This is a genomic window from Alloalcanivorax venustensis, assembly GCF_047495515.1.
In the GTDB taxonomy this organism is placed as follows: Bacteria; Pseudomonadota; Gammaproteobacteria; order Pseudomonadales; family Alcanivoracaceae; genus Alloalcanivorax; species Alloalcanivorax venustensis.
Window position 1 is genome coordinate 1,344,716 of the sequence record NZ_CP179934.1, and the last position, 54,982, is coordinate 1,399,697.

Here is a 54,982-nt window from a genome sequence, read left to right on the forward strand (position 1 = left end):
GACAGCCCGCAGGCGATCTCCACCACCTGCAAATCCGGATGCTGCTCGATCAGCGCCTCCAGGCGCGCGTCGATCAGATGGTGGCGCTGCAGCAGGAAGGTGCGGATATTGCCGCCCAGTATCCGCTTGCCGAGCGCTTCCATGGGGCTCATGGCGCCGTACAGCAGCGCCCCCGAGCGGGTCTGGAAGAACGGCTCGGAGAGGCCGTTGCGCACCCATACCTGGCCGGTATAGAGCGCGGTGAAGCTGATCGACGAGGTGTCCGGGGCGTGCTTGTCCATGGCTATCCTGCCTGTGGTGGAATCGCAACGCCGAAGGCTAGCAAAGCCGGCCGCCCGGCGCCGGGGGCCAAGGGGCCAAAACAGGCGGCGGTTATTTTTCCAGGATCGCCGGCAGCGGTTTGCCGCACAGGCGCAGCACCAGCCCGGCGAGAAACTGCCAGGGGTCGCCGGGCCCCATGCCTTTGACGGCCTGGTCGGCGCGGATCGCCAGTGCCTGGCACTGGTGCAGCTGGCGCGGCGGCATGCGCCCGGCCTGGGCCTGCAGGGCGCGCAGCCGCTGGGGCGGCAGGCGCGGTGGGGCGCCGCCGGTGGCGAGCGCGTCCAGGGCGCGGATTTCCCGGCCCAGGGCCCACAGCACCACCGGCGCTTCCACGCCTTCGGCGCGCAGGGTGCGCAGAATGCGCAGCGCCCGGTTGGCGTCGCCGCCGCTGGTGGCGTCGGTGAGGTCGAACGGCGTGTAGCGGCTGGAATCGCCCACCGCCTGCTGCACGGTGGCGGCGTCGACGCGGCCGTCCGTGGCCAGCAGAGCGAGCTTGTCCACTTCCTGGGCGGCGGCCAGCAGGTTGCCTTCGCTGCGCTGGATCAGCAGCTCCAGGGCGTCGTCATCGATGGTCAGCTTGAGCGCGGCGAGCCGGTCGCGCAGCCAGTGCTGCAGCTGCTTGCCTTCCACCGGCCAGATCTCCACCACCGCGCCGACTTTTTCCACCGCCTTGACCCAGGCGCTGTTCCAGTCCTTACGGCGGTCCAGCCGCGAGCAGCGAATCAGAATCAGGGTGTCGTCGTTGGGGTGGTCGAGCAGGTCGCGCAGGATCTGGCTGCCGTTCTTGTCCGGGCGTTTTTCCAGCAGCACCAGTTCCAGAATCCGGCGGCCGCCGAACAGGCTCATGCTTTGCGATTCATTGAGCAGGGCGTTCCAGTCAATGCCGGTGTCGGCGCTGAAACGGTGGCGCTCGTCGAAGCCTTTCTGGCGGGCGGTGGCGCGCAGGGCATCCAGGCATTCGTCCTGCTGCAGGGGCTCGTCGCCGGCCACCAGATAGACCGGCAGCAGGTCGCTTTGCAGGTGCTTGGCGAGTTGCTCCACACGCAGGCGCATGGCGGCTAGCGGTTCCGGCTGTCGATTTTGCGGGCGGCGTTGGCCAGCTGGTTGATCAGCCGGTAGGCCACGTCCTCGTAGAGATCGTCGCGCACCAGTTCTTCCTCGTCGGAGGTGGCGGTGACGTTATCCGGCGAATAGGCGAAGCTGCGCAGCGCGGAAATGCGCCGTGGCGGGTTGAGCATCGCCTCGGTGTCGCGGTCCACCAGCTGCCAGGTGATCTCGTAGCGCAGCTCGCGCTCGGCGGCGCGGCCGCGGGCGTCCACCGCCGCGGTGCGGCTGTCCCAGCGTTCGTCGAGAATCATCACGATGTTCTGTGATTCGCCGTGGATCAGCACGCCGCTGGGTTCCAGCTCGTCCTCCAGGGTGTAGCGCAGCCGGGCGCTGGCGCCGTCCAGGGTGATCGACTCCAGCTCCGGCGTGGAGGTCTGACCGCGCAGTTGCCAGCCGGAGCAGGCCGCCAGCAACAGGGCAGCGGCGGTGAGCAGCAGGGCGGTTCGGGCGTGACGTATCACTGGCGGTCTCCGATCAATGTTCAGTTGGCGACAATATTAACCAGCTTGCCCGGCACCACGATCACCTTGCGGATGGTCTTGCCTTCGGTGAAGCGCACCACATTGGCTTCTTCCCGGGCCAGCGCTTCCACGCTCTCTTTATCGGCGTTGGCCGGCACGGTCAGTTTGGCGCGTACTTTGCCGTTCACCTGTACCACCATCTCCAGGGTGTCCTTGACCAGGGCGCTTTCGTCCACCGCCGGCCAGGCGGCGTCGATCACCGCCTCGTCATGGCCCAGGGCGTGCCACAGGGCATGGGCGGCGTGGGGCACGATCGGCGACAGCAGCAGCACCGCCGCTTCCAGGGCTTCCTGGCGCACCGCCCGGGCCGGGCCTTCGTCGCCGCCCTCGTTGAACGAGCGGCTGACTTCGTTGCTCAGTTCCATCACCGCGGCGATGGCGGTGTTGAAGGTGTAGCGGCGGCTGATGTCGTCGCTGACCTTCTGGATGGTTTCGTGGGTCTTGCGGCGCAGCGTTTTGCCGCTGTCGTCCAGGGCGGCCGGGTCCAGCGCCGGGGCCGGGCCGCCTTCCACGTGTTCCGCCACCAGCCGCCACAGCCGTTTGAGGAAACGGTGGGCGCCTTCCACGCCGGAATCGTTCCATTCCAGGGACTGCTCCGGCGGCGCCGCGAACATCATGAACAGGCGCACGGTGTCGGCGCCGAATTCCTCAATCATTTGCTGCGGGTCCACGGTGTTGCCCTTGGACTTGGACATCTTGGCGCCGTCCTTGAGCACCATGCCCTGGCAGAGCAGCCGTTTGAACGGCTCGTCGGACTCCACCAGGCCGGTGTCGCGCAGCAGCTTGTGGAAGAAGCGCGCGTACAGCAGGTGCAGGATGGCGTGCTCGATGCCGCCCACGTACTGATCCACCGGCAGCCAGTAATTGGCGCGGGCCGGGTCCAGCATCGCCTGGTCTTCGTCCGGGCAGGTGAAGCGGGCGTAGTACCAGCTCGATTCCATGAAGGTGTCGAAGGTGTCGGTTTCGCGGAACGCGGGCTGGCCCTGGTGTTCGGTTTTGGCCCACTCCGGGTCGGCCTTGATCGGCGAGGTGACGCCGTCCATGCGCACGTCCTCGGGCAGCACCACCGGCAGCTCGTCTTCCGGCACCGGCACCTGGGTGCCGTCCTCCAGCGAGCGCATCGGGATCGGCGCGCCCCAGTAGCGCTGCCGGGACACGCCCCAGTCGCGCAGGCGGTAGTTCACTTTCTTCTCGCCCAGGCCGCGCTCGGACAGCCAGGCGGCGATGGCGTCGAACGCCTGCTCGGAGGTCAGGCCGTCGAATTCACCGCTGTTCACCAGCTTGCCCTTGGCGGTGAAGGCTTCGTTGTCCAGGTCCAGGGTCTCGCCGTTGGCGGGCTCGATCACCTGATTGATCGGCAGGCCGTACTTGTGGGCGAACTCGAAGTCGCGCTGGTCGTGGGCGGGCACCGCCATCACCGCGCCGGTGCCGTAGCTCATCAGCACGAAGTTGGCCACCCACACCGGCACGTCCTTGCCGGTGATCGGGTGCCGGGCATACACGCCGGTGAAGATGCCTTTCTTCTCCATGGTGGCGATGTCCGCCTCGGCCACGCCGGCGTGCTGGCATTCGTCCACGAAGGCCGCCACTTCCGGGTCGCGCTCGGCGGCCGCCTTGGCCAGCGGGTGGCCGGCGGCCACCGCCATATAGCTGACCCCCATCAGGGTGTCCGGGCGGGTGGTGTAGACGCGCAGCAGCTCGTTGCCCTGCGGGCCCTCGATGGCGAAGTCCAGCTCCACGCCTTCGGAGCGGCCGATCCAGTTTTTCTGCATCGCCTTGACCTGCTCCGGCCAGCCGTCCAGCTGGTCCAGGTCGTTGAGCAGTTCGTCGGCGTAGTCGGTGATTTTAATAAACCACTGGGGGATGTCCTTTTGCTCCACCGGGGTGTCGCAGCGCCAGCAGCAGCCTTCGATGACCTGCTCGTTGGCGAGCACGGTCTGGTCGTTGGGGCACCAGTTGACGGTGGACTGCTTGCGGTACACCAGGCCTTTTTCAAACAGCTGGGTGAAGAACCACTGTTCCCAGCGGTAGTATTGCGGCGTGCAGGTGGCCAGCTCCCGGTCCCAGTCGTAGCCGAAACCCAGACGCTTAAGCTGGCCGCGCATGTAGTCGATGTTCTGGTAGGTCCAGGGCGCCGGCGCGGTGTCGTTCTTGATCGCCGCGTTTTCCGCCGGCAGGCCGAAGGCGTCCCAGCCCATGGGCTGCAGCACGTTCTTGCCCAGCATCCGCTGATAGCGGCTGATCACGTCGCCGATGGTGTAGTTGCGCACATGGCCCATGTGTAGCCGGCCGGACGGGTAGGGGAACATGCTCAGGCAATAGAAGGTCTCTTTACCGGGTTGCTCGGTGACCTTGAAACTGCGGGCGGTGTCCCAGTGTTGCTGGGCTTCCTGTTCTACCTGGTCGGGGCGATACTGTGCGTCCATCGGCTCTCTTAATTGATAAGCGGGTAATTAATAAACGGGATGATATCTGCAAGGGGCCTAGGATACATGAGCATAAGGCGGGCAGACAGCGGATGCGCGGTATGTTGATCACCGCCGCCCTGGCACTGGTGCTGATCGGCGCCACCCTGCCGGCGGTGGTGCGGCAGTTCTATCCGCCGTTACCGGCCAAGGAGCCCGGTGCGCGCCCGGGCGCGGTGGTGGTGCTGGGTGCCGGTCGGCAGCGCGACGGCCAGGACTACCGGCTCAACCCCACCGGCCTGCGGCGGGTCCAGGCCGGGCTGCGCGAGGCCTGGCAGCGCGACCTGCCGATCGTGTTAAGCGGCGGCGCCGAGGACCACGCCCCCGCCGACCCGGACGATTCCGAAGCGGCGATGATGGCGCAGGAAGTGCTGCGCGTCTGGCCGGAGGCCCGCACCCACATCGAACCGAACAGCCGCAGCACCTGGGAAAACGCCCGCAACACCGCCGCCCTGCTGCGTCCTCTGGGGGTGAAGTCGGTGGTGGTGGTCACCGACCGCGCCCACATGCCGAGGGCGATACTCTGCTTCCAGCGCCACGGGTTGCGGGTCGAGGCGGTGGCGCTGGAATCCCTGCCCAAGCCGGCCTGGGCGCCCTCCGCCGGGGCGTTGTCGCAGGTGCCGGTGATCTGGCGCGAGTGGGTCGCGCTGATCTGGTATTACTTGCGCTATTTCTGGTAGCTGCAAGCTACAAGCCGCAGGCTGGCCGTGCCGGTTCAGGTGTCGTGCCTGGGGGCCGGCGGGAGATGCGGCGGGTCCCTTCCATGTCGCGGCGTTTCCGCGGTCACGACCTGCTTGCAGCTTGTGGCTTGAGGCTTGAAGCCCGTTCGCTGGTTTCGGCATCCAAGGCTGCCAGCGCCTGGTAATGGGTCATAAAGACCTCTCCCCTGAGATGCCGCAGAAAGTCGCTGCGTTTCAGCTGGTCCATCACCGGGCCCTTCACCTCCGACAGATGCAGGGTGACGCCGGCGTCCAGCAGGCGCCGGTTCAGGCTTTCCAGGCTGTCCAGGGCGCTGGCGTCGATGTGGTTGATCGCCGAGCAGAGCAGCACCACATGGCGGCGGCCGTCGCAATTCAGCGCCATGTCGTAGATGGCGTCCTCGGTGCGCCGGGCGTTGGCGAAGTAGAGGGATTCATCCACCCGGATCGACAGCACCCGGGGCGAGGTGATCACCGGGTGGCGGCGCACATTGCGGAAGTGCTCGGTGCCTGGCATTTGCCCCAGCTCCGCCATGTGCGGCTGGCTGGTGCGCCACAGGTGCAGCGCCAGCGCCGCGCCCACCCCGGCGATCACGCCGATCTCCACCCCCGCCAGCAGCACCCCGGCCAGGGTCACCAGCATGGCGGTGAAATCCGCCTTGGAGTAGCGCCAGGCGCGCCGCAGCGCGCCCAGGTCCACCAGGGTCAGCACCGCGACGATAATGGTCGCCGCCAGGGTGGCCTTGGGCAGGTAGTAAAACCAGGGGGTGAAAAACAGCGCCGTGAGGGCGATGCCGCCGGCGGTGAACACGCCGGCCATGGGGCTGCGGGCACCGGCGTCGAAATTGACCACCGAGCGGGAAAACCCGCCGGTGACCGGGAAGCCGCCGCTCACCCCGGAGGCCAGATTGGCGGCGCCCAGGCCGACCAGTTCGGCGTTGCTGTCGACCCGCTGGCGCCGCTTGGCGGCCAGGGTCTGCGCCACCGACACCGACTCCACGAAGCCGATCAGGCTGATCAGCAGCGCCGGCAGCGCCAACTGGCCCCACACGCCGGCGTCGAACGCCGGCAACGACAGCGCCGGCAGGCCGCCGGGGATGGCGCCGACCACCGCCACGCCCCGGCTCTGCAGGTCGCCGGCCGCCACCGCCACGGTGGTGCCGATCACTGCCAGCACCGGCCCGGCCTTGGCGAGCAGATCGGCCAGCATGGGCGGCAGCGGCGTGCGCGCCAGCAGCCGTTTCAGCGGACCGCGCGCCCACAGCAGGAAGAGCAGGGCGGCGGCCCCCACCAGCAGGGTGGCGCCGTTGACGCCGGCGGCCTCGCGGAACGCCGACAGCGCCAGTTCCCAAAGCGTGTCGCCTTGCATCGGAATGCCCAGCAGGTGCTTAAGCTGGCTGGCGGCGATCAACAGCCCGGATGCGGTGATAAAACCGCTGATCACCGAATGGCTGAGCAGGTTGGCGATCCAGCCCAGGCGCAGCAGGCCCATGGCCACCAGGAAGACGCCGGAGAGCAGCGCCAGTATCACCGTGGCCGCCAGGTAGGCGCCGCTGTCGCCGCCGGCCACCTGACCGGCGGCGGCCGCCGTCATCAGCGACACCACTGCCACCGGCCCCACCGCCAGAGTGCGGCTGGAGCCGAACAGCGCATAGCCGATCAGCGGCAGAATACTGGCGTACAGACCCATCTGCGCCGGCACCCCGGCAAGCAGCGCATAGGCCAGGCTCTGCGGGATCAGCATCAGGGTGACGATCAGCGCCGCCATGCCGTCGGCGGCGGCGTCGCCGGGCCGGTAGCCTTTCAGCCAGGGGACCAGGGTCAGCCGGTGAGCCATTCACGGCCTTTCAGCATCAGGTCGAAGTAGATGCGCGGCATGGCTTTGGCTTTCAGCCACCAGTAGCTGCTGCGCGCCTTGGTCGGATCCAGCGGAAAGCTGGGTTGCAGCGCTCCCTGATAGCCGAATTCGGCGAGGATCACCTTGCCCTTTTCCACCGTCAGCGGGCAGGCACCGTAGCCCTGATAGCGGCCGCCCATGGGCTTGCCGTCCAGGGTGGCGAGCAGATTGGCGGCGACCACCGGCGCCTGTTTGCGCACCGCCGCGGCGGTTTTGGCGTTGCCGGTGCCGCTGGCGTCGCCGATGGCGAACACGTTCTCGAAACGGTTATGGCGCAGGGTTTCCGGGTCCGCGTCCAACCAGCCGGCGTCGTTGGCCAGGGCGCTTTCCCGCACGCAGCGCGGCGCCCGTTGCGGCGGCGTGACATGCAGCATGTCGAAGGCTTCTTCGCGCTCCTGACGGTTGCCGTCCGCATCGGTGTCCACGAACCAGGCTTTACGGGCGCCGGCGTCCACCGCTTTCAGGGTGCTGTTGAAGTTCAGCCCCACCTGATAGCGGCGCATGTATTCCATCAGCGGCGGCACGAAGGTTTCCACCCCGAACAGCACGCCGCCGGCGTTGTGGAACTGCACGTCGATGTTGCTCAGCCGGTGGTGGCGGCGCCAGTGGTCGCAGGACAGATAGAGCGCCTTCTGCGGCGCGCCGGCGCATTTGATCGGCATCGGCGGCTGTGTGAACAGGGCGCGGCCCTGGTGCAGGTCGCGCACGCACTGCCAGGTGTAGGGCGCGTATTCAAACAGGTAGTTGGAGGTGACGCCGTTGCGGCCCAGGCTGTCGCGCAGGCCCTCCACGCCGTCCAGGTGCAGCTCCAGGCCCGGGGCGGCCACCAGCATGCGGTAGCTGACCCGGCCGCCGTCGTCCAGCACCACCTGGTTCTGTTCCGGCACGAAGGCTTCCACCCGGGATCGGATCCACTTCACGCCGCGGGGCATCACCGAGGCCATCGGCCGGGCGGTGTCGGCGGGGTCGAAGGCGCCGCCGCCCACCAGGGTCCAGGCGGGCTGGTAGTAATGGGTGTCGGCGGGCTCGATCACCGCGATGGTCAGTGACGGCCGGCGTTTGAGCAGGCTGGCGGCGGCCGCCAGACCACCGGCGCCGCCGCCGACCACCAGCACGTCCCAGGTGGTGGCCGCGGAATGGCCGGGGTGCGGCTGTGCCGCGGGGCCGGCGCGCCAGCGTTGTTGCAGCCGCGCTTCTTGCTTGCTCAGGTCGTAGCCCGCCTGATCGGCGGTGGCGATCAGCGTTTTCGGGTCGGTGCGCGCGCTTTCCGACAGCGCCCACAGTGAGCTGCTGCGGTTACCGGTGCGGCAAAACGCCAGAACCGGCCCGCGCGATTGCTGCATCAGCCCGGCGAACCCCAGGATGTCGGTATCGCTGATCTCGCCGGGGGTCACCGGCAGGTGGTAGTAGGCCAGCCCGGCGGCGCGGGCCGCCTGCTCCAGCGTCTCGCTGCTGGGCTGGTCGTCGCCCTCGTTGTCCGGGCGGTTGTTGATTACGGTGTGGAAACCCTGCCGGGCGATGTCCTCCAGCTCACCGGGCTGGATCTGCCCGGCCACGGCCAGATTGGGCGATAGGCGTTTGTAGTCCGACATCGGCTGCTCCTAGAGACGGTTCAACGGAATTTTCATGTAGCGCACGCCGTTGTCCTCCGGCGGCGGCAAATGCCCGGCGCGCATGTTCACCTGCACCGAGGGCAGAATCAGACGCGGCATGCCGAGGGTGGCGTCGCGCTCTTCGCGCATGGCCACGAACTGCGCCTCGCTGATGCCCTCGTGCACATGGATGTTGTGACGGCGCTGCTCGCCGATGGTGGTCTGCCAGCAAAACCGGTCGCGCCCTTCCGGCAGGTAGTCGTGGCAGAGAAACACGCGGGTCTCGTCGGGCAGCGCTAGCAGCTTGCGGATCGAGCGGTACAGGGTGCGCGCGTCGCCGCCGGGGAAGTCGCAGCGGGCGGTGCCGTAGTCGGGCATGAACAGGGTGTCGCCGACAAACAGGGCGTCGCCGATCAGATGGCTCATGCAGGCGGGCGTGTGGCCTGGGGTGTGCAGGGCGCGGGCCTGCAGTTCGCCGACCTGGTAGCGGTCGCCGTCATGGAAAAGGTGATCGAACTGGCTGCCGTCGCGGGCGAAGTCGGTGCCGGCGTTGAACACCTTGCCGAAGGTGTCCTGGACGGTGCGGATGTGATCACCGATGGCCAGCTTGCCGCCGACCTGCTCCTGGAGCCAGGGCGCGGCGGACAGATGGTCGGCGTGCACGTGGGTTTCCAGCAGCCAGTCCACGGTCAGGTTCTGGGCGCGCACGAAGTCCACCAGCTTTTGCGCGCCGGCGTGGCTGGTGTGCCCGGAGGCGGCGTCGTAGTCGAGCACCGAGTCCACCAGCGCGCAGCGCCGGCTTTGCGGGTCGATAACCACATAGCTGACGGTGTTGGTGACCGGATCGAAAAAACTCTCTACCTGCGGGATGCCGGCGGCGGACGGGGACATGAAACCTCCTGAACGGAAAAAACAGCCGGGCGTGCGTCGCGCCCGGCTTCCGTTATAGGTTGGCCAGGAGGTCCTGTCAAATTAGATTATAAGCTTATTCCTAAAAGGTATATGTCGTCAGCATCAGAATGATTCCAGCAAACCGCGCGCCCGGCGGCCCCGGCCCAGCACCACGAATGCCAGCGCCAGCAGCAGGGTAGGCCAGACGCCGGCCAGCATGAACGGGGTCTCGCCCCGGCGCGGCTGGTACTCGGCGACCAGCACGTCGCGCTCGAACTGGGGCAGCCGGTCGACCACCTTGCCGCGGTGGTCGACCACCGCGGTGATGCCGTTATTGGTGCCGCGCAGCAGCCAGCGGCCGGTTTCCAGGGCCCGCAGCCGGGTCATCTGGAAGTGCTGGTGGGGCCCCGCCGAGGTGCCGAACCAGGCGTCGTTGCTGATCGTCAGCAGCACGTCGGCGCCGCCGGTACGGCTCGCCACCAGCTCCGGGTAAAGGATCTCGTAGCAGATGAAGGGCGCGATCTCATGGCCCAGGGCATACAGATTGGGCTGGCGCGGACTGCCCGGCGTGAAGCTGGACATGGGCAGGTCGAAAAACGGGATCAGCCCGCGAATCAGACCCTGCAGCGGCACGTACTCGCCGAACGGCACCAGCTTCTGCTTGTGGTAGACGCCGTCATCGCTGTCCGTGCCCACCACCGCGATGCTGTTGTGGTAGGTGGTCGGGGAGCGGCTTTCATCGCGCCACGGCAGGCCGCTGATTAGCGCGCCGCCTTTGGCCGCCACCGCTTCGCCCTGGTCGTCCACGAAGTCGTCGATGTCCTGGTAGAACTCGATCATCGCCGATTCCGGCCACACCACCAGGGTGCCCTCCGGCAGGCCCTCGGTAAGGCCGGCGTAGATCTCGCGGGTTTCCTTGCGCATGGTGGCCAGCCATTTCAGGTCCTGGGGCACATTGCCCTGCACCAGCGCCACCTGCTGCCGCTCGCCCTCGGCATGGGTAAAGCTGAACTGGCCGCCCACCACCCCGGCCACGATCAGCGCCAGGGACAACACCAGCGGCCCGGTGCCCCGGCCCCGGCGCAGCACCAGTTCCACGGCGGTCACCGGCAGAATCACCGCGGCCAGGGTCATCAGCCAGATGCCGCCCAGCGGCGCCAGCCCGGCCAGCGGCGTGTCGATCAGCGCGTAGCCGCCGTACAGCCAGGGGAAGCCGGTGAGCAGCCAGCCACGCAACCAGTCCGCCAGCACCCAGGCGCCGGCGAACATCAGGCCGCCGCCGCCGAACCGGCGGGTCAGCCAGAACGCCAGGCCGTAGAACAACGCCAGCAGCGCGGCGAAGGCGGCGGTGGCCGGCACCGCCATCCACAGCGGCATATAGCCGTAGTCGGTCATCGACACCTGCAGCCAGGCCACGCCGAACCCGAACATGCCCAGGCCATAGACCCAGCCGCCCAGCAGCGCCGCCTTGGCGGACCCGGCGCTGGCCTGCACCCAGTAGGCCAGCGCCACGCTGACCAGCAGCAACGGCCACAGACCGTAGGGAGCGAACGCCAAGGGGAACAGCAGGCCGGCGATCAGGGCCAGAAATAGATTGCGCATAAGCAGGATCACGATTGCAAAAAGACAAAAGGAGGCCGGGTAGGCGAAGCCTTGTTATACGCAAGTTAGCGCCGGCAATCCATGGCACGCGCCGCCCCGGCGGGGTGGCGCGCGCCAAACCGGCTTCAAGGCTGCTGGCTGAGCCGCCAGGTTTCCTGGCGCCAGAAGGGGATGTCACCGAAATCCCCGTGCGACGACGGCGGAGCGCCGACCTGACGATCAAACGCCTTGAACACCAGATCGCCACGGCTGTGGCGGAGTGCCTGATCCACAATCTGGATCGAGGAGAGCACGTTGACCTCGGAGCCGAAGGTGCGTCGCAGTGCGTGCTCGGGTCGTTCGTGATGCTGGTCGATGGAAACCAATAACGAGCCGGTGGGGATAATGCCGCCGTAATGCATCTCGGAGACTTCCGCCACGCGGTTGAGGGTAAGGTTATAAAAGTTTACCGGCGTTTCCCCGGTCCGGGGCGCATCGGCCAGAATCGGCGCCAGGGCGTTGAGGCTGTCCTCGATGCTGGCGGCGGCGGCCATGTAGACCAGGTTATCGATCAGGTCCGTGGCGGCCCACTGGTCCCGGAAACGCTCCAGTGCGCGGTTGATCACCAGGGTCCCCATGCTGTGCCCGACCAGCGTGAGATCGGGTTGGGCGCCGGGTCGGGACCGGGCGTGGGCCAGCAGCATGGTAAACAGGTGCCCGCCGGGCACCGGCTTCAGATCACGGGGCTGCCAGCGTCCGTCGAAGTCCGAAGCGGGGAAGAACTGGGTCTGGGTGCGGCGTTTCATGACGTCCCAGGCGGAGGCGGAAACCGCGCTGTGCCAGAGGCTGCCCACGGTGTAACGCAGCGGAACGGTGGCAATCTGCGCGCTGCCCCGTCCGGTGCTGTTGAGAAAGCTGGTTTTATAGCGGCTCAGGTTGGCGGTCAGGCCGGACTGCTCGCCCTGGTAGCGAAGCGTGCCGGGATTGGCGCAGGCGTTTTCGCCGCAGAAATTATGGTTGGCGGTTTTCCAGCTGCCGGACAGGGCGCGCGATGGCATCAGCACGCCGCGGCTGGCGGCGCGGTCTTTTTCATTGCTGAGCTGGTAGTAGACCGTGGCCGGAAAGCGACCCAGGGTGGTGGCGATATCCGCGACCAGAATAAAGGGCGCGCTGGCGGCGCCGACCACGGCTCCGGCTTTTTTGCCTTCACGCAGCCGCAGAATATGTTCCCCCCAGGTGCTCAGCGCATCGGATTTCCAGGAAATGAAAATCGGGTAATGCCAGTCCTGTGGGTCGTTCATGATCCGCCAGGCCAGGCCGTCGTGAACTTTCTGATCGCTGTGCTGGTAGCTGTTGAGGCCGCCGTGCACATAGACCAGCAGGCGGGGCCGGTCGCCGCCGTGATGCTCGGCGAGGCGGGTGGCTTCGCAAAGCATGTGCTGGAAGCCTTGCTGGGCCTGGGCTTGATCGAGTGGGCGGCCGGCCTGCTCCGGATCCACCATCAGACCGTCGGGGCTGACCCGGACAATGTGATCGTCGATGGCGCGGGTGCGGCGCAGAGGTCGGTTTGAGACGGAAGGGCAAGGCGGTGATGTGACTTTTTCCTGACCGGCTTCCGTTTCCCGGGCAACCGACATCTTGTTTTCCGCCGGCGGCGTGGCACAGCCGGCGAGCAACAGCAATAACAGTGAGGCAAGTCCTGAATAACGCATGGCGTCTCTCCTTGACGTTGGCCCGTTCGGCACGCCGAAGGAGCCACGTTGACGATGTTGTTATTAGTGGGCGAGGAGCCCATTTTACAATTGGAGAGAATAGCAGTCCGCCGCGCCGTTTCATCCCCCGAATGGGGCATAAGGCCCTGTCATGCCGGTGCGCGGCGTGGGGTCACGTCATCAGCCGTCGGTGGTTTCGCTGTCGCTGTCCGCGTCCAGCGGTGCCACCCGCAGCAGGCGGATGGTGCGGCCGTCGGCGCTGAGCACGGTGAAGCGCAGGTTGCCCATATCCACGGATTCTTCCCGCTGGGGCAGGTGGCCGAAGGCCTGCATCACCAGGCCGCCGATGGTGTCGAATTCATCGTCGCGGTACTGGGTTTTGAAGTGCTCGTTGAATTCATCGATGGGGGTGATCGCCTTCACCGTGAAGTCGTCGCCTTCCAGATCCTTGATCAGGTAGTCGTCGTCATCGATGTCGTGTTCGTCCTCGATTTCGCCGACGATCTGTTCCAGCACGTCCTCGATGGTCACCAGGCCGGCCACGCCGCCGTATTCGTTGACCACGATGGCCATGTGATTCTTGGTGATGCGGAATTCGCGCAGCAGCGAGTCCAGCCGCTTGGATTCCGGCACCACCATCGCCGAGCGCACGTGATCCTTGATCACGAAGCGCTCCATGCGCGCCGGCTCCAGGATCAGCGCCAGCAGGTCCTTGGCGAGCAGGATGCCGATGATCTCGTCCGGGTCGTCGCCGAGCACCGGGAAGCGGCTGTGGGCGCAGTCGATGATGGTGGGCAGAAAGTCGCGCGGGTCGTCGGAGGCGCGGATGCTGACCATCTGTGAGCGGGGAATCAGAATCTCGCGCACCTGCATCTCACTGACGCAGATGGCGCCTTCGATGATGCCCAGGGTGTCGCCGTCAATAATGTCGCTGTCGCGCATGGAGCGCATCAGGTCCAGCAGCTCGTCCCGGGACCCGGGGGTGGAGGTGAAGAACTGGCCGACGCGCTCCAGCCAACTTCGGCTGGTGCCATTATCGGAATAGTCGTCCGACATTAGAGATGCAACTCCTTGCTTGAATGGGAAACAGTGTAGGGATCGGGGTAACCCTGCTCGGCCAGGGCGCGGATTTCCAGGGCTTCCATCACGTCCGCGTCGTCATCGTCGATATGGTCAAAGCCGAGCAGGTGCAGCACGCCGTGGGTGACCATGTGCGCCCAGTGGGCGTCCAGCGGTTTGTGCTGTTCGGCGGCTTCGCGGCGCACCACCGGGGCGCTGATCACGATGTCGCCGAGCAGCGGCGCGCAGGCGTCCTCGGGCAGGCCTTCCGGCATTTCGAAAGGAAAGGACAGCACATTGGTGGGCTTGTCCTTGCCGCGGTACTCCCGGTTCAGGGTCTGGATTTCCGCGTCGTCCACCACCCGCAGGGTGATGTCGCCGACCACGCCGCCGGCCACCGCCACGGCTTTCACGGCCCAGGCGCGTAAGTCGGCTTCGTCGGGGGCGTCCGGGGCGTCGCTGGCCCACTGGACTTCAACGTTGGGGGTCGGTATCCCGCTCATGACGGTCGTAGGCCTCTACTATGCGTTGCACCAGCGGGTGGCGGACCACGTCGCGGCTGTCGAAACGGGTGACGCCGATTTCCTGTTCGCCGGCGAGCACCTCCAGGGCATTGACCAGCCCGGATTTCTGATGGCGCGGCAGGTCCACCTGGGTGACGTCGCCGGTGATCACCGCCTTGGAGCCGAAGCCGATGCGGGTCAGGAACATCTTCATCTGTTCCGGGGTGGTGTTCTGCGCCTCGTCGAGGATCACGAAACTGTTGTTGAGCGTGCGCCCGCGCATGTAGGCCAGGGGCGCCACTTCGATCACCAGCCGGTCCATCAGTTTGGCCACTTTCTCGAAGCCGAGCATTTCATAGAGGGCGTCGTAGAGCGGCCGCAGGTAGGGGTCGATCTTTTCCGCCAGGTCGCCGGGCAGGAAGCCCAGCTTCTCGCCGGCCTCCACCGCCGGGCGCACCAGCAGAATGCGCTGCACCTCGGACTTCTCCAGGGCGTCCACCGCGCAGGCCACCGCCAGCCAGGTCTTGCCGGTGCCGGCCGGGCCGATGCCGAAATTGATGTCGAAGCGGCGGATCGTTTTCACGTACTCGCGCTGGTGACCGCCGCGCGGCTTGATGCGCACGCGCTTGGTGCGGATCACCACGTCGTCGCTGGGGAACGCCACCGTGTTGTCGACTTTCTCGGACAGCTCGGACTGCTGCAGATGCAGGTGCACCATTTCCGGGGTCAGGTCCTCGGTGTCGGCGGTCTGGGCGTAGAGGTCGTTGAGCACCGTGGAGGCGGCCTGCACCGCCCGCGAGTCGCCGGACAGATGAAACAGGTTGCCGCGGTTGCGGATATCCACCTGCAGGCGGTCGGCGATCTGCTTGATATGCTCGTCGAGACGGCCGCACAGGCTGGCCAGACGGCGGGAGTCGTAGGGTTCAAGACTGACTTGCTGGGAAGCGGCTGGTGTGTCCAAGTTGGGAGAGATGGCCCCTGGGGCAGTTGGCGATGAATTCAGAATACTCTCAAGGGCCCCGCTGGGGAACCCTCTCAGCCGGCACTCTAGCCCGGCCCCCGGCGTCGGGGCAAGCGCCGTGGCCGGGTTGTCGGACAGCGCCGCTCAGGCGGGCGCCACGCGCGGGCCCAGATCGCCGTCGCAGGTCACCGTCTGCAGGCTGCGCGGCAGCAGGTAAAGGGTGTCGTCGCGGCCCGGCGCCAGGGCCGCCCAGGTGTCCCGGTCCAGCTCCACTTCCAGCACGCCGGCGCCCCAGCCGCGCGGCTCCAGCTCCAGGGTGACGGTGCCGCCGAACACGCTGCGCGCCGCCAGTTTCACCGGCAGGTGGGCGTGCTCGACCGGGGCCTTGGCCAGGGTCGCCTCGTGGGGGCGCAGGTACAGGGTCAGGGCGCCGTCCGGGCAGGCGCCGTGGGTGTCCAGGCGCAGGCGCGCCTCGCCGGACTGCCAGACGGCGCCGTCGTAGAGGCCCTCCAGGGCGTTGATATGGCCCAGGAAGTCGAACACGAAGCGGCTGGCCGGCTGTTCGTAGACGGTCAGCGGGCTGCCGATCTGCTCGATATGCCCCTGGCTCATCACCACCACCTGGTCGGACACTTCCATGGCCTCTTCCTGGTCGTGGGTGACGAAGATGCTGGTTACCGAAATCTGCTCATGCAGGTGGCGCAGCCAGCGGCGCAGCTCCTTGCGCACCTTGGCGTCCAGGGCGCCGAAGGGCTCGTCGAGCAGCAGCACCTCCGGTTCCAGGGCCAGGGCGCGGGCCAGCGCCACGCGCTGCTTCTGGCCGCCGGACAGCTGCGCCGGGTAGCGCCCGGCCATGGTGTCCATCTGCACCAGTTCCAGCAGCTCACGAACCCGGGCGCGCACCGCGTCGCGGCCGGGGCGCTCGCCGCGCGGCAGCATGCGCAGCCCGAAGGCGACGTTGTCGGCCACGGTCAGGTGGCGGAACAGGGCGTACTGCTGGAATACGAAGCCCACCTTGCGGCGGCGCACGTCCAGGGTGGTGACGTCGCGCTCGTTGAACAGCACCCGGCCCCGGTCCGGTTTTTCCAGGCCGGCGATAATGCGCAACAGGGTGGTCTTGCCGGAGCCGGACGGGCCCAGCAGGCCCACCAGCTCGCCCTGGGGCACGTTCAGGGAAATGTCATCCAGTGCGGCGAAGCCGCCGAACGTCTTGCGGATGCCGTCAACGCGGATGCTCATGTCAGGGTCTCCTCGGCGGCGTTCAGTTTGCTGCTCTGGCGCCATTCCAGCACGGTTTTCAGAAGCAGGGTGACCAGCGCCATGGCCCCCAGCAGGCCGGCGGCGGTGAAGGCGCCCACGGTGTTGTAGTCCTCGTTGAGCATCTGGATCAGCAGCGGCAGGGTCAGCGTCTCGCCGCGGATCAGGCCGGACACCACGCTCACCGCGCCGAATTCACCCACCGCCCGGGCGTTGGTGAGCACCACGCCGTACAGCAGCGCCCAGCGGATTCTCGGCAGTGTCACGTACCAGAACGCCTGCCAGCCGGAGGCGCCCAGCAGGATCGCCGCTTCCTCTTCCTCGGTGCCCTGGGACTGCATCAGCGGAATCAGCACCCGGGCCACGTAGGGGCAGGTCACGAACACGGTGACCATCACCATGCCCGGCAGCGCGAACATCAACTGCACGTCGAAACGGTCGTCCAGCCACTGCCCGACCAGGCCCTGGCCGCCGTACACCACCAGATAGCAGAGGCCGGCGACCACCGGCGACATGGCGAACGGAATGTCGATCAGGGTGCTGAGCAGCTTGCGGCCGCGGAACTCGTAGCGGGTCACGCACCAGGCCAGCAGCACGCCGAACACCAGATTCACCGGCACCGTGATCAGCGCCACGATCACGGTGAGCTGGATGGCGCCGATCATGTCGTCGCTGGTCAGGTTGTCCACCACCATGCCGGCGCCCTGGGCGAAGGCCTCGGCGAAGATCACCACCAGCGGCAACACCAGCAACACCACCACGGCGGCGAACGCGGCGGCGACCAGCGTCCATTGGTGCCATTTGTGGGGCCGGTTTGCGGAGGACATGGGTGGCGGGCTCCTTACGGTGTTTGTGGGAGGTGATGATTCTATATTCCGGAACGGCAAAATAAAGCGCTCATTTATATCCTTTCGCCATGCCGTTAGATCGCGGGACTCTCCCGGCGCGTACAAATCGTTACGTTTCGCTACATCCGGGCCGTCCCGGGGCGGGTATCCCCTTACGGGATCTCGATTCCCGGTTCGGGCGACCTCCGGCCGCCCCCTTCATGATGAAGCAAGGAGAGAGAGCATGAACTTGAATACCAATGGTCTTTACTGGCTGTCGCCGCTGGCGCTGGCCGTGACCCTGGCCGCCTGCGGTGGCAACGGCGGCAGCAGTTTCGTCCCGGATAACAACAACGGCGGCAATCAGGATTCGCCCCTGCTGGTGATGCACAACGGCGGCGGCAGCGTCGGCCAGATCGACCAGCTCGACAGCGGTCTGCGCGTTCAGTCCACCTTCAACGCCGACGCCAACGAAGGCATCGTGCTGGATCTGCTCGGTAACGTGCACGCCGCCGACGACACCGCGGTGCCCAGCAGCGTACAGACCCTGCACAAACTTCTCGACCGCCAGGACGGCGCCTCCCCGGTGGCCACCCTGGACCGCTCCTTCACCGCCACCGGCTCGTCCAACCTGAAAGGCGTGGCGATCGCCCATGAGGCCGGCCTGATCATGGCCGCCAACATCAACGGCAACAGCATCGAGATTTACGGCACCACCGCCGGCGCCGGCGCCACGCCGCTGGCCTCCACGGCCTTGGCCGGCGACGCCTGGGATCTGGCCTACGACGAAGACGCCGACCGGGTGTTCCTGGCCATGACCAACGGCACCATCCTGGTCGCCGACGACTATGTGGCGAACGGCTTCAGCGTGGCCGGCGCCCGTGTCATCACCCCGGACAGTGCCGGCATGACCTCCAACATGCACGGCATCGGCTACGACGCCGACAGCGACACCCTGGTGGTCACCGACGTGGGTGACGCCGCCATCGCCGACGACGGCCGCCTGTACGTGATCGAAAACGCCTCCACCGCCAACGGCACCGTGACCCCGGCCCGCACCGTCAACGGCCCGGACACCATGCTGGGTAACCCGGTGGACCTGGTGCTCGACGGCAGCACCGCCTACATCGCGGAAAAATCCAACGACGCCATCCTGGTTTACCGCAGCGTGTTCAGCGGTCCGTCCGGCGACGTGGCTCCGGACAAGACGGTGGACAGCGTCAAGCCCGAGTCCCTGGCCGTGATCATGGACAGCCCGGTGCAGCCCGACCTGTCCGACCTGGAAGACACTTCCGTGACCATCAACGGCGTCATGGTGACCCGCAACCCGGACCCGGATAACGCCGACCCGGACGTGCTGGTCTATGACACCGACCTCACCGCCCAGAGCCGCGACTTCTCCGTCGGCCAGCCGGTGGAAAGCATCAGCGTCAACCAGACCGGCGACGCCTACGCCACCTACGACAGCGGCATCGCCGTGCTCAACCGGGTGGGCGTGGGCCGCGACGGTGAAAGCTTCAACATGAGCCGCGACCGTCTGATTTCCGGCGCCAACACCGGCCTGTCGGCGCCCAAGGGCTTTGATATCGCCGACGAGCTGGGCTGGGTGCTGGTCACCGAAAACAGCGCGCCGGGTTCCGTGCGCGTGTTCGGCGCCCAGGCCGACGGCGATGTGGCCCCGATCTTCAGCATCGACCTCACCGTGCAGCCCTGGGATCTGGACTACGACCCCGAAGGTGACCGCCTGTACGTGGCGCTTACCGACGGCACCGTGGCGGTTTATGACGATCTGAGCACCGACCGTGGCGCCGGCGGCGCCGACCGCACCATCGTCCCCGGGGAAGGCGGCAACGCCTTCGCGGCACCCACCAACCTGCACGGCATCGTGCACGTGGCGGACGGCGACAAGCTGATCCTGTCCGACGTGGGCAGCGGCGCCAACCCCACCGACGGCAAGCTGTACGTGTTGGATAACGCCTCCAGCGCCGACGGCATCACCAACGTGGCGGTGCGCATCGACGACGAGGACAACAACGCGGTCGGCAACACCATGCTCGGCAACCCGGTGGATATCGCCTTCGACGGCGCCAACCTCTATGTGGCTGAAAAGTCCCAGGGCATGGTGCTGCGTTTCGATAACATCCTCAGCTCCGCCGGCGGCGACGTCAGCCCGGACGCTTCCATCGCCCAGGCGGCGCCGGAATCCGTGGTGCTGATCGCCGACTACCTGGGCCGCGCGCCCGAATAAGCTGTACGTAGCTCCAAGGGAGCCGCCTTTGCGGCGGCTCCCTTCCAGGAGTGAGCAACAAAGCGTTCTACGAAGTCAGTTTTGTGGGAGCTTGCCTGCAAGCGAAAGGCCGGCAAAGCCGGCCGGCAGGATGCCAGAGGCGTTGTTGGTGCCTGTGTTAGACCGGTCTCTGGAATCCTGCCGGGAGCTTCGCTCCCTTTCGCGGGCGGGGCCCGCTCCCACAGGCCCGCTCCTACAAAACTGGCTTTGCAGCCGACATTGACACGGTCTTCTCGCGGCGCGATGGACCATCGCGTTTTATTCACATCGCGCCGGACATCCCATGGACGAGTCGAATCACCAACTGGAGCAAGCCACGGTTTTACTGCTGGCCTGTGCCCGAGGCGACGCCAAGGCGTTTCAACGGCTGTACCGTTTGGAGGCGCCACGGATGCTGGCGCTGGCGCGCCGGCTCAGCGGCGACCCGGAGCTGGCGGAAGAGGCGCTGCAGGATACGTTCGTGCAGGTGTGGCGTAACGCCGTCCGGTTTCATCCCGAAAAGGGCAGCGCCCGGGCCTGGTTGTACGCGCTGCTGCGCTATCGGCTGATCAATCAGCACCGCCGGGCGAAACGTGACGACGCCCAGGCGCTGCCGGGGGACGACTGGCCGGATCCCGGGCCCAACCCGGAGCAGTGCTCGATGCAGTCCGACCAGCGGCGCGCCATGCAGGAGTGCCTGCGCGGTTTGCAGGGCGACCGGCGCCGGCCGATATTGATGGCGTTCTATCAGGGTTTCACCTATGAGCAGATCGCCGAAACATTAGCGGTGCCCCTGGGCACCATCAAAAGCCGGGTTCGCACCGGGCTTAAAGGGCTTCAGGAGTGTCTGCGGCTATGATTCCCGATAACCAGGAAGAACAGCGTCTGCTGATCGCCGAGTATGTCCTCGGTCTGCACCGTGGCGAGCAGGCGGTGGAGATCGAGCGCTGGTTGGCGGAAGACGAGCAGGCCGCGCGGCAGGCGGCGTACTGGCGCGAACACTGGGTGGGCGCCGCCGAGCTGCTGGAGCCGGCGCGTCTGCCGCCCGGCCTGTGGCGGCGCCTGGCCCGCGAGACCGGCATCGCCGTGTCCTGGTGGCGCGGCCTGTGGCAGAGCACGCCCGCCTGGCGCTTCGCCAGCGCCGCCCTGCTGGTGGCCCTGGTGCTGGCGGTGGGCCCGCTGCGCCAGCCGGCCCCGGTGTACACCGTGGTGCTTCAGGCGCCGGGCGAAGCGGCCCAGCCGGGCTGGCGGATCACCGTGGCGGACAACGGCGACCTGCAACTGACGCCCCTGGCGCAGCAGACGGACTACCGCGCCGACCGCAGCGTGCAGTTCTGGACCCTGGAAAATAACGCCGAAGGCCCCCGCTCCCTGGGGCTGGTGGAGCCGGGCCGCAGCCTGGTGATCCCCGCCGAGCAGGTCGGCGGCGTGGAAAGCGGCCAGCTGTTCGAACTCACCCTGGAGCCGCCGGGCGGCTCACCGGAACCCCGGCCCACCGGCCCGGTGCTCTTTATCGGCCGCGCAGTCGCACTATAAAAAGCAGTTAACAGTTAAGAGTTAACAGTGAACAGTTAACAGTTAGGGGGGAGGCTGGTTGGCTTTCCCGCGGCCCGCGGCCCGCGGCCCGCGGCCCGCGGCCGGCACGGCCTGTTTTCGCGGGCACGGCGTCCACGCCCCACAGGCCCCTCCCGCGTAACTGTTAACTATTAACTATTCACTGTTAACTGTACTCAGCCGCCTTGCCAGCGGCGGATCAGCCGCCCCTGCACCATCTGGATGCCGAACAGCAGCACCAGGGAGGCGCCCAGGATCACCGAGGCCAGGGCGCTGGCGGCGGCGAAGTCGTACTCTTCCAGGCGGATGTTGACCAGCAGCGAGATGATCTCGGTTTCGAACGGCATGTTGCCGGCGATAAAGATCACCGCGCCGTACTCGCCCAGGCTGCGGGTAAACGCCAGGGCGGTGCCGGTGAGCAGCGCCGGCATCAACTGTGCCAGCACCACGCGGAAGAACGACGCCATGGGCGTGGCGCCCAGGGTGGCGGCCGCTTCTTCCACGTCCGGGGTCAGGTCTTCCAGCACCGGCTGTACCGCGCGCACCACGAACGGCAGGCTGGTGAAACTCATCGCGATCATGATGCCCAGCGGCGTGTAGGCCACCGGAATGCCGATCGCTTCGAACCACTGCCCCAGCCAGCCGTTGGCGGCGAACAGCGCCGACAGGGTGAGGCCGGCCACGGCGGTGGGCAGGGCGAAGGGCAGGTCCACCAGGGCGTCCATCACGCGGCGCCCGGGGAAGCGGTAGCGCACCAGCACCCAGGCCAGCAATAACCCCACCACCGCGTTGATGGCGCTGGCGCCGGCAGCGGCCAGCAGGGTGACCTTGAAACTGGCCAGGCTGCGCGGGTTGGTGATCACCGACCAGTAGCGGTCCCAGGTCATCTCGCTGACGTGCAGCACCAGCCCGGACAGCGGCACCAGGATCACCAGCGAAATAAACAGCACGCTCAGCGCGAAGCTGAGCGTGAAGCCGGGCAATACCGAGTGCCGGGTGCGCAGGATGGCCAAATCAGCGTCTCCGCGCCTGCGCCTGCAGTTCGTCGAGCACGCCGCCGGAGGCGAAGTGGGTGTCCTGGGCGTTCTGCCAGGAGCCGAAGTAGTCCTCCACCTTGAGCAGCTTCACCGGCGGGAACTGGTCTTCGGTGGCTTTCACCACTTCCGGGTGATGCACACGGTAGTTGAAGGTGGTCAGCAGCTCCTGGATCTCCTTGTCGTAGAGGTGTTCCAGGTAGGCGGTGGCCACCTCGCGGGTGCCGCGCTCGTCGACCACGTCGTCGACCACGCTGACCGGGAATTCCGCCAGTACCGAGGTCTTGGGCACCACCACCTCGTAGTCGCCGGTGCCGTACTCCTTGCGGATGTTGTTCACTTCCGACTCGAAGCTGATCAGCACGTCGCCGATCTCGCGCTCGGCGAAGGTGACGGTGGCGCTGCGGCCGCCGGAGTCGAACACCGCCACGTTGCCCAGGAAACGGGTCATGTAGTCGCGGATTTTTTGCTCGTCGCCGCCAAACTGCTCTTCCGCGGCCATCCAGGCGGCCAGATAGGTGTAGCGGCCGTTACCGGAGGTCTTGGGGTTGGGGAACACCACATCGACCCCGTCCTTGGCCAGATCGCCCCAGCCCTGGATGTCCTTGGGGTTGCCCTTGCGCACCAGGAAGGCGGTGGTGGAGTAGTACGGGCTGGCGTTGTTGGGCAGCCGCTGGTTCCAGTCCTCGGGAATCAGGTTGCCCTTCTCGTGCAGCACGTTGACATCGGTGACCTGGTTGAACGTCACCACGTCCGCTTCCAACCCCTGGAGGATGGCACGGGCCTGCTTGGACGAGCCGGAGTGGGACTGCTGAATGGTAATGTCCTTACCGGTCTGCGCTTTCCAGTAGGCCTGGAATTTCGGGTTATAGGTCTGAAACAGCTCACGGGCGACGTCGTAGGAGCTGTTCAGAATGGTTTGCTGGGCTGCGGCCACGGAAGTGGCGGCCAGCAGAATCAGAGAGAGCCAAACACGCATGTCCGTTATTCCTTAAACGTCGAAGCCAATGAGGCGACCTAGTTTATATAACCGAATGTTTAATGAAACAGGCCGCCTAGACTGATTTTGAATTTCAATATGAATATCAGGCCGTGACGGGCAAGCCGCCGCGCAGGGAGTTGGGCAGCGCCTCGACGATCTCCACGTCGACGAAATCACCGATCAGGTCGATGTCGTCGCAGGCGAAGTTGACCACCCGGTTGTTCTCGGTGCGGCCCTTGAGCTGGCCCGGATCCTTCTTGGAGAAGCCGTCCACCAGGATGCGCTGGGTGCTGCCCACCATCTTGCGGGAGATGTCCTGGGCGTTCTGGCTGAGGCGCTGCTGCAGGATGCGCAGGCGCTCCTTCTTCACCGCCAGCGGCACGTCGTCGGGCAGCTCCGCCGCCGGGGTGCCCGGGCGGGCGCTGTAGATAAAGCTGAACGAGGTGTCGAAGCCGATATCGCCGATCAGGTTCATGGTGGCCTCGAAGTCGGCGTCGGTTTCGCCGGGGAAGCCGATGATAAAGTCGGAGCTGTAGGAAATATCCGGGCGGATGCGGCGTAACTTGCGCAGCTTGGACTTGTACTCCAGCACCGTGTGGTTGCGCTTCATCATCGCCAGGATGCGGTCGGAGCCGGACTGCACCGGCAGGTGCAGATGGCTGACCAGCTCCGGCACTTCCTCGTACACCTGGATCAGGGCGTCGGAGAACTCCACCGGGTGGCTGGTGGTGTAGCGGATGCGGTCGATGCCGTCGATATCGCGGATCAGCAGAATCAGGTCGGCCAGATCCAGCGTCTCGCCGCCGGCGCCCTGGCCCCGGTAGGCGTTCACGTTCTGGCCCAGCAGGTTGATTTCGCGCACGCCCATGTCCGCCAGGTGGCGGATCTCATCCAGCACCGGCTGCACCGGGCGGCTCACTTCCTCGCCCCGGGTGTAGGGCACCACGCAGAAGGTGCAGTACTTGGAGCAGCCTTCCATGATCGACACGAAGGCGCTGGGGCCGTCCACGCTGGGCTCGGGCAGGTTGTCGAACTTTTCGATTTCCGGGAAGGTCACATCGATGGCCAGCGAGCGGGTGCTGGCCGCCTGGGTGATCAGGCCCGGCAGGCGGTGCAGGGTCTGGGGGCCGAACACCACGTCCACATAGGGGGCGCGCTCGCGGATCGCCTCGCCTTCCTGGCTGGCCACGCAGCCGCCGACGCCGATGATCAGCTCCGGGTTGCGCTCCTTGAGGCGCTTCCAGCGGCCCAGCTGGTGGAACACCTTCTCCTGCGCTTTTTCGCGGATCGAGCAGGTGTTGAGCAGCAGCACATCCGCGTCTTCCGGATTGTCCGTGGGTTCCAGATTGTGGGTGGACTCCAGCAGATCGACCATGCGGGTGGAGTCGTACTCGTTCATCTGGCAGCCGTGGGTCTGGATAAAGAGCTTGCGTGCCATGGATCGTGACCTCTGGGGCGGCGTTGCGCGCGGCCGGCCCTATCTGTTGGAAATGTGGCGGGCGCGAATTATACCGCCGCAAAGCGCCCCTGGACACCGGCGCGGCCGGGCGCGGCGAATCGCCGCGCCCGGCGGGCTGGGAGCGGCGGCCCCGAAACGCTATGATCGGCGCCGTTCGCGCCCCGGCGCGGTTTTCAAGGCGCGCGCGGCGCGCGGGAGAGAGGATGAAAACGAGGATTCGAATCGGGCTGGCGCTGCTGCTGGCGGCCCTGACCCTGGCCGGCTGCGGGGACGACCCGGGCAGCGATCTGCCGGTGAACACCCGCCTTGGCGGTGATTTCACACTCACCGATCACAATGGCGAGCCGTTCCGGCTGTCGTCCCTGGAAGGCCGGGTGGTGATTCTGTTCTTCGGCTACACCCACTGCCCGGACATCTGCCCGGCGGTGCTGGCGCGGGTGGCCCAGGCCTACCGCAATCTGGACGAGCAGGGCGACGCCGGGCCGGTGCAGCCGGTGTTCATCACCTTCGACCCGGAGCGGGACACCCCGGCCCATCTGCGCGAATACCTGCCTTGGTTCAAGGCCGACATCATCGGCCTCACCGGCAGCGTGGCCGAGATCGAGGCGGTGGCGGAGCAGTACGGGGTGGTATTCCTGAAGACGGACGGCCAGGATGAGGCCTACGACTTCACCCACAGTGATTATATTTACCTGCTGGATCGGCAGGGCCGGGTGCGCAAGCTCTACCCGGCGGATTTCGACATCGACGAGGTGGTCAATGATGTTCAAAGCCTTCTTTAAGCCCGTGGCCCTGGCGGCCCTGCTGGCGCTGTCGGCGACGCCGGCCGCCGCCGGCGATCTGGAAATCAGCGGCGCCTGGTTGCGCGCGGTGCCGCCGGTGTCGCCGACCATGGCCGGCTATTTCGAGCTCCGCAATCGCGGCGACCGGGTGGTGAAGCTGGAAGGCGCGGACGTGGACTTCGCCGGCGGCGCCATGCTGCACGACAGCCGCACCGGCGAGGACGGCCAGCGGCGTATGGTGCACCTGGACCGCGTCCGCCTGGATCCCGGCGACCGGGTGCGCTTCGCCCCCGGCGGCAAGCATCTGATGCTGATGAAGCTGAGCCAGGTGCCCGAGGCCGGCGAAAGCGTGGAGGTGTGCCTCACCTTCGCCAACCATGACGACCTCTGCACCGATTTCCCGGTGCGTCATAACGCCCCCTGAACGGGTGACCTCCGGTCGCGGCGCCGCGCTCTGGCTGCTGCTCGGCGCTCTCGCCGCCGGGCCGGCGGGCGCCGACTGCCGGGATCTGGCCGCGCCCCGGGCGGTGCCCACCGCCGCCGACGGGCAATGGAGCCTGGCCACCTTCAACCTCTGGCGCCTGCGCGACACCGAAAAGAACAGCCCCATCGACCGCCCCCTGGACGACGCCGTCTATCAGGCGCGCCTGGACGCCCTGGCCGGCTATATCGTCGACACCCTCAAGGCGCCGGTGCTGCTGGCGGTGCAGGAGGTGGAGAACATCGCCATCCTCGAGCAGCTCGCCGAGCGGGTCACCGCGCAAGGCGGGCCGCGTTACCGGGCGCGGCTGCTGGAAGGCCACGACCCGGCCGGCATGGATGTGGCACTGCTGCACCGGGCCCCGGCGCAAGTCGGCGGCGTCCGCGCCCTGTTCGCCGACCAGCGCTTCCGGGGCCAGCCGCTGTTCAGCCGCCCGCCGCTGGCGGTCTCCCTGACCGCGCCCCGCGAGCTGACCCTGGTGATCGTGCATCTGCGCAGCGCCAACGGCCTCGGCGAGAAACCCTGGGTGGCGGAGAAGCGGCGCCGCCAGGCGGCACGGCTGGCCGAGTGGTCCCGGGCCCGAAGCGACACCGCCCTGGCGGTGGTCGGCGACTTCAACAGCGCGCCGGACAGCGGCGCCTTCAGCGAGCCGCTGACGGTGATGGCGGCGAGCGGGCTCTATAACAGCTGGGACCGTGTGAAAAGCGCGGAGCGCTACAGTTACCGCCACCGTTGCCGGCCGCAGACGCTGGATTACGTCTGGTTGTCGGAGGCGCTCAAGGCGGAGTTACAGGGTGTGGCGGTGAGCCGGGGCAATGCCGGGCGCTACGATCGCCTTTACGGCAGTGACGGTAGCGAGGTGGTGTCCGACCATGATGGTCTGGTGACGTACTTTGAGTAGGCGGGGACTCGCGTAAAAAACACCGTGGGGCCTGCTTGCGTTTCCAGCGAGGACCAGGGAGGGCCCCACGGTGTGAAAATAAGGGGCGGGGGGAGAATCCCGCCCCGTGTTCTTGACGCTCTTAGAACGACAGGGCGTAGGTCACGACGAACAGGGTGTCGTCGTTGTCGTCCATGTTGCCGGCTTCGGAATCAACGATCTTGGAGACCGTGAACCCGAGTTCATCGGTAAGCGCGTAGCTCAGATCAACGTGGGTGTAGTTGCTGTCATCGGCTTCGAAGTCCCAGGTACCGACGGTGACGCCGTATTTGTCGTAGCTGTAACCCAGGGTGTAGTAGTTGTCTTCGTTGTCCACGGAATCGTCGCCGCGGCCGTAGTCACCCACACCGAAGTAACCCGCGGCGCTGAAGCCGGCGAAGCCCAGGTTGAGGATCACTTCCTGGAAATCGCGATATTCGTCCTGGGTGTAGGTGCTGGAGTTCGGATAGTTGTAGTCCACGTAGGCGATGTCGTAGCTGAAATCACCCAGGGAACCGGCGTAGCCGGCGTACAGGTCGTACTCGCTGCCGCCGATTTCAGAGCTGCCCCAGACACCGGCGTAAAGCCCCGTGCTGTGAGCATAGTCCAGGCTACCGAACACCTGGGCGTTACCCTCGGTCAGATCCACACCACGCCAGAAGTACATGTTGGAGACACCGGCGGTGCCGCTGATTTCGGCCACTGCGATGGAAGGAGCGGCCAGGCCTGCTGCCATGGTGGCGGCCACGCTGGCGGCCAGAACGGTCTTTTTGATCCCAGATACGTGTTTCATGTGCAACCCTCTTTGCAAATAACAAATGTTCTGTGGTTTGTGCGCTCCTGGCGCACCGGCCTGGGAGGCTCGTATCGGTATAAAGCAGGGAGCGTGCCAAAAATAAAAACCCCTGATTTTTCAGGGGTTTAGGGGGAGAGGCGAAAAGAGGGTCGGGGTAAAGCCGGTAAAGGGCCCGGCGGCTGTGCGCTGTTTTAGTGCCTTGCACCAAAACGGCGCTTTTATCAGGGGCAGTCCCAGTCCACCGGCACCGCGTCGGCCTGCACGCCTTCCTCGCCGCGTACTTCCAGGCCGCACTGGCCGGCCTCGTTGCGGGTAAAGTGGGCGAAGTAACGGGTATCCGCCTGAGCGTTGAACTGTACGGCCACCCGGCAGTGATTGCGGCGCATGTCGGTGTCGCGCTCGTTGTAGACCACGCCGATGCGGGTCTGGCCGTCGGCGGCCACCGTCACCGGTACCTGTTCGGCTTTTCTCATTGTTTTGAACAGCTCGTTAAAGGCATTGGTGTCCCAGGGCTTCACCGCCAGGGATATCTTGGTGTCCTTGAAGCCGCGGCCGGGCACGCACACCACTGGCTGGGCGGCCTCGTTGCCGGTGAACACCACGGCGGCGGTGTCCTCGCCGGTGGGTTCCTGGTAGTTGAGCATCTGGCAGCCCGCCAGCATCAGGGCGGGCAGGAGCAACAGCGTTTTTTTCATAATCGAAGGTCCTCTGAATGAATATCGCCAGTGTAGGGCTGCAAGAATAGGACCACCAGAGGACTAGGCCGGGTCGCCGCCGAACCAGTGGCGGATCGCCTCGCGGGTGAGCGCCTCCCGGCGGGGGCCGGTGGGCAGCCAGTTGCCGGCGTTGGCGGTGAGCGCGGTGAGAAATTCCAGCAGGGGCAGATGCTGGCGCAGCACCCGGTGGTGGCGGTGGCCGATCACCGGATTGAAGAAGCCGAAGAAATCCAGCATCTGGCGGGGGTTCTTGCGCACCCACAGCCAGGAGCCCATTTCCAGGGTGAACGGAAGGAACATCTTTTCCGGGTGGTGTTCGCGGGCGCGGTCGTAGAGATAGTCCCAGAGGTCGCCGTGGGTCGTGTAGTTCAAGGACTGGGGCTCGATCAGATAGGGGTGGTGGTGCGGGTAGGTGGCCTCCAGCACCTGCTTGAGCCGGTACACCTCGGCCAGGTGGGCGATCGGCTGGTGGGTGCGCGCGTAGCTGCACCAGATGCGGTCGCGCCGGCCGAAGCCGCTGTGGCAGTCCAGGCTCAGCGATACCGGCGCGCGCAGCAGCTTTTCTTCCACCACCCGGACCAGCGCCTGCGCTTCCGCTTCCATGGGGTCGCCGGCGCGGCCCCGGAACCAGGGCAGGTGCCGGCTGAGGCGCTGACCGCCGACCAGGAACGACACCCGGCCGTCGGCCTCCACCGGGGCGTTGCGCATCAGGTCGACGCCGTTGGGGTTGCTGCGGGTGCGCCGCCAGATGCCGCCCGGGTTGACCATCGGCATGAACACCAGGCGGATATGCTCCAGGCGCCGGTGCAGCTGGTCGTCCCACTGCAGGCGGTGAATCAGGCTGTGCAGCCAGGACAGAATCACCTGGGTGCCGATCCGCTCGACGCCGTGCACGCCGCCGAAGAAGCCGATCGCCGGGGCGCCGGCGGCCTGGCTGCCCATCTCGATCACCCGCACCGGCAGGCGCAGGTCGCCCTGCGGCACCGTCAGTACCTCGGTCACGCGCAGGTGCCGTTCCCCCAGGCGTATCAGGTTGTCCAGATGCAGTTGCTCGGGCAGGTGGCGTTGTAGCTGGTAGAGGTGTTGTTCCATAGGTCCGGCCGTCGTCGGAACGCCCAGACTAACCGCGCACTGTCACGGTTTTATGACAATCCGCCGACGCCGCGAAGGTCACGCAAGCGTGATCAAACTGTCAGCGCACTGTCACCCGGCCCGGTCAGGCTTGCTTCGAGCCTGGCCTGCGGACCGCTGCCGTGACCGATGTTCAAGACCTGAATCTGTTGACCCTGGAAACCGGCGATGTGCTGTTGTTTTCCGGGCGCGGGCCGGTCAGCTCGGTGATCCGTGTGTTCACCCGCAGCCCCTGGAGCCACATCGGTCTGGTGGTGCGGCTGCCCGGCTACCCCGAACCGCTGGTGCTGGAAGCCGCCGGCGGCGGCGATTCCGCCGACCTGCATCTGGGCCGGCCGGTGGCGGGCGTCACCCTGGTGCCCTTGGCGCGCAAGCTGGCCAACTACGCCGGTGACGTGGCGGTGCGCCGCCGCCTCGGTCCGCCGCTCAGCGAGGCCCGCCAGCGACTCGCCCGGCGCCTGGTGGCGCGCCTGCTGCACCGTCCCTATAAGAACTACCTCTGGTGCAACGTCCGGGACCTGCTCACCGGCTTCACCCGTGCGCCGGACCGGCGTGGCTGGTTCTGCTCGGAGCTGGTCGCCGAGTTCTACCGGCGGCTGGGCTGGCTGCCCCGGGATGTGCGGGTCAGCGGTTTCGTGCCCGGGCACTTCGGCTCCACCCGCCTGACCCTGCTCGACGGCACCCTGCTGCCGCCGCAATTCCTTAAACGGGGCCGGCGCGGGCCGGCCACCGAGCCGCCTAAAGCCAGCGCCGCACCCGTTGCCGATACGCTTGCCACTGCGCCCCGAACCGCTGCGCGTGAAAAGCTTCTTCCGCGGCGATCACGTGGCTATGCATAACCCACAGCACCGCCACCAGCATCAGCAGCATGCCCGGGCTGCCCAGGCTCAGCGCGCAGGCCAGATGCAGCAGCGCGAACGCCAGATAAATCGGATTACGGCTGAGCCGGAACACACCGCCGGTGATCAGCGTCCGGGCGGCGCGGTGCGGCATCACCGTGGTACGGGCGCGCGCCAATTGCAGCAGGGCAGTGAGCAACACCGCGATCGCGATCAGGGCCAGGGTGGCGGCAATGCCCTGGCGGCCGGTGAACGCCGGCAACGACCAGCTCAGCGCCTGATCCAGGCCGTAGCCGACCAGCAGGCCGCCCAGGTGGAGGAGGGGTGGCGGCATACGGATTTCGGGATGTTCCAATGGCATGACGATCTCTCGTTAATTCGTTGACGACTCTCGTTGTCAGGTCTGAAAAGCTGGGTTATGGTAATTTACATCCCGCCCTTGCGGGAGTGATCGCGATCCGAAGCTGAAAGCTAACCAGCAACCGCCGGTAGCACTGTAAACGGCGGCAGGAGCAGGCGTCACTCTCGTGCCCGTATCCCGCCGCCCTAACGTCACGCAAATAGGGGATACGCATGGAAGAGCGAGCGGCCACCTTGCATTCCGTTTCCGCCACATCCGACAGCCACTCATCCGACCAGCGCTTTGGGCAACCCGATACCACTCCGAAAACCTACGTTCTTGATACCAATGTTCTGATCCACGATCCCAACTCGTTGCTTAATTTCGAAGAGCACCGGGTGGCGATTCCGATGACCGTACTGGAGGAACTGGACCGCCTGAAAACCGGCAAGTCGCACACCGCCGCGGATTGCCGCGCCGCCATTCGCCAGATCGACCGGGTGCTGGGCCAGGCGACGCCGGCGGAAGTGGAAGCGGGCATCCCCATCGGCCGGGGCAACTACACCCAGGGCACGCTCACCGTGCTGATGCCGCGCGGCAGCGCCGGCGGCTCCGCGTTGCCCGACCACCTCAACGACAACCGCATCATCAATGACGTGATGGCCATGAAGATGGCCGACCCGGACACCCGCTACGTGCTGGTGACAAAGGACATCAACATGCGCCTCAAGGCGCGCGCCTGCGGCATCGATTCGGAGGACTATCACAACGACCAGCTGGTCTCGGATATCAAGCAGCTCACGCGTGGTTATTTCGAAGTGCCCGGTTCCTTCTGGGATCAGGTCACCGAGGTGGACACCGAACAGGTCGGCGCGGAAACCCTGCACCGGCTGCCCCATGGCCTGGTGGTGGGCGACATTCTCGGCGAGGAGGTCTATCCCAACCAGTACATTCTCGATGAACAGGGGTTCGTCGGGCGCATTCTCAGCGTCGAAGGCGGCGTGGTCACGCTGCGCCATCACAAGGCCGAAACCCTGATGGAGCAGCAGGCCTGGGGCCTGCGGCCGATGAACATCCAGCAGGCGGTGGCGCTGCAACTGCTGCTCGATCCGGACATCCATCTGGTCACGCTGACCGGCGCCGCCGGTTCCGGTAAAACCATCCTGGCGCTGGCGGCGGCCATCGAGATGACGGTGGAGCAGAAGCGCTTCAATAAGATCATCGCCACCCGCTCGACACCGCCGCTGGCCGAGGAGCACGGTTTCCTGCCCGGTACCGAGGAAGAAAAAATGGACCCCTGGCTGGGCGCGATCAACGACAACATCGAGGCGCTGCATCTCAACGACGAGAACCCGTCCGGCAGTATTTTGTATGTTAAGGAGCGCGCCAATATTCAGTTCAAGGCGCTGAATTACATCCGTGGCCGCAGCTTCCAGAAATCCCTGATCCTGATCGACGAGAGCCAGAACCTGACCCCGCATCAGATGAAGGCGATCATCACCCGGGCGGGGGAGGGCTCGAAGGTGGTGTGCCTGGGCAACCTGGCGCAGATCGATACGCCCTATCTGTCACCCACCAGTTCCGGACTGACTTATATGACGGAGCGCTTCAAGGGGTTCGTCTATGGCGGCTCGGTGAAGCTTAACGGGGTGCCGCGCTCACTCCTGGCGGAGTATGCCGAAACCTGGTTGTAGGTTTGTGGGAGCGGGCCTCGCCCGCGAAAGGCCGGCTTTGCCGGCCGGCAGGATCCCAGAGACCTCTGTGCTTCCTGTGTCCGGTGCTCCGTATCGGAGACGCGGTGCAATGGTGGTGCCTTCCGGGACCGCTCAAGCCATCCCTGGCCGCTGTTAGTTTGGCCCTCCCTGGCCAAACAGCTCCCTCCAGGCACCACCATTGCCCCGCTCACTTGGCAGCGGAACCGCCACGGGACATAACACCGCCCGGACCTTTCTACGAAGCTGGGTTTGTTGGAGCGGGCCTTGCCCGCGAAAGGGAGCGAAGCTCCCGGCAGGATCCCAGAGAGCTTACTTCGTAGCCGCTGTTGGAGGCTTGCTCCATTGGGAGGCTCGGTCTTGGTGCCCGGCGTCCAGGACTGTGTGAGGCAGGGAGCCGAACACAAGCCTACAGGGACGTATTCACGGCGGGTCCTGGACGCCGGGCACCAAGACCGAGCCGGGCTACGGAGTTCCGATCACGACAGGGCTTTCTCGAGGACATCCTTACAGGCGTCGCTGTCGTAGAAGTCGCCGAGGGCTTGCTCGATCCAGGGGGTGAGGACGCCCTGCTGGTCGAGCACGGCGGCGCCGGTGGCGAGGGCGGGGGCTAGGGCCTGGCTGCGTTTTTTGGGGGTGGTGCCCATGGCCTTGAGCAGGGCGGGCAGGTCTTTTTCCAGCAGCGATTGCACCGCCGCCTGGATGCCGGCGGCCACCAGGCGGCGGCTGTAGTCCAGGCGCGCGGCTTCGTCGGCGATCACGCAGGCGTGGGTGGCGACGTCGCCGGCCAGGCCCTTGGGCGCGGTCTTGATGACGTCCGCCGGCTTGAGCGGCGCCAGGCGCCGGTAACCGTCGCGGGCCAGTTCGGCGATACGCTGGTCGGTGAGCTGGCGGTTAAGCCACTGCTCGCCGGTTTTCAGGGTGGCGCGGGTGTTGTGGCGCAGGTAGTCGCGGATGCTGTCTTCCAGGCCGCCCATGGCCTTGCCGACGCTTTTGCGGCCCAGCTTCATCATGCTGCTGACGCCGGGCAGCTTGGCGAGCACGTTTTCTTCCAGCAGGAAGTTCTTGATGCCGGTGTAGAGCATCTCGCTGACCATGTCGCTGACCAGCGGATGGTTGAGACAGGCGTGGATGGCTTTTTCGCGCAGGGTTTTCAGGCGCAGGGCCTGCTCCAGGATGGCTTCGAAGTGCGCCTCGTTCAGCAGCTCCCCCACCGTGGCCGGGTCGTCGCCGGCCTGTTCCAGAATCGCTTCGCTCACCTCAATGATCACCGGCCGCAGCCCCTGGGCGGTGTTCACGCTGGCCAGCCAGTCGTCCACCACCTTGGCCAGGGCGTCCGGGTCCACCAGGGCGCCCACCGGGGTTTTGCCCAGCGCTTTAACGCCGTCGTCCAGTTGTTGCTGCCAGTAGCGCTTTTCCTGCAGGCGCAGGCGGGCGTGTTCCACATGGGCGTTTTTGAGCGCGTCGGCCAGTTGGGCTGCGTTCATGGCGTTCCTCTTTTTATCCGGTCTGTTCCGTTGATCTGAGGCAAGGAGCGTGGCGGCGCCTCGTCTTTTAATGGGCACCTATCATGAGCCAACAAAGGACAAGAGCATGCAACTATCGCGACAAATCGCCCTGGCGCTGGCGCTAACCGGCATGGCCTGCGGCGGGGCCCAGGCGCATCAGGCCGGCGACTGGGTGGTGCGCTTTGGCGCCGCCACCGTGGAGCCGGACGTGGACAGCGACGCCTTCGCGGTGGCGCCCCTCACCGGCGGTACCGTGGATGTGGACAGCGACACCCAGGCGGGCGTCACCGTCACCTACATGTTGAAGGACTGGTTCGGTATCGAGCTGCTGGCGGCCACGCCGTTCGAGCATGACCTCTATCTGGAGGACACCGCGCTGGGGCGCACCCGCATCGGCGAGACCAAGCATCTGCCGCCCACGGTTCTGGCCCAGTTCTCGCTGCCGGGGTACGGCCGCGTTCGTCCCTATGCCGGCATCGGGGTGAATTACACCCGCTTCTTCGGCGAGCGCATCGACGACGGCGTGGTCAGCCCGCTGATCGGCGGCGCCGACGCGGATCTGCATCTTTCCAATTCCTGGGGGCTGGCCGCGGAGCTGGGGGTCGACGTGGCGCTGAGTGAGGGCTGGTTCCTGAACCTCTCCGCCTGGAAGATGGACCTGGATACCGAGGCGCGCCTTACGGTGAACGGCACCACCGTGGACAAGGTGGATGTGGCGATCGATCCCCTGGTGTGGATGGTGGGCATGGGCCGCGCGTTCTGAGCCGGCTACTCGCTGTCCACGTGTTCCGGGTGGGCCTGGCGCCAGTATTCAAAGCCGCCGTCGAGACTGACCACGGAATGGAAGCCCTGCTCCGCCAGGTAGTCGCTGGCGCCCTGGCTGGAGTGCCCGTGGTAGCAGTACACCACCAGCGGTTGCTGGCGGTCGGTGGCGGCGAGGAAATCTTCCAGGTTGCTCTGGTTGAGCAGCAGGGAGCCGGGGATGCGGGCTTCCTGGTGGCTGGCCGGGTCGCGCACGTCGACGAACAGGGTGTCGCCGCTTTGTAGTTTGATGACCCCGTCTTCCGGGCTGATACGTTCCGCCATGGTTTTTCCTTCCCGGGCTACTGGTCGGCGACCAGCGCGGTCTCCGGGTGCACGCAGTTGAGTTTCATGCCGATGGCCTGCTCCAGCTGGGGCAGCAGGAAGGCGTCGTCTTCGCAGGCGAAGCTGATCGATACGCCGCTGGCGCCGGCGCGGCCGGTGCGGCCGATGCGGTGGACGTAATCCTCCGGGTCTTCCGGCAGGTTGTAGTTGATCACGTGGGACACGCCTTCGATGTGAATGCCGCGCCCGGCCACGTCGGTGGCGATCAGCACCTGCAGGTCGCCGGCGCGGAACCGCTCCAGGGTCTTCATGCGCTGGTTCTGGGGCACGTCGCCGGAGATCAGCGACACGTTCAGGCCCTTCTTATGCAGCCGGTCGTTGAGCCGCCGGGTAATGTCGCGGCGGTTGGCGAACACGATCACCTTCGACATGTTCTCCCGGGTGATCAGGTTGTAGAGCAGGTTGAACTTGTCCTGGGTGGCGGTGATGTAGACCTTCTGGTCGACGGTGTCGGTGGTCACCTGGGTGGGCTCGATCTCCACCACCTGGGCGGCCTCGGTCCAGCGCCCGGCCAGGTTCATCACGTCGTCGTTGAAGGTGGCGGAGAACAGCTGGGTCTGCCGGTAGCGGGTGCTCGGGGTCATGTTGACGATGCGTTTGACGTCGGGGATGAAGCCCATGTCCAGCATCCGGTCGGCCTCGTCGAGCACCAGGGCTTCCACCCGGTCCAGCCACAGGTCGCGGCGTTTGGCGAAATCCAGCAGGCGTCCGGGGGTGGCCACCAGAATGTCGATCAGCCGGGTTTGCAGGCGTTCCTGCTGGCGGTTGAAGTTCATGCCGCCGACCACGCTCATCACCTGCAGGTCGGTGTGGTGGGCCAGCAGTTTGGCGTCCTTCTCGATCTGCATCGCCAGCTCCCGGGTGGGCGCGACGATCAGCGCCCGCGGTTCGCCGGCGTAGCGCGGCACCGTGATCGGGTGGCGCAGCAGGTCGTTGATGATGGTGATCAGGAAGGCGGCGGTCTTACCGGTGCCGGTCTGCGCCCGCCCGATGGTGTCGGCGCCGGCCAGCGCGTGGGTCAGCACCTGGGCCTGGATCGGCGTGCAATACTGAAAACCGGCGTCCGCGATGCCGTGCATCAGCGCCGGCTCCAGGTCAAAGTCGTGGAAGCGGGTTTCGCCTTCTTTTTCCGGGACCTGGAACTGCTCCAGGCTCCATTCGCTGGTGGTTTCGTTTTGCATGGATTCGCTCGGTTTGGGTGCTGCGGAAAACGGCCCGGCCATGGGAACGGGAACCTAGTGTATAAAAAGCGGGCAGCACTGTCAGAGGAATCTCGGGTTGTGTCTCAGCCAAACACGAGAATGCGGTTATTCGCCGGCATGGCGTGGTCGTGGATCAGCTCGCGGCCGTGTTCGGCGAAGCGTTCCACCACCCACTCCTGGTCGCGGATGCCCATGGCAATGTCGCGGGCTTTCAGCGACAGGTCGAACTCCCGGTTGCTGTCGCTGGTGTAGGTGCCGTGATAATTGAACGGGCCGTACACCAGGAAGCGACCGTCCGGCAGTAACGTCTCGCACACCCGGCGGATGCAAAGCTCGACCTGCGGACGGGAGACGATATGAAAGGTGTTGGCGGTGAAGATGTAGCGGTAGGCCTGCGTCGGCCAGTCGCCTTCCACGTCCAGCGCCAGCGGTTCGGCCAGGTTGTCGCTGGGGACGTCGGCCAGCCACTGGGACAGGCCGTCCAGGTTTTCCGGCAGCTCGGTGGGCGTCCAGCGCACCTGGGGGAAGTGCGGCGCCAGCCACACCGCGTGTTGGCCGGTGCCGGCGCCGATTTCCAGCAGATCACCCGGGGCAGTGAGATAGTCACGCAGTACATCAAGGATCGGACCCTTGTTGTTCTCGGCTGCCTGGGAGAAAGGTTTCATGGTTATTTCCGCATCATTTTCTGTCCGGCCACCATAATACGCTGGTAGGCGGTGGGCATCAGGCGCTGCATGCTGTCGATGGCGCGGGCGTCGGAGCCGATCAGCACCCGGCGCTTGTTGCCCTTTACGCCCTTGAGAATGGTCTGTGAGGCTTCTTCCGGGGTGGTGCGGAACATCTTCTCGAAGTCGCGGCGCGCCTTGTCGGCGTCAGCACCGGTGATTTTCTCGACGCCGGCGCCCATGCGCGCGTTGCGGGCGATATTGGTCTTGATGCCGCCCGGATGCACCGAGGTGCAGGACACCCGGCCGCCTTCCATTTCCAGCTCCTGGCGCAGGGCCTCGGTGAAGCCGCGCACCGCGAACTTGGACGCGTTGTAGGCCGACTGGGTGGGCACGCCGATCAGGCCGAACACGCTGGACACATTGACGATGTGCCCTTCGCCGGCGGCTTTCAGGTGGGGCAGGAACGCCTTGGTGCCGTGCACCACGCCCCAGAAGTTGATGCCCATCAACCACTCGAAGTCTTCGTAGCTCATGTCTTCCACGGTGGCGCCCAGGGCCACGCCGGCGTTGTTGAACACCAGATGGGCGGCGCCGAAGTGACCGGTGACCCGCTCGGCGAAGGCGTAAAAGGCGTCGCGGTCGGCCACGTCGAAGGCTTCGGTGATCAGGCGGTCGCTGCCCAGCCCCAGGCTGTCGGCGGTTTCCTGCAGGCCGACCTGATTCACGTCGCTGAGGGCGAGCCGGGCGCCGGCGGCGGCCAGATCCCGGGCCAGGGCCCGGCCGATGCCCGAGCCGGCGCCGGTGATCACTGCTACTTTATTCTGGAAGTCTTTCATAGTTGCTGTTCCGATTCCGTCTGAATGGCCGGAGTGTAGCGGCATCGGACATGCAAAAGGGGCCAATTCCAACGTCGAAGCTGGCCACGCCGCCGGCGCCGGGCGACGCCAGGGTAACAGAGCGGCGTCAGGTCAGCTCCAGGTAGCCTTCGCCGACGCTGGCGATGGCGGCACGGCTGCGCGCCATGGCGTCTTCCACGGCGGCGTCGTCCTTGCCGGTGACGGCCACCGGGGCGTGCACGGTCAGGTCCACGGTGCCCGGGTGCATGCGCAGGGAATCCGCCGGCAGAATTTCCCGGGTGCCGATAATGGTGACCGGCAGAATCGGCAGGTCCAGGTCCTGGGCCATGCGGAAGGCGCCCTTCTTGAACGGGCGCAGCTCACCGCTGCGGCTGCGGGTGCCTTCCGGGAAAAACAGGATGCTGGTGCCGCCGGTGAGGCGTTGTTTGGCCTGCTCCAGGCTGGCCAGGGCGGAGGCCCGGTCGCGGCGGTCGATGAACACATGGCCGAGCAGGGCGCAGCACACGCCGATCACCGGCACGCGCCGCAGTTCCTGTTTCATCACCCAGCGAAAATCCTGCTCCAGGTGCCCGTAGAGCACCCAGATGTCGTACTGGCTGAGGTGATTGGCGACAATCACATAGCTGCGCGACGGGTCCACGTTCTCCAGGCCGTGCACGCGCACCTGCACGCCGCTGAGCAGCAGCCCCAGGCGCGCCCAGGGCACGGCGCTCAGGCGCGCCACCCGGCGCGGGCCGAGAAACGGCACCAGACACAGGCACACGGCACCGGCCACCAGCGTGGCCAGCAGCATCAGCGGTACGAAAATAAACCAGGAGTAGATAAAGAAAAGCGCGTTCACCATGCCAGTGGTCTCCCCCGGACGGCATCGGAAAAAATCCACATCAATGGTAGCGAAAAGGGCCGAATATGACAGGTGTCAGGGATTTTTTGTTACGTTTTTGGCCGGCTCCGGACGGCCCGGGCCGCGCAGGTCCAGCCAGTCGTAATAGTGCCCCTGATATTCGGCGCGGTGCACCACCCGGCGCAGTCGCTCAAGGGTGAAATAGGGCGCGTCGCGCAGCAGGATGTTGGCCAGCCAGGCGGGGATGTAGCCGCCGGGATTCAATTCCAGCTGGTAGACCACCTCCACCTCGCCCGGCGCCACGCGGCGGAAGCGCAGCATTCCTTCCATGTGCGGGAAGCGGACGTACTCCGGGTTGGGGGGCAGCAGGGTGGGGCGGTTACTGAGGTCCACCACCACTTCTTCGCTGGTCGGGTCGCTGGCCTGTATCACCCGGGTCTGCAGCACCGCCTCCCGGTCGGCCAGCGGCCAGGGCAACAGCGTGGTGAAGTGCAGCTGGCGCACCTGTTCGTTGCTGCGGCCCAGCTCCCAGGCGCTGTCCACGAAGTGCAGCCAGTCCGGGTAGGCCTGGTAATCGTTGAGCAGGGCCACCATGGCGTACTCATCGTCGAGCGGGAAGCGGGTCACGCCACGGAACGTTTTCAGCGCCGTCCGGTCTCCATGTTGCATGTAGACCTGAATGCCGTTGCGATCACTGACCAGTTGCCAGGCGCCGGCCTGGGCGGGCAGCCGCCCGGCGGTCAGCAACGCCGCCAGCAGAACCAGGTAGGGGATTGCCCGGAGAGAGGTTTGCATATAAAAGTCACCCGAAAGTCGTAGATGCATTATGCCATCATCGATGTCGCTTGTCTTCGCCGGGTAGGGGCAATCCCCGTACGCCGGTGTTAGACTTCGTGCCTTTCCTTGCACCTTGACAAACGGATGCCGAATGCCCATGGCAAGACGTGGTTTTCACTGGTTGCTTGGCGCTTTATTGCTGGTGAGTTTCGTGGCGGTGCTGCCGGAACACCAGGAACGGGTTTCCAAGCCTGAATTCAAGCCGGATTACGTGCCCGGCCACGACCGGTTGAACGGTCAATGGCAGATGCGTTTCGCCTCCGACGGTGAGACGCCGCTGGTGCACGCGCCCTCCATGGTGGCGCTGCCGGACGGCCGCCTGCGTGCGTTCTGGTTCGCCGGCAAGCGTGAAGGCGGGCCGGACGTGGCCATCCACTCGGCGATTTTCGACCCGCAACAGGGTGCCTGGAGCGAGGAAGAGCGGGTTGTCACCCGCGAGCAGATCCGCCTGCAGTGGGGCCGGCACGTGCGCAAGCTGGGCAATGCCGTGCCGGTGCTGGACGACAACGGTCGCATGCGGCTGTTCGTGGTGGCGGTGAGTTTCGGCGGCTGGGCGGCGAGCCGCCTGGTGGTGCTGGAGTCCGACGACATGGGCGCCAGCTGGCGGTTCGACGAGGCGCTGGTCACCTCTCCGTTTCTGAACATCAGCACCCTGGTGAAAACCCCGCCGATCCGCTACCAGGACGGCACCGTGGGCCTGCCGGTGTACCACGAAATGGTGGGTAAATTCGGCGAAATACTGCGCCTGGACGATCACAATCGGATCGTCGACAAGGAGCGTATCGGCCACGGCCGCAAGGCGATTCAGCCGCTGGTGCTGGTGGACGGGCCGAAACGGGCCACCGCCTTCCTGCGTAATGAAACCGATACCCACCCCGGCTTCCTGTACCGCAGTGAGACCCGCGACGGCGGCGGTGACTGGTCGCCGCTGCGCCCGTCGCAGCTGCAGAACCCGTCATCGGCGGTGGGTGGCGTGGTGCTGTCGCCGGGGCACTGGCTGCTGGTGGCGAACTGCAACCCGATGGAGCGCGACGATCTCTGCATGCGCGAAACCCATGATGGCGGCAAGACCTGGTCCGGGCGTTATTTCTTCCATAACCGGGCGCAATGGCGCGAAGGCAACGTGCCGCAGACCGAGTACATGGAAATGATTTCCGAGGAGGTGGCCGGCACCCTGGAAACCGAAAGCCCGGCGTTGCTGCGTCAGCGCGTGGAGCGCAACAAGTGCGAGGAACAGGGCTGCGAGTTTCAGTACGACTATCCGTATGTGATCCAAGCCGCCAACGGTGACGTGCATATCCTCTACACTTGGAACAAGTCGGCGATTCGACACGCCTGGCTTCCTGAGGATCAGCCGCTATTGGGGGGGATGGCCGGTGATTTCTAGCCTTATTTGTGCCTTGGTGCTGGCGGCCATCTGGCTGCGTTTGAGCGCTCGTCTGCCGTTGCCGGTGCGCGGCGGGCTGGCGGTCGCGCTGGTGGTCTGGTCGTTGCTGCCGTTTCCGGTCGGGCTGGCCGGCTGGGTGATGAGTTATTTCAGCCACCTGAGCATTACTTCGGGCCTGCTGGCGCTGGCCGCCATTCAGCACCGTCTGCGCGGCCGTTACTGGTTGCCGGTGGGGCAGTTGCGCGCGGTGTGCGTGATGCTGGTGGCGCTGGCCCTGTTCTTCTACCCCATGAGCCTGGGGTCCAGCTACGCCGATCCCTACGCGCTGGGCTTCGGCGACATCCTGTTCAGCAGCGTGCTGCTGCTGATCGGCCTGTTCGCCTGGATGAACCGGGCCTACGCGCCCTGCGTGGTGTTGATCGCGGCCCAGGGGGCGTTCTACTTCAATCTGCTGCACTCGGACAATCTCTGGGATTATCTGATCGATCCCTGGCTGGTGTTCTGGGCCACCGGCTGGCTGGTGCGTGACCGCCTGGTGGTGCGCCGCGACGTACGCGCCGCGCGCCGCCAGGCGGCGACCCGCGCCGGCGAGGCGCCCGGCCCCGCGTCCGAGCCCGCCGGCTCGCGCTCCTGAGCCTGCCGGTACCGCCTCAGGCCGCCGCCGGGCGGCGGTCGAACAGGCGGGCCATGCCGTAGCCCACCAGGAACATCACCAGGTTGCCGATCAAGCCGGTGTAGTAGAGATCGAACGGCGCGCTCAGCGCCGCCGGCATCAGCCCCTTGTTGGTGAGCACCGTCCAGCCGGTGAACAGCAGCGTCATGCCGATGCCGCACCAGGCGGCGCGCGCGTCCCCGACGCGGGTCAGGAAGCCGAGCAGATACAACCCCAGCATGCCGCCGCCGAACAGCGACACCAGAATCGTCGAGGTGTCTTGCAGGGTGTGGGTGCTGGCGCCGTTGAGCCAGAGCGCGCCGAGGATCATCAGCACCGTCACCAGCGCCGCCACGGTGCGCGCCACCGTCAGGTAGTGTTTATCGCTGAGCCCGGTGCGCAGGTGGCGCCGGTAAAGATCGACGATCGACACCGTGCTCACCGAGTTGATGCTGGAATCCAGCGAGCTCATCGCCGCCGCCAGCGCCGCCGCCACCACCAGGCCGGCGATGCCGGACGGCAGGTACTCGGTGATGAACCAGGGCATGATCGATTCGGCCCGGGCTTCGCCGGTGAGCACCGCCGCGGCGGTGGGGTCCGGGTAGTGCTGGAAGAACACCCACAGGGCGGTGCCCAGCAACATATAGAACGCCCACACCGGCAGCGCGGTGAACAGGTACACCCACAGGCCCCGGCGCGCCTCTTTCATGGAGCGCGAGGCGCAGTAGCGCTGCACCGTGTTCTGGTTGCTGGAGTATTCCGTCAGCCAGTTGGTCAGGCCGATCAGCAGCATCATGGTGACGGTCTTCTCACTCAGCGACGGCTGCCAGCGCACCGGCCGCGGCGTGCCGTCGTCGAACTCCGCGAGCGCGAACTTGCCCGCCGCCGAGGCTTCCCGGAACACCTGCCCCAGGCCGCCGGGCAGCGCTTCCACCACCACCCAGATGCACAGCAGCCCGCCGATCATCAACACCACGGTCTGCAGCACGTCGGTCCAGATCACCGCGTCGATGCCGCCGATAATGGTGTACAGGCCGACGAACAGGCCGGCGCCGATGATCGCGGTGGTCGGCGTCACGTCCACCAGCTGCTGGATCAGCAACGACAACAGCCACAGGATCATCGCCAGACGCACCAGCTGGGCGACGATGAACGCCAGGGCGCCGTACACCCGCACGCTGGGGCCGAAGCGCTGTTCCAGAAACTCGTAGGCGCTGGTCATGTTGCCGCGCCGGAAAAACGGCAGGAACACATAGGCGGCCACGAACAGCGCCACCGGCAGCGCCAGGTTGGGCAGATAACGCAGCCAGCCGGTCTTGAACGCGTCCGCCGGGTAGGCCAGGAAGGTGATCGAGCTGATCGAGGTGCCCACCAGGGACAGGCCGATCACCCAGCCCCGGAAGCGCCGCCCGCCGACGAAATACTCCTCGGTGCTGGTATTGCGGCGGGCGAAGTAAAACCCGATCAGCAGCACCACCGCTAGATAGGCCAGCAGCACCGCCCAGTCGAGCAGCGACAGGGTCATTGCTGAATGTACACGTCGTCGGCCTGGTCGCCGCGCTCGGACTCGCGAATCACGAAGCGCACCCGGGTGCCGGTGCGCAGGCTGCGGCGGCCGCCGTTCCGCACCGCCTTGAAGTGGACGAAAATCTCTTCGCCGCTATCGTCGAGAATAAAGCCGAAGCCTTTATTGGGGTTGAACCACTTCACCTCGCCCTGGCGGCGGCCGTCCCGGGCGAGACGGCCCCAGGGCGCCAGCGGCAACAGGTACACCAGCACCGGGGCCCACAACCAGGCGCCGTCCAGCGTGAACACCGGCGCCCCGTGGCTGGCCACCAGCCCGGCCAGATAGAAGAACACCGCCACGTGCAGGGCGGTGCGCGTGCGGCCGCCGGCCAGGCAAACCAGATTCACCGCCGCCGCCAGCAGCAGGCCCAGGCCGGTTTGCTGGCTGAGCAGGGGAGAGACCAGCAATGTTTGATCGCCGCCGTGCACGAAAAGAATAAAGGCGTGCGGGGCGAACAGCAGCCAGGCACCGGGTAACGCAAGCAAAAGGGCGGCCAGGACGTAGAACGCCGCCAGGGGTTTGGAAACTTTCATTGATCGACGGACCTTGTTGGTGACTCGAAAAAAGGAAACAAATCGCCGTGCAAAGAGGCGAGCGGCTTCGGGAGGCTCCCGCATTATCGTTATCGCCGCGCCGCCATTGTAACGAAGCGGCACGGTAATCTCATGTTCACGTTGGCCTCGCCTGGCCGCCCCGGGGTCAGTATCCTGTCGCCATGGAGTTTCCCTTTCTCACCGACGCCTTTCTCAACGCCCTGCAAGACACCGGCGCCGCCACGCCGAGCCGTGGTTGGGGGCCCTGTCACCTGCGTGACGGCGACGCCCTGATGCCGATCTACGCCCGCGACGGCTCGCGCGGCGAGTACGTGTTCGATTTCGCCTGGGCGGACGCCTACCAGCGTAACGGCCTGGCCTATTACCCCAAGCTGGTCACCGCGATTCCGTTTACGCCGGTGGTCGGCCCGCGCTGGCGTGGCGACTGGCGGCCCCAGCAACTGTGGGAAGGGGTGCGCGAGCGGATCCGCGAGCAGGGTGCTAGCGGCTGGCACCTGCTGTTCCCGGATCAGGCCGCGCGGGAAGCCCTGCAAGAGCTGCCCCTGGTGGAGCGGCAGGCCTGCCACTTCCGCTGGTTCAACCGGGGCTATCGTGATTTCGACGAGTTCCTGGCCGGCTTTAACTCCCGCAAGCGCAAAAGCGTGCGCCGCGAACGGCGGCGGGTGGCCGAACAGGGGCTCACCGTCACGCGCCTCACCGGCGCCGACATCGACCCGCAAAGCTGGCGTTTCTTTTTCCACTGCTACGCCAACACCTATCTGGTGCGCGGCCAGCTGCCCTATCTCAGCGAGGCGTTCTTCCGGCGCCTGGCCGAACAGCTCGGGGATCAGGTGCTGCTGGTGGTGGCCAGCGACGGCGACGAACCGGTGGCCGCCGGCCTCTATCTGTTCGACGACCGGGCGCTGTACGGCCGCTACTGGGGCAGCGTGCGTGAGTACGACGCGCTGCACTTCGAGGTCTGCTACTACCAGGGCATTGAGTTCGCCATCGAGCGGGGCCTGGCGGAATTCGACCCGGGCGTGCAGGGCGAGCACAAGATTCTGCGCGGTTTCGAGCCGGTGCTCACCTACTCTTTGCACTGGCTGGCGGAGCCCGCCTTTCAGGATGCGGTGGCGGACTTTTGCCAGCGCGAGGCGCGCCACGTGCACGCCTACCGGGAGGAGGCGCGCGGCTTGCTGCCGTACCGGACGGGCGTCCTCTAAGCGGGCTGTGCGGCGAGCGCCGGCGCCTGGCCGCGCTGGATCATCAACGCCATGGTGACCGGATCGCAGGGATCGTGGCGGTGGTGGTAGGAGCACTTGGGGCCCAGCTCGGCGGTGACGTCGTCCAGGGCGTCGTCCTCCGGCAGGTCCAGGTTGGCCAGGTATTCCAGCACCCGGCCTTTCTCGTCCACCAGGGTGCCCATGTAAAGACGCTGGTCGCATTGACGCACGCTGGCGAACAGGGCGGTTTCCACACGCACGCCTTGCCGGCTCAGCCAATCGGTAAGCGCCGGGTCCAGGCGGCCTTCGCGGATAGCCCGTGTGGTTTCATGAACCGCTTGCCAGGTGTTGCGGTGGCTGTTCTTGGTGATCTCCATGGATGTGTGTCTCCCAGTGTCCCTCGTGACGGTTCCCCCGAACCGTCGTCCCCCGGCTCCCCCAGAGCCGACAATGCGAACTCTATCACAGTTTAAAAACTAGCCAACCCTGGGAGATAGCCCCCTTTCTAGCGGCTATCGTCGGGTTTGGGTATCAGCCTTTCGATGGAAAAAGCGGCGGCATGGGGCTGTCGAGCAGGGTGCACAGGGCACGCAGCAGCTCGGCCTCCGCCACCTGCACCTGGCCGTCGGCGAGCACCAGGTCGGCGGCGGCGTCGATCAGCGGCGCCTTGAGCAGGGGTGTCAGGCGCGCCAGCCGCGTGATCGCCGAGTCCAGACGGTTGGGCGTGCAGCGCTCCGGCGCCAGCAGCAGGCGGCCGGCCGGGAGGAGGCCATGGGTGGCACGCTGGAAGCCGCTCAGGGCGGTGCCCCGGGCCGAGTCGCCGGCCCAGGCCAGGGCGGAAAACACCACCTGGATGTCGTTGGCCACCGCCGCCAGGCGGTGGATGTCCGGGCGCGGCAGGGCACGGTGCGGTGCCCCCAGATGGCGCTCGGCGATGGCGGTCAGCGCCCAGCACAGCAGGTCCTGGTCGCGCCGCCGCGCGGTGAGCGTCCGCAGCTGCTTGAGGATCACCGGGCGGCGCTCCGGCGGGGCCTGGCGCAGGGTGGCCAGGGCCAGATCGAGCAGCGGCAGACGCAGCCGGGTGCCCAGCGCCGCGACCTGATCGACCAGCGCGGCGCGCCGGCCACGGCGCAGCGCCGGTGGCGGGCGAACGTCGCCCAGCGCCAGGGCGTAGAGCACGCATTCCGCCCCTTCCTGGGCGTGCAGGGCCTGGTACAGGCCGGCGGGCAGGGTGTCCACCAGCGTCCGGGCGTAGCCCAGGTTGTCATCGTCCAGGCGGCCGATGCGTTCCGAGGGAACGGGCGCGGGTGACGGCGATGAGTCGGTCCGGGCGCGCACCCGGGCGCGGGCCGCCCAGTGGGCGCCCAGGGTATGCAGCCGCTGGTCCAGGGTGGGGTGGGTGGCGAGCAGGCGGCGCAGGCGAAACGCCAGGGTTTCCGCGAAGCCCATGTGGCTGAGGTCCTCGGCGTGCACGCTGCGCAGGTGCGAGCCGTTGCCGTTACGGATCTTGATCAGGGCGCCGGCCAGGCCCGCCGGCTGCCGGGTGAACTGCACCGCGCTGGCGTCCGCCAGCCGCTCCCGCTGGCGGGAAATGGCCGCCTTGATCAGGCGCCCGAAAAACAGCCCCGCGTAGCCGATGGCCATCAGCACCAGGCCGGCGAGAATCAGCAGGCCGCCGTTTCGGCGACGGTCGCTGGTGGGCGACATATGAAGCAGGAACTCGCCCAGCTTGCCGACCGTGAGAATACCGGCCAGTGCCGCCATCAGCCGCAGGTTGATGCGCACATCGCCGTTCAGAATATGGCTGAATTCGTGGGCCACCACGCCCTGCAGCTCGTCCCGGTCCAGTTGCGCCAGGGCGCCTTCGGTGACCACCAGCACCGCCCGCGACGGCGTGGGCCCGGCCACGAACGCATTGATGCCGGTCTCGCCGGGCAACACATAGGTGCGCGGCATAATGGTGCCGGCGGCCAGGCTCATCTCCTCGACCACATTGCGCAGGCGGCGCTCCGCCGGGTCGCCGCTGTGGCTGGCGATTTCCCGGGCGCCGAGCATTGCCGCCAGGCTCTCGCCGCCGTGGCGAAGTTGCCAGGCCTTACGCAGGGAACCCGCCAACAACAGCCCCAGGGTGCCCAGCGTGACCCACCAGAAGGCGTCGCCGGCGAACCAGCCGCCGGCGGCCGCCCCCGGCAGCGGCCACCATTGCCAGGCCAGCCAGCAGGCCAGGTTCACCGCCGCCACCACAGCGGCCAGGGCGAGCAGGAAGTAGAGCGCCAGCAGCAGCGTGCGCCGCCGGGCCCGTTCCTGATGTTGGAAGAAGTTCATCGGCGCGGCGTCAGAAGGTGACGTTCACCGCCTGACGCGCCCGCGGGTCGTCGATCTCCAGCAGCTCCGCTGCTCGGAACGGCCCGAACAGGCCGCTGACCAGGTTGTTAGGAAACTGTTCCCGGTAGGTGTTGTAGTGCATCACCGCGTCGTTGAAGGCCTGGCGGGCGAAGCCGATGCGGTTTTCCGTGCTGCTTAACTCTTCCATCAGCTCGGCCATGGTCTGGTTGGCCTTGAGGTCCGGGTAGTTTTCGCTCACCGCCAGCAGTCGCGACAGGCTGCCGGAAAGCAGGGATTCGGCCCGCCCGAGGCGGCCGATGGCGGCGCCGTCCTCGGGGTCGGCGGCGGCGTCGCGGCGCGCGCCCTCCGCCTGGTTGCGGGCCTCGGTGACCCGCGACAGGGTTTCCCGCTCATGGTCCATGTAGGCCTTGGCGGTTTCCACCAGGTTGGGTATCAGATCGTGGCGCCGTTGCAGCTGCACGTCGATCTGCGCGAAGGCGTTCTTGAAGCGGTTCTTAAGGCTCACCAGCCGGTTGTAAATAACCACCAGCCCGACGCCGATGGCGATCAGTACGCCGAAAAACAGCCAGGTCCCCATGGTTCCCTTCCCCTTTATTTATTAGCCATGGGATTGGATACCGGGGCGGGTTTCCCGTCAAGCGACTAAGGCGCGTCTCAGAAACTCCCGGGGTGAACCGGGATGTAGTGGTCCACCAGCAGGGCAGTGAACAGCACGAACAGGTAGACGATGGAATAGCCGAAGGTTTTCATCGGCAGCTTCGGGTCCTTGCTGAAGCGCAGACGCACCGCGTGAACCAGGAAGATGCCGCTGAGAATCACCGCGCTGACCAGATAGATCAGCCCGCTCATGCCGGTGAGGTAGGGCAGCAGCGAGCAGATGAACAGCAGAATGGTGTAATAGAGCACCGATTCCCGGGTGAAGGGAATGCCGTGGGTCACCGGCAGCATCGGCACGTCGGCCTTGGCGTATTCGTCGGCGCGGTGGATCGCCAGGGCCCAGAAATGCGGCGGCGTCCACACGAAGATAATCAGCACCAGCAGCCAGGCGTAGGGGTGCAGTTCGTTGGTGACCGCGGTCCAGCCCAGCAGCGGCGGAATGGCGCCGGCGATGCCGCCGATCACGATGTTCTGCGGAGTGGCCCGCTTCAGGTACAGGGTGTAAACGAAGGCGTAGCCGACGAAGCCGAACAGGGTAAGCCCGGCGGTGAGCGGGTTGACCAGAAAATAGAGCATCGCCATGGACGCCAGCGCCAGCGCCACCGCGAAGGTGATCGCCGCCTTCGGCGACAGCTTGCCGGCCACCAGCGGCCGCTTCTCGGTGCGCTTCATGATCGCGTCGATCTTCTGATCCATGATCTGGTTGATCGCCGCGGACGCCATCATCGCCAGGTAGAGCCCGGCGAAGGCGGGAATAAAGGTGGACAGCGGCACCATGCCCGGCGGGTCCGTGGCCAGGAACATGCCGGCCACCGCGGTGACCATCAGCAGCATCACCACGCCGGGCTTGGTCAGCGCCAGATAGTCACGCCAGTGGGGCGTGCCGGTGCCGTTGTTCTGTTCGCTTACGGCGGATTTCTCGCTCAAAGCGCACTCTCCTCGGATTGCGGGTGGCGTGCGGCGCACTTCACATTGATGGCACGGATAAACAACACCAGCGACACCAGCAACACCACGGCGCCGAAGTTGTGGGCCACGGCCACCGCCAGCGGTACCGCGAACACCACATTACTGATTCCCAGGCCGATCTGCACGGTCAGCAGCCCGAGTATGGTGAGCGCGAAGTTGCGGAAGAACACGCTGCGCGCGCGCAGCAGGATGCGGCCCACCAGCAGCAGCCCCAGCACCGTCACCAGCAGCGCGCCGAAGCGATGCATCACATGGATGGTGGTGCGGGCGTCATTCTGCAGCACGCCGAACTCATAGTCCGGTTTGTCGTGCTCGTGGCCCCAGAACACAAAGGCGTCCTCGAAATTGAGGTGGTCGGTCCAGCCGTCCTCGCACACCGGCAGCTCGGTGCACACCACCGCCGCGTAGTTGGCGGTGGTCCAGCCGCCCAGGGCGATCTGCAGCACCAGCGCCGCCAGTGTGATCGAGGCCAGCGGCTTCATGCTGCGCACGTCGCAGTCGTTGAGGAAGCTGGGCCAGCGGTACAGACGCGCCGCCAACAGCGCCAGCAGGGTGAAGGTGGTGAAGCCGCCGAGCAGGTGCAGCATCACGATGGTGGGCTGCAGCCCCATGGTCACCGTCCACATGCCGAGAATGCCCTGGAAGATCACCAGCGCCACCAGGAACAGCGGCAGCTTCACCGGCTGTTTGACGCGCTTGCGGTTGGCCACCCCGAGCGCGGCGATGATCAGAATCATCAGGCCCAGGGCGGAGGCGAAATAGCGGTGCACCATTTCCGGCACGGTTTTGTGGGCCTCGCGCAGGGCGCCCGGGGCGATCTCATTCTGTTCGTTAACGTGGGAAATCGCCTTGCGCACGTCCAGATGGCCGTAGCAGCCGGGCCAGTCCGGGCAGCCCAGGCCGGCGTCGGAGAGCCGGGTCCAGGCGCCCAGGATAATCACGCCGGCGGCCATCAGCAGGGCCAGAACGGTCAGGCGGCGCATCCAGATTTGCGAGCGCGTCGGCGCGTCGTTGAGGTCGGAACGGTGTGCGTTGAGATGCATGGTTATCGGGACCTTAGATCAGGGAGCCTTTGAGGGTGCGCTCAAGATCCAGGCGGATGTTCTCCGCCTCTTCCAGGGTGGCATCCATGCTTTCGTGGGTGGGGTAGCGCAGGAAGATCTGGCCGTCCGGGCTGACCACGAAAATATCCCCCACCGGTGTGTCCGTGGCCGGCGCCAGCGCCTCGCGGACGGTTTGCGGGTCGCCGTCCACTTCCACGGTGCCGGCCACATTCTCCTCCAGGAAAGCGCTTAACTCGGGATTGGCCGGGGCGGTGTGAACGATCACACGGCGCAGCCGTTCCATGTTTTCGCCCAGCGTCTGCTGGACCTGGCGCATCTGGTAGTAGAGGCCGTTCTTGCAGGCCTTGCCGCATTCGGCGCCGGCCACGTACATCAGCGTCCAGAGGCCGGCGGTGTCCTCGCCGTCGTAGGGTTCGCCACTGTCGTCACGCAGCGCCAGGGTGCCCAGCTGGATATGCGGAATCAGCAGCTCGCCCTTGTTTTCGCGGGGCAGTTCCCAGGGGTCGACGAAATAGCGACCGGCGATGAAGAACAGTACAAAGGGACCGACGATGGCCAGCAAGGTCAGCCTGTTTTTGTTGCGTGGAGACATCAGTTCAAGCGTCCGGTTGGTGCCGACGGCGCCCGCGCAGGCGCGCGATCAGATACATGATCAGGGCGGCCACCGCCAAACCCAGCCACTGCAGCGCGTAGGCCTGGTGGCGTTGCGGGCTCATCACCGTGGTGACGTCCTGCCAGGGCCGCGGCAGCGCCGCGGCGTCGCCGAGCGGTTGATCGGGGGCCACCCGTATCTCGAAGGGCGCTAATTCTACCCCAAGTCGATGGCCGATGGCTGCAAAATCCACCTTTTGTACCCGCAACGGCCACTGATTCTCCGGCAGCGGGGTGTCCTTGAGCACGAAGGTCTGCGCCGAGGGCTGGTAGGCGTTGCCGGTGACGGTGACCGGCCCGTCCACCGGGGGCACGTCGGGCAGCCGTGCCCGGTCCGCGCCACGCGGCAGCCAGCCCCGGTTGACCAGCACCCAGCGGCCCTCATCGGTGCGCAGCGGGGTCAGCAGGAAATAGCCGGCCACACCCTGCCAGGTGCGGTTGTCCAGCAGCACCGAGCGGCGGTTATCCAGCTCGCCACTGACCCGTATCGGGCGGTGTTGCGGGTCATCCAGATCGAGCGCGCGCTCCAGGGTGACCGGGGCCGCGCGGGCCTTTTCCGCCTGGTCGGCCAGCCATTCGCGTTTCTCCCCGGCGCGCTGCCACTGCCACCAGGAGAGGCTCAGGCAGAGGTCGACGACCAGCAGAGTCAGAACCAGTCCCAGCAACGACCGGCGCGCATTGCGGTTTGGCATATCTTTACGTGCACTCACGGGGGCGGTGGCTACAATGGGCGCGTATTGTAACCGACAACCGTATTCCGTCGAGGTGAATTATGTGGTGGGTCAAGCTGATCGTAATCGTTCTTCTTATCGCGGCGGTGGTGTCGCTGGCGCGCGCCCTGATGTCCCTGGTGCGCAACGAAGGCAAAAGCGGTAAGACCATGCGAGCGCTGGCCTGGCGGGTGGGGTTCTCGGTGATGGTATTCGTGTTCATCCTGGTGAGCATGCTGATGGGCTGGATCCAGCCTCACGATGTGAACCCCACCACCCGTGAAGGTGCCCCCATCGAGCAGCAATAACGGCCCGCCACAAAACAAAAAGCCCCGGCTTGTGACCGGGGCTTTTCGTTTCCAGGGTGGTGTGGCGCGGGTTACAGCCAGTACACCACCACGAACAGGAACAGCCATACCACGTCCACGAAGTGCCAGTACCAGGCCCCCGCTTCCCAGGCAAAATTGTTTTCTTCGTCGAAGTGGCCCTTGATCACGCGCAGCAGGGTCACGAGAAGGAAGATAGTGCCGATGGTCACATGGGCACCGTGGAAACCGGTCAGCATGAAGAACAGGCTGCCGTAGATGCCGGCATCCAGGGTCAGGCCCATCTCGGTGTAAGCGTGAATATACTCTTCCACCTGCAGACCCATGAAGATCATGCCCAACAGCACGGTGGCGGCCTGGAAGCCGATCAGCTTGCCGCGCTTGCCTTCCAGCAGCGCGTGGTGGGCAATGGTCAGCGTGATCGAGCTGGTCAGCAGGATGGCGGTGTTGATCGCCGGCAGGCCCCAGGCGCCCATGGCCTGGGTGGTGGTGCCGTCCGGGGTCTTCACCAGCGGCCACATGGCCTGGAAGCTCGGCCACAGCAGCTCGTGGGTCATGGCGTTGCTGCCGGCGCCGCCCAGCCAGGGCACGATCAGCCAGCGGGTGTAGAACAGCGCGCCGAAGAAGGCGCCGAAGAACATCACCTCGGAGAAGATGAACCACAGCATGCCCTGGCGGTAGGAGATGCCCAGCTGGTTGCTGTGCAGGCCGCCCACGGACTCTTTGATGGTGTCGCGCCACCAGATGGCGATGATGAACAGCAGGGTGGCCAGGCCGACGAAGAACAGCGGCATGCCCCAGCTGCCCTGGAAGGTATCCGGGTCAGTGGCCTGCTGAATGAAGTTGGCACCGCCCACGGCGGTGAGGAACAGGCCCACGGAGGCCGCCAGGGGCCAGGGGCTGCTCTCGGGTACGTAATACTTTTCCGTTGCCATGTTGAAAATGTCTCCTGTACAACCGGCCGTTATTTGTTCGTCGCGGCGACGCGGTCGGTAACGTCAAAAATGGTGTAGGACAGCGTCAGCGTATTGATATGACGCGGCAATTCCGGGTCCAGGTAGAAAATCATCGGCATTTCCTTGCGCTCGCCCGCCGCCAGCGACTGCTGATCGAAGCAGAAGCACTGGGTTTTGTGCAGGTAGCGCGCCGCTTCCCCGGGGGAAACCGAGGGAATGCTTTGCGTGATGATGTCGCTGGACTTGGGATTGCTGGCGAAAAAGTTCACCAGCGTGATCTCTCCGGGGTGCACTTCCACCCGGCGCGTCGCCGAAGTGAAATCACCGTTGACGCCCTCACCCCGCTGGGTGATGAATTCAACGGTGACGGTGCGGTCTTCCACCACCTGTGACGGGCCTTCGGTGCTCGCCGTCGTGGACGTTTTTCCATTCAGACCGGTGATATCGCAGATCACATCGTAAAACGGCACCATCGCGAAGGCGAAACCGAACATCGCCACCGCCCAGATAAGCAGCTTTCTGAGCGTGCGTTGGTTGCGCTGTTGCAGGTTCTGTTCGCTCATAGTGCCGTCCGAACTCCGTTACTTGACTACCGGCGGGGTGTCATAGGTGTGGAACGGCGCCGGTGACGGCACTTCCCATTCCAGACCTTCGGCGCCTTCCCAGGAACGGGCCGGTGCTTTCTCGCCTTTCTTCATGGCGCACAGCACGCACACCGCCAGGAACAGCAGCTGCGACAGACCGAACCAGAACCCGCCAATGGAGATCCAGAAGTTGTAGTCCGCGAACTGCAGCGCGTAGTCGGCGTAGCGGCGCGGCATGCCGGCCAGGCCCACGAAGTGCATCGGGAAGAACAGCAGGTTCACGGAGATCAGGGAACTCCAGAAGTGCAGCTCGCCGAGCAGCTTGTTGGGCATCACGCCGGACCACTTGGGCAGCCAGTAGTAGGCGGCGGCGAACATGCTGAACACCGCGCCGGACACCAGCACATAGTGGAAGTGCGCGACCACGAAGTAGGTGTCGTGGTACTGGAAGTCCACCGGGGTGATCGCCAGCATCAGGCCGGACAGGCCGCCGCAGGTGAACAGGATCACGAAGGCGATCGCCCACTTCATCGGCAGCTCGAAGGTCATCGAGCCGCGCCACATGGTGGCCACCCAGTTGAACACTTTCACGCCGGTCGGTACCGAGATCAGCATGGTCATGTACATGAAGAACAGGGTGCCGGCCAGGGGCATGCCCACGGTGAACATGTGGTGGGCCCAGACCACGAAGCTGAGCAGCGCGATGGAGGCGGTGGCGTAGACCATGGAGGCGTAACCGAACAGCGGCTTGCGCGCGAAGGTCGGAATGATCGCCGAGATAATGCCGAACGCCGGCAGAATCATGATGTACACCTCGGGGTGCCCGAAGAACCAGAACACGTGCTGGAACAGTACCGGGTCACCGCCGCCGGCGGCGTTGAAGAAGCTGGTGCCGAAGTGGCGGTCGGTGAGCATCATGGTCACCGCGCCGGCCAGAACCGGCATTACCGCGATCAGCAGGAAGGCGGTGATCAGCCAGGTCCATACGAACAGCGGCATCTTCATCAGGGTCATGCCGGGCGCACGCAGGTTGAACACGGTCACGATCACGTTGATGGCGCCCATGATAGAGGAGATACCCATCATGTGAACCGACAGAATGAACAGGTCGGTGGAAGCCGGGCCGTACTCGGTGGAGAGCGGCGCGTAGAAGGTCCAGCCGAAGTTCGGCGCGGCCGGGTTGCCGGCGCCGAAGGCGCTCATGAACACCGAGCTGAGCAGGATCAGGAACGCGAACGGCAGGATCCAGAAGGACCAGTTGTTCATGCGCGGCAACGCCATGTCCGGCGCGCCGATCATCAGCGGAATCATCCAGTTGGCCAGACCCACGAAGCCCGGCATAACGGCGCCGAACACCATGGCGAGACCGTGAACCGTGGTCATCTGGTTAAAGAATTCCGGGTCCACGAACTGCATGCCCGGTTCCAGCAATTCGGTACGGATCACCATGGCCAGAAGGCCGCCGGCCAGGAACATGGCGAAGCTGAACCACAGGTACAGGGTGCCGATGTCCTTATGGTTGGTGCTGAACAGCCATCGCTTCAGGCCTGTGGGGGCGTGGTGATGATGGTCATCGTGTGCTGCGGCGGTACTCATCGCTCTCCCCTCCCTACTCGTGGTCTTGAACGTCTTGGGGTTGAATCAAATCACCGGTGTCGTTACCCCAAGCGTTACGCTCATAAGTAACCACGGCGGCGATTTCCCTTGGCGACAGCTGGGCGCCGAAAGCGGGCATGGCTGCGCGACCGTTGATCAGCACGTCGATGTGCTCATCAAGGTGTTCTTCGTTGGTGGCGAAGTCGCTGCCCGCGAAGGCAACGCCGACACCGCCTTCACCGTTGTTGCCGTGGCAAACGGCACAGGCGCCGGCGTAGGTCTGCTCACCCAGTTCC

General features: G+C 66.0%; 55 protein-coding genes (2 of these 55 cut by a window edge). 14 read left to right on the forward strand and 41 right to left on the reverse strand.

Features of this window, described 5'->3' with window-relative positions:
* The 4 genes from ACMG4O_RS06420 to leuS form a co-directional block, all read right to left on the reverse strand.
* Positions 1-281 carry the 5' end (the start) of a class I SAM-dependent methyltransferase gene (locus ACMG4O_RS06420; RefSeq protein ID WP_414434675.1) on the reverse strand. 574 nt of this gene lie to the left of the window's left edge, so only the first 281 of its 855 coding nucleotides appear in the window; its start codon is at positions 279-281; the stop codon falls past the left edge of the window.
* A gap of 91 nt (positions 282-372) precedes the next feature.
* A complete protein-coding gene (gene holA, locus ACMG4O_RS06425; RefSeq protein ID WP_414434676.1) occupies positions 373-1,374 on the reverse strand; it encodes a DNA polymerase III subunit delta in 1,002 nt (333 codons plus the stop codon).
* Positions 1,375-1,379: 5 nt separating this feature from the next.
* A complete protein-coding gene (gene lptE, locus ACMG4O_RS06430) occupies positions 1,380-1,889 on the reverse strand; it encodes an LPS assembly lipoprotein LptE (protein ID WP_142949566.1) in 510 nt (169 codons plus the stop codon).
* Between the two features lie 20 nt (positions 1,890-1,909).
* Positions 1,910-4,375: a leucine--tRNA ligase gene (leuS, locus tag ACMG4O_RS06435; RefSeq protein ID WP_414434677.1), complete on the reverse strand. Its 2,466-nt coding sequence runs from the start codon at positions 4,373-4,375 to the stop codon at positions 1,910-1,912.
* Between the two features lie 101 nt (positions 4,376-4,476).
* Here leuS and ACMG4O_RS06440 point away from each other — a divergent pair, with 101 nt between their 5' ends.
* Positions 4,477-5,094 (forward strand): YdcF family protein, encoded by a 618-nt coding sequence (locus ACMG4O_RS06440; RefSeq protein ID WP_335629445.1) that lies wholly within the window; start codon positions 4,477-4,479, stop codon positions 5,092-5,094.
* A 103-nt stretch (positions 5,095-5,197) separates the two neighbouring features.
* On the opposite strand, the gene ACMG4O_RS06445 is transcribed toward ACMG4O_RS06440, so the two are convergent.
* The 10 genes from ACMG4O_RS06445 to cysW all read right to left on the reverse strand — a co-directional run bounded on the left by ACMG4O_RS06445 (position 5,198) and on the right by cysW (position 17,392).
* Positions 5,198-6,949: a SulP family inorganic anion transporter gene (locus tag ACMG4O_RS06445; protein ID WP_414434678.1), complete on the reverse strand. Its 1,752-nt coding sequence runs from the start codon at positions 6,947-6,949 to the stop codon at positions 5,198-5,200.
* Positions 6,934-8,601, reverse strand: coding sequence for a TIGR01244 family sulfur transferase (locus tag ACMG4O_RS06450; RefSeq protein ID WP_414434679.1), 1,668 nt, complete (start codon positions 8,599-8,601; stop codon positions 6,934-6,936). Before ACMG4O_RS06450 ends, ACMG4O_RS06445 begins: the two co-directional genes overlap by 16 nt.
* Before the next feature lie 9 nt (positions 8,602-8,610).
* Complete coding sequence (locus ACMG4O_RS06455; protein ID WP_335629448.1) at positions 8,611-9,492, reverse strand: MBL fold metallo-hydrolase; 882 nt, start codon at positions 9,490-9,492, stop codon at positions 8,611-8,613.
* Positions 9,493-9,615: 123 nt separating this feature from the next.
* Positions 9,616-11,094: an apolipoprotein N-acyltransferase gene (gene lnt, locus ACMG4O_RS06460; RefSeq protein ID WP_414434680.1), complete on the reverse strand. Its 1,479-nt coding sequence runs from the start codon at positions 11,092-11,094 to the stop codon at positions 9,616-9,618.
* A gap of 125 nt (positions 11,095-11,219) precedes the next feature.
* Complete coding sequence (locus ACMG4O_RS06465; RefSeq protein WP_414434681.1) at positions 11,220-12,785, reverse strand: hypothetical protein; 1,566 nt, start codon at positions 12,783-12,785, stop codon at positions 11,220-11,222.
* Positions 12,786-12,965: 180 nt separating this feature from the next.
* Positions 12,966-13,841: an HlyC/CorC family transporter gene (locus ACMG4O_RS06470; RefSeq protein WP_370203164.1), complete on the reverse strand. Its 876-nt coding sequence runs from the start codon at positions 13,839-13,841 to the stop codon at positions 12,966-12,968.
* Complete coding sequence (gene ybeY / locus ACMG4O_RS06475; protein ID WP_370185986.1) at positions 13,841-14,347, reverse strand: rRNA maturation RNase YbeY; 507 nt, start codon at positions 14,345-14,347, stop codon at positions 13,841-13,843. Before ybeY ends, ACMG4O_RS06470 begins: the two co-directional genes overlap by 1 nt.
* Positions 14,319-15,308 carry a PhoH family protein gene (locus ACMG4O_RS06480; RefSeq protein ID WP_142949556.1) on the reverse strand — a complete coding sequence of 330 codons (990 nt, stop codon included), beginning with the start codon at positions 15,306-15,308 and terminating at the stop codon, positions 14,319-14,321. The genes ybeY and ACMG4O_RS06480 overlap by 29 nt, the downstream gene beginning before the upstream one ends.
* Positions 15,309-15,452: 144 nt before the next feature.
* Complete coding sequence (locus ACMG4O_RS06485) at positions 15,453-16,547, reverse strand: sulfate/molybdate ABC transporter ATP-binding protein (RefSeq protein WP_142949555.1); 1,095 nt, start codon at positions 16,545-16,547, stop codon at positions 15,453-15,455.
* A complete protein-coding gene (cysW, locus tag ACMG4O_RS06490) occupies positions 16,544-17,392 on the reverse strand; it encodes a sulfate ABC transporter permease subunit CysW (RefSeq protein WP_142949554.1) in 849 nt (282 codons plus the stop codon). The genes ACMG4O_RS06485 and cysW overlap by 4 nt, the downstream gene beginning before the upstream one ends.
* 244 nt (positions 17,393-17,636) lie before the next feature.
* Between cysW and ACMG4O_RS06495 the strand changes: the two genes are divergently transcribed.
* The 3 genes from ACMG4O_RS06495 (at position 17,637) to ACMG4O_RS06505 (ending at position 21,194) form a co-directional block, all read left to right on the forward strand.
* Positions 17,637-19,640 carry a hypothetical protein gene (locus tag ACMG4O_RS06495; protein ID WP_414434682.1) on the forward strand — a complete coding sequence of 668 codons (2,004 nt, stop codon included), beginning with the start codon at positions 17,637-17,639 and terminating at the stop codon, positions 19,638-19,640.
* A 322-nt stretch (positions 19,641-19,962) separates the two neighbouring features.
* Entirely contained in the window at positions 19,963-20,517 is a 555-nt protein-coding gene (locus ACMG4O_RS06500) for an RNA polymerase sigma factor (protein WP_414434683.1), read from the forward strand.
* Positions 20,514-21,194 (forward strand): anti-sigma factor, encoded by a 681-nt coding sequence (locus ACMG4O_RS06505; RefSeq protein WP_370185994.1) that lies wholly within the window; start codon positions 20,514-20,516, stop codon positions 21,192-21,194. The genes ACMG4O_RS06500 and ACMG4O_RS06505 overlap by 4 nt, the downstream gene beginning before the upstream one ends.
* Positions 21,195-21,388: 194 nt before the next feature.
* Here ACMG4O_RS06505 and cysT read toward each other — a convergent pair whose 3' ends face one another.
* From cysT to miaB, 3 genes are all read right to left on the reverse strand, one after another.
* Positions 21,389-22,219, reverse strand: a complete 831-nt coding sequence (gene cysT / locus ACMG4O_RS06510) for a sulfate ABC transporter permease subunit CysT (RefSeq protein WP_255442593.1) — start codon at positions 22,217-22,219, stop codon at positions 21,389-21,391.
* Between the two features lie 7 nt (positions 22,220-22,226).
* Entirely contained in the window at positions 22,227-23,225 is a 999-nt protein-coding gene (cysP, locus tag ACMG4O_RS06515; protein ID WP_142949549.1) for a thiosulfate ABC transporter substrate-binding protein CysP, read from the reverse strand.
* A 106-nt stretch (positions 23,226-23,331) separates the two neighbouring features.
* Positions 23,332-24,666 (reverse strand): tRNA (N6-isopentenyl adenosine(37)-C2)-methylthiotransferase MiaB, encoded by a 1,335-nt coding sequence (miaB, locus tag ACMG4O_RS06520; protein WP_142949548.1) that lies wholly within the window; start codon positions 24,664-24,666, stop codon positions 23,332-23,334.
* A gap of 224 nt (positions 24,667-24,890) precedes the next feature.
* Here miaB and ACMG4O_RS06525 point away from each other — a divergent pair, with 224 nt between their 5' ends.
* Genes ACMG4O_RS06525 through ACMG4O_RS06535 form a run of 3 tightly spaced genes read left to right on the forward strand, consistent with a single transcriptional unit; the run spans position 24,891 to position 26,851 of the window.
* Positions 24,891-25,469, forward strand: a complete 579-nt coding sequence (locus ACMG4O_RS06525) for an SCO family protein (protein ID WP_142949547.1) — start codon at positions 24,891-24,893, stop codon at positions 25,467-25,469.
* Complete coding sequence (locus ACMG4O_RS06530) at positions 25,447-25,893, forward strand: copper chaperone PCu(A)C (RefSeq protein WP_142949546.1); 447 nt, start codon at positions 25,447-25,449, stop codon at positions 25,891-25,893. Before ACMG4O_RS06525 ends, ACMG4O_RS06530 begins: the two co-directional genes overlap by 23 nt.
* 4 nt (positions 25,894-25,897) lie before the next feature.
* Positions 25,898-26,851 (forward strand): endonuclease/exonuclease/phosphatase family protein, encoded by a 954-nt coding sequence (locus tag ACMG4O_RS06535; protein WP_255442584.1) that lies wholly within the window; start codon positions 25,898-25,900, stop codon positions 26,849-26,851.
* A gap of 121 nt (positions 26,852-26,972) precedes the next feature.
* Here the strand turns inward: ACMG4O_RS06535 and ACMG4O_RS06540 are convergent, their stop codons facing one another.
* The 3 genes from ACMG4O_RS06540 to ACMG4O_RS06550 all read right to left on the reverse strand — a co-directional run bounded on the left by ACMG4O_RS06540 (position 26,973) and on the right by ACMG4O_RS06550 (position 29,473).
* Positions 26,973-27,662 (reverse strand): TorF family putative porin, encoded by a 690-nt coding sequence (locus tag ACMG4O_RS06540; RefSeq protein WP_142949544.1) that lies wholly within the window; start codon positions 27,660-27,662, stop codon positions 26,973-26,975.
* A 224-nt stretch (positions 27,663-27,886) separates the two neighbouring features.
* Positions 27,887-28,360: a hypothetical protein gene (locus ACMG4O_RS06545; RefSeq protein WP_370212095.1), complete on the reverse strand. Its 474-nt coding sequence runs from the start codon at positions 28,358-28,360 to the stop codon at positions 27,887-27,889.
* A gap of 63 nt (positions 28,361-28,423) precedes the next feature.
* Positions 28,424-29,473: a M14 family zinc carboxypeptidase gene (locus ACMG4O_RS06550; protein WP_414434684.1), complete on the reverse strand. Its 1,050-nt coding sequence runs from the start codon at positions 29,471-29,473 to the stop codon at positions 28,424-28,426.
* Between the two features lie 161 nt (positions 29,474-29,634).
* On the opposite strand from ACMG4O_RS06550, the gene ACMG4O_RS06555 reads away from it, so the two are divergent.
* Complete coding sequence (locus ACMG4O_RS06555) at positions 29,635-30,351, forward strand: hypothetical protein (protein ID WP_414434685.1); 717 nt, start codon at positions 29,635-29,637, stop codon at positions 30,349-30,351.
* Here ACMG4O_RS06555 and ACMG4O_RS06560 read toward each other — a convergent pair.
* Positions 30,251-30,712: a methyltransferase family protein gene (locus tag ACMG4O_RS06560; protein ID WP_414434686.1), complete on the reverse strand. Its 462-nt coding sequence runs from the start codon at positions 30,710-30,712 to the stop codon at positions 30,251-30,253. The two genes, ACMG4O_RS06555 and ACMG4O_RS06560, sit on opposite strands and share 101 nt — an antisense overlap.
* Before the next feature lie 212 nt (positions 30,713-30,924).
* Between ACMG4O_RS06560 and ACMG4O_RS06565 the strand changes: the two genes are divergently transcribed.
* Positions 30,925-32,385, forward strand: a complete 1,461-nt coding sequence (locus tag ACMG4O_RS06565; RefSeq protein WP_414434687.1) for a PhoH family protein — start codon at positions 30,925-30,927, stop codon at positions 32,383-32,385.
* Positions 32,386-32,882: 497 nt separating this feature from the next.
* On the opposite strand, the gene ACMG4O_RS06570 is transcribed toward ACMG4O_RS06565, so the two are convergent.
* Positions 32,883-33,890 carry a hypothetical protein gene (locus ACMG4O_RS06570; RefSeq protein ID WP_370211480.1) on the reverse strand — a complete coding sequence of 336 codons (1,008 nt, stop codon included), beginning with the start codon at positions 33,888-33,890 and terminating at the stop codon, positions 32,883-32,885.
* Positions 33,891-33,996: 106 nt separating this feature from the next.
* On the opposite strand from ACMG4O_RS06570, the gene ACMG4O_RS06575 reads away from it, so the two are divergent.
* Positions 33,997-34,674, forward strand: coding sequence for an OmpW/AlkL family protein (locus ACMG4O_RS06575; protein ID WP_414434688.1), 678 nt, complete (start codon positions 33,997-33,999; stop codon positions 34,672-34,674).
* 5 nt (positions 34,675-34,679) lie between these two features.
* Here the strand turns inward: ACMG4O_RS06575 and glpE are convergent, their stop codons facing one another.
* The 6 genes from glpE to ACMG4O_RS06605 all read right to left on the reverse strand — a co-directional run bounded on the left by glpE (position 34,680) and on the right by ACMG4O_RS06605 (position 39,423).
* The gene (gene glpE, locus ACMG4O_RS06580; RefSeq protein WP_370202300.1) at positions 34,680-34,997 is read right to left on the reverse strand and encodes a thiosulfate sulfurtransferase GlpE; all 318 of its coding nucleotides are present in this window, start codon (positions 34,995-34,997) and stop codon (positions 34,680-34,682) included.
* A gap of 17 nt (positions 34,998-35,014) precedes the next feature.
* Positions 35,015-36,238, reverse strand: a complete 1,224-nt coding sequence (rhlB, locus tag ACMG4O_RS06585; protein WP_267254100.1) for an ATP-dependent RNA helicase RhlB — start codon at positions 36,236-36,238, stop codon at positions 35,015-35,017.
* A gap of 104 nt (positions 36,239-36,342) precedes the next feature.
* Positions 36,343-36,924, reverse strand: a complete 582-nt coding sequence (locus ACMG4O_RS06590; RefSeq protein WP_370202301.1) for a DUF938 domain-containing protein — start codon at positions 36,922-36,924, stop codon at positions 36,343-36,345.
* A gap of 2 nt (positions 36,925-36,926) precedes the next feature.
* On the reverse strand, positions 36,927-37,763 hold the full coding sequence (locus ACMG4O_RS06595; RefSeq protein ID WP_414434689.1) for an SDR family NAD(P)-dependent oxidoreductase: 837 nt from the start codon (positions 37,761-37,763) through the stop codon (positions 36,927-36,929).
* Between the two features lie 127 nt (positions 37,764-37,890).
* Positions 37,891-38,628 (reverse strand): lysophospholipid acyltransferase family protein, encoded by a 738-nt coding sequence (locus ACMG4O_RS06600; protein ID WP_414434690.1) that lies wholly within the window; start codon positions 38,626-38,628, stop codon positions 37,891-37,893.
* A 75-nt stretch (positions 38,629-38,703) separates the two neighbouring features.
* Positions 38,704-39,423, reverse strand: a complete 720-nt coding sequence (locus ACMG4O_RS06605) for an START domain-containing protein (RefSeq protein ID WP_194856940.1) — start codon at positions 39,421-39,423, stop codon at positions 38,704-38,706.
* A 133-nt stretch (positions 39,424-39,556) separates the two neighbouring features.
* On the opposite strand from ACMG4O_RS06605, the gene ACMG4O_RS06610 reads away from it, so the two are divergent.
* Both ACMG4O_RS06610 and ACMG4O_RS06615 read left to right on the forward strand, forming a co-directional pair.
* On the forward strand, positions 39,557-40,852 hold the full coding sequence (locus ACMG4O_RS06610) for a sialidase family protein (RefSeq protein ID WP_414434691.1): 1,296 nt from the start codon (positions 39,557-39,559) through the stop codon (positions 40,850-40,852).
* Positions 40,842-41,486: a hypothetical protein gene (locus tag ACMG4O_RS06615; protein ID WP_414434692.1), complete on the forward strand. Its 645-nt coding sequence runs from the start codon at positions 40,842-40,844 to the stop codon at positions 41,484-41,486. Before ACMG4O_RS06610 ends, ACMG4O_RS06615 begins: the two co-directional genes overlap by 11 nt.
* A 16-nt stretch (positions 41,487-41,502) precedes the next feature.
* Here the strand turns inward: ACMG4O_RS06615 and ACMG4O_RS06620 are convergent, their stop codons facing one another.
* Together ACMG4O_RS06620 and ACMG4O_RS06625 are read right to left on the reverse strand one after the other, a co-directional pair.
* Positions 41,503-43,029, reverse strand: a complete 1,527-nt coding sequence (locus ACMG4O_RS06620; RefSeq protein ID WP_414434693.1) for a sodium:solute symporter — start codon at positions 43,027-43,029, stop codon at positions 41,503-41,505.
* Positions 43,026-43,604 (reverse strand): cold-shock protein, encoded by a 579-nt coding sequence (locus ACMG4O_RS06625; RefSeq protein ID WP_142950049.1) that lies wholly within the window; start codon positions 43,602-43,604, stop codon positions 43,026-43,028. Before ACMG4O_RS06625 ends, ACMG4O_RS06620 begins: the two co-directional genes overlap by 4 nt.
* Before the next feature lie 182 nt (positions 43,605-43,786).
* On the opposite strand from ACMG4O_RS06625, the gene ACMG4O_RS06630 reads away from it, so the two are divergent.
* Positions 43,787-44,827, forward strand: a complete 1,041-nt coding sequence (locus ACMG4O_RS06630; RefSeq protein ID WP_142950048.1) for a GNAT family N-acetyltransferase — start codon at positions 43,787-43,789, stop codon at positions 44,825-44,827.
* On the opposite strand, the gene ACMG4O_RS06635 is transcribed toward ACMG4O_RS06630, so the two are convergent.
* The 7 genes from ACMG4O_RS06635 to ACMG4O_RS06665 form a co-directional block, all read right to left on the reverse strand.
* Positions 44,824-45,204 carry a hypothetical protein gene (locus ACMG4O_RS06635; protein ID WP_370211498.1) on the reverse strand — a complete coding sequence of 127 codons (381 nt, stop codon included), beginning with the start codon at positions 45,202-45,204 and terminating at the stop codon, positions 44,824-44,826. The two genes, ACMG4O_RS06630 and ACMG4O_RS06635, sit on opposite strands and share 4 nt — an antisense overlap.
* A 154-nt stretch (positions 45,205-45,358) precedes the next feature.
* Positions 45,359-47,152, reverse strand: a complete 1,794-nt coding sequence (locus ACMG4O_RS06640) for a M48 family metallopeptidase (RefSeq protein WP_414434694.1) — start codon at positions 47,150-47,152, stop codon at positions 45,359-45,361.
* Positions 47,153-47,162: 10 nt separating this feature from the next.
* Positions 47,163-47,750: a LemA family protein gene (locus tag ACMG4O_RS06645; protein ID WP_414434695.1), complete on the reverse strand. Its 588-nt coding sequence runs from the start codon at positions 47,748-47,750 to the stop codon at positions 47,163-47,165.
* A 77-nt stretch (positions 47,751-47,827) separates the two neighbouring features.
* Complete coding sequence (cyoE, locus tag ACMG4O_RS06650; RefSeq protein ID WP_142950044.1) at positions 47,828-48,757, reverse strand: heme o synthase; 930 nt, start codon at positions 48,755-48,757, stop codon at positions 47,828-47,830.
* Entirely contained in the window at positions 48,754-49,842 is a 1,089-nt protein-coding gene (locus tag ACMG4O_RS06655) for a COX15/CtaA family protein (RefSeq protein WP_335629466.1), read from the reverse strand. The genes cyoE and ACMG4O_RS06655 overlap by 4 nt, the downstream gene beginning before the upstream one ends.
* A 13-nt stretch (positions 49,843-49,855) precedes the next feature.
* On the reverse strand, positions 49,856-50,455 hold the full coding sequence (locus ACMG4O_RS06660; RefSeq protein WP_414434696.1) for an SCO family protein: 600 nt from the start codon (positions 50,453-50,455) through the stop codon (positions 49,856-49,858).
* Positions 50,456-50,459: 4 nt separating this feature from the next.
* Entirely contained in the window at positions 50,460-51,206 is a 747-nt protein-coding gene (locus tag ACMG4O_RS06665; protein WP_414434697.1) for an SURF1 family protein, read from the reverse strand.
* Positions 51,207-51,286: 80 nt separating this feature from the next.
* Here ACMG4O_RS06665 and ACMG4O_RS06670 point away from each other — a divergent pair, with 80 nt between their 5' ends.
* Positions 51,287-51,532: a twin transmembrane helix small protein gene (locus tag ACMG4O_RS06670; protein WP_214013387.1), complete on the forward strand. Its 246-nt coding sequence runs from the start codon at positions 51,287-51,289 to the stop codon at positions 51,530-51,532.
* A gap of 71 nt (positions 51,533-51,603) precedes the next feature.
* Here the strand turns inward: ACMG4O_RS06670 and ACMG4O_RS06675 are convergent, their stop codons facing one another.
* The 4 genes in view from ACMG4O_RS06675 to coxB are tightly spaced (at most 29 nt apart) and all read right to left on the reverse strand, a layout consistent with a single transcriptional unit that may run on beyond the window.
* Complete coding sequence (locus tag ACMG4O_RS06675; protein ID WP_214013388.1) at positions 51,604-52,485, reverse strand: cytochrome c oxidase subunit 3; 882 nt, start codon at positions 52,483-52,485, stop codon at positions 51,604-51,606.
* Between the two features lie 29 nt (positions 52,486-52,514).
* Positions 52,515-53,069: a cytochrome c oxidase assembly protein gene (locus tag ACMG4O_RS06680; RefSeq protein WP_214013389.1), complete on the reverse strand. Its 555-nt coding sequence runs from the start codon at positions 53,067-53,069 to the stop codon at positions 52,515-52,517.
* Between the two features lie 18 nt (positions 53,070-53,087).
* On the reverse strand, positions 53,088-54,686 hold the full coding sequence (gene ctaD, locus ACMG4O_RS06685) for a cytochrome c oxidase subunit I (RefSeq protein WP_194856243.1): 1,599 nt from the start codon (positions 54,684-54,686) through the stop codon (positions 53,088-53,090).
* A gap of 13 nt (positions 54,687-54,699) precedes the next feature.
* On the reverse strand, positions 54,700-54,982 hold the 3' portion of the coding sequence (gene coxB / locus ACMG4O_RS06690; RefSeq protein ID WP_414434698.1) for a cytochrome c oxidase subunit II. The gene runs 926 nt beyond the window's last position; 283 of the gene's 1,209 nt are visible here — the last part of the coding sequence; the start codon falls outside the window, past its right edge; its stop codon occupies positions 54,700-54,702.

Coding starts and splice junctions, on each gene's coding strand:
- holA (WP_414434676.1), bottom strand. CDS start 1,374: ATGCGCCTGCGTGTGGAGCAACTCGCCAAGCACCTGCAAAGCGACCTG.
- leuS (WP_414434677.1), bottom strand. CDS start 4,375: ATGGACGCACAGTATCGCCCCGACCAGGTAGAACAGGAAGCCCAGCAA.
- ACMG4O_RS06440 (WP_335629445.1), top strand. CDS start 4,477: ATGTTGATCACCGCCGCCCTGGCACTGGTGCTGATCGGCGCCACCCTG.
- ACMG4O_RS06445 (WP_414434678.1), bottom strand. CDS start 6,949: ATGGCTCACCGGCTGACCCTGGTCCCCTGGCTGAAAGGCTACCGGCCC.
- ACMG4O_RS06450 (WP_414434679.1), bottom strand. CDS start 8,601: ATGTCGGACTACAAACGCCTATCGCCCAATCTGGCCGTGGCCGGGCAG.
- ACMG4O_RS06455 (WP_335629448.1), bottom strand. CDS start 9,492: ATGTCCCCGTCCGCCGCCGGCATCCCGCAGGTAGAGAGTTTTTTCGAT.
- lnt (WP_414434680.1), bottom strand. CDS start 11,094: ATGCGCAATCTATTTCTGGCCCTGATCGCCGGCCTGCTGTTCCCCTTG.
- ACMG4O_RS06465 (WP_414434681.1), bottom strand. CDS start 12,785: ATGCGTTATTCAGGACTTGCCTCACTGTTATTGCTGTTGCTCGCCGGC.
- ACMG4O_RS06470 (WP_370203164.1), bottom strand. CDS start 13,841: ATGTCGGACGACTATTCCGATAATGGCACCAGCCGAAGTTGGCTGGAG.
- ybeY (WP_370185986.1), bottom strand. CDS start 14,347: ATGAGCGGGATACCGACCCCCAACGTTGAAGTCCAGTGGGCCAGCGAC.
- ACMG4O_RS06485 (WP_142949555.1), bottom strand. CDS start 16,547: ATGAGCATCCGCGTTGACGGCATCCGCAAGACGTTCGGCGGCTTCGCC.
- cysW (WP_142949554.1), bottom strand. CDS start 17,392: ATGTCCTCCGCAAACCGGCCCCACAAATGGCACCAATGGACGCTGGTC.
- ACMG4O_RS06495 (WP_414434682.1), top strand. CDS start 17,637: ATGAACTTGAATACCAATGGTCTTTACTGGCTGTCGCCGCTGGCGCTG.
- ACMG4O_RS06500 (WP_414434683.1), top strand. CDS start 19,963: ATGGACGAGTCGAATCACCAACTGGAGCAAGCCACGGTTTTACTGCTG.
- ACMG4O_RS06505 (WP_370185994.1), top strand. CDS start 20,514: ATGATTCCCGATAACCAGGAAGAACAGCGTCTGCTGATCGCCGAGTAT.
- cysP (WP_142949549.1), bottom strand. CDS start 23,225: ATGCGTGTTTGGCTCTCTCTGATTCTGCTGGCCGCCACTTCCGTGGCC.
- miaB (WP_142949548.1), bottom strand. CDS start 24,666: ATGGCACGCAAGCTCTTTATCCAGACCCACGGCTGCCAGATGAACGAG.
- ACMG4O_RS06525 (WP_142949547.1), top strand. CDS start 24,891: ATGAAAACGAGGATTCGAATCGGGCTGGCGCTGCTGCTGGCGGCCCTG.
- ACMG4O_RS06530 (WP_142949546.1), top strand. CDS start 25,447: ATGATGTTCAAAGCCTTCTTTAAGCCCGTGGCCCTGGCGGCCCTGCTG.
- ACMG4O_RS06540 (WP_142949544.1), bottom strand. CDS start 27,662: ATGAAACACGTATCTGGGATCAAAAAGACCGTTCTGGCCGCCAGCGTG.
- ACMG4O_RS06545 (WP_370212095.1), bottom strand. CDS start 28,360: ATGAAAAAAACGCTGTTGCTCCTGCCCGCCCTGATGCTGGCGGGCTGC.
- ACMG4O_RS06550 (WP_414434684.1), bottom strand. CDS start 29,473: ATGGAACAACACCTCTACCAGCTACAACGCCACCTGCCCGAGCAACTG.
- ACMG4O_RS06560 (WP_414434686.1), bottom strand. CDS start 30,712: ATGCCATTGGAACATCCCGAAATCCGTATGCCGCCACCCCTCCTCCAC.
- ACMG4O_RS06565 (WP_414434687.1), top strand. CDS start 30,925: ATGGAAGAGCGAGCGGCCACCTTGCATTCCGTTTCCGCCACATCCGAC.
- ACMG4O_RS06570 (WP_370211480.1), bottom strand. CDS start 33,890: ATGAACGCAGCCCAACTGGCCGACGCGCTCAAAAACGCCCATGTGGAA.
- ACMG4O_RS06575 (WP_414434688.1), top strand. CDS start 33,997: ATGCAACTATCGCGACAAATCGCCCTGGCGCTGGCGCTAACCGGCATG.
- glpE (WP_370202300.1), bottom strand. CDS start 34,997: ATGGCGGAACGTATCAGCCCGGAAGACGGGGTCATCAAACTACAAAGC.
- rhlB (WP_267254100.1), bottom strand. CDS start 36,238: ATGCAAAACGAAACCACCAGCGAATGGAGCCTGGAGCAGTTCCAGGTC.
- ACMG4O_RS06590 (WP_370202301.1), bottom strand. CDS start 36,924: ATGAAACCTTTCTCCCAGGCAGCCGAGAACAACAAGGGTCCGATCCTT.
- ACMG4O_RS06595 (WP_414434689.1), bottom strand. CDS start 37,763: ATGAAAGACTTCCAGAATAAAGTAGCAGTGATCACCGGCGCCGGCTCG.
- ACMG4O_RS06600 (WP_414434690.1), bottom strand. CDS start 38,628: ATGGTGAACGCGCTTTTCTTTATCTACTCCTGGTTTATTTTCGTACCG.
- ACMG4O_RS06605 (WP_194856940.1), bottom strand. CDS start 39,423: ATGCAAACCTCTCTCCGGGCAATCCCCTACCTGGTTCTGCTGGCGGCG.
- ACMG4O_RS06610 (WP_414434691.1), top strand. CDS start 39,557: ATGCCCATGGCAAGACGTGGTTTTCACTGGTTGCTTGGCGCTTTATTG.
- ACMG4O_RS06620 (WP_414434693.1), bottom strand. CDS start 43,029: ATGACCCTGTCGCTGCTCGACTGGGCGGTGCTGCTGGCCTATCTAGCG.
- ACMG4O_RS06625 (WP_142950049.1), bottom strand. CDS start 43,604: ATGAAAGTTTCCAAACCCCTGGCGGCGTTCTACGTCCTGGCCGCCCTT.
- ACMG4O_RS06630 (WP_142950048.1), top strand. CDS start 43,787: ATGGAGTTTCCCTTTCTCACCGACGCCTTTCTCAACGCCCTGCAAGAC.
- ACMG4O_RS06635 (WP_370211498.1), bottom strand. CDS start 45,204: ATGGAGATCACCAAGAACAGCCACCGCAACACCTGGCAAGCGGTTCAT.
- ACMG4O_RS06640 (WP_414434694.1), bottom strand. CDS start 47,152: ATGAACTTCTTCCAACATCAGGAACGGGCCCGGCGGCGCACGCTGCTG.
- ACMG4O_RS06645 (WP_414434695.1), bottom strand. CDS start 47,750: ATGGGGACCTGGCTGTTTTTCGGCGTACTGATCGCCATCGGCGTCGGG.
- ACMG4O_RS06655 (WP_335629466.1), bottom strand. CDS start 49,842: ATGCATCTCAACGCACACCGTTCCGACCTCAACGACGCGCCGACGCGC.
- ACMG4O_RS06660 (WP_414434696.1), bottom strand. CDS start 50,455: ATGTCTCCACGCAACAAAAACAGGCTGACCTTGCTGGCCATCGTCGGT.
- ACMG4O_RS06665 (WP_414434697.1), bottom strand. CDS start 51,206: ATGCCAAACCGCAATGCGCGCCGGTCGTTGCTGGGACTGGTTCTGACT.
- ACMG4O_RS06670 (WP_214013387.1), top strand. CDS start 51,287: ATGTGGTGGGTCAAGCTGATCGTAATCGTTCTTCTTATCGCGGCGGTG.
- ACMG4O_RS06675 (WP_214013388.1), bottom strand. CDS start 52,485: ATGGCAACGGAAAAGTATTACGTACCCGAGAGCAGCCCCTGGCCCCTG.
- ACMG4O_RS06680 (WP_214013389.1), bottom strand. CDS start 53,069: ATGAGCGAACAGAACCTGCAACAGCGCAACCAACGCACGCTCAGAAAG.
- ctaD (WP_194856243.1), bottom strand. CDS start 54,686: ATGAGTACCGCCGCAGCACACGATGACCATCATCACCACGCCCCCACA.